Source organism: Streptomyces sp. NPDC047130 (assembly GCF_040643475.1).
GTDB lineage: Bacteria > Actinomycetota > Actinomycetes > Streptomycetales > Streptomycetaceae > Streptomyces.
In genome coordinates, this window is record NZ_JBEYUK010000023.1 from 1 (window position 1) to 56,766 (window position 56,766).

48 protein-coding genes, 1 tRNA gene and 1 pseudogene (1 of these 50 only partly in view) are annotated in these 56,766 nt (G+C 73.8%); 18 read left to right on the forward strand and 32 right to left on the reverse strand.

The window, feature by feature from the left end; translation table 11 throughout:
• Window positions 1-855: 855 nt before the first annotated feature.
• Window positions 856-1,857, reverse strand: a complete 1,002-nt coding sequence (locus ABZ836_RS23705; RefSeq protein WP_361145176.1) for a helix-turn-helix domain-containing protein — start codon at window positions 1,855-1,857, stop codon at window positions 856-858.
• Window positions 1,858-2,001: 144 nt separating this feature from the next.
• Here ABZ836_RS23705 and ABZ836_RS23710 point away from each other — a divergent pair, with 144 nt between their 5' ends.
• Complete coding sequence (locus tag ABZ836_RS23710; RefSeq protein WP_361145311.1) at window positions 2,002-3,312, forward strand: MFS transporter; 1,311 nt, start codon at window positions 2,002-2,004, stop codon at window positions 3,310-3,312.
• Between the two features lie 7 nt (window positions 3,313-3,319).
• On the opposite strand, the gene ABZ836_RS23715 is transcribed toward ABZ836_RS23710, so the two are convergent.
• On the reverse strand, window positions 3,320-4,498 hold the full coding sequence (locus tag ABZ836_RS23715) for an NAD(P)/FAD-dependent oxidoreductase (protein WP_361145179.1): 1,179 nt from the start codon (window positions 4,496-4,498) through the stop codon (window positions 3,320-3,322).
• A gap of 217 nt (window positions 4,499-4,715) precedes the next feature.
• Window positions 4,716-5,366 carry a TetR family transcriptional regulator gene (locus ABZ836_RS23720; RefSeq protein ID WP_356129940.1) on the reverse strand — a complete coding sequence of 217 codons (651 nt, stop codon included), beginning with the start codon at window positions 5,364-5,366 and terminating at the stop codon, window positions 4,716-4,718.
• Between the two features lie 121 nt (window positions 5,367-5,487).
• On the opposite strand from ABZ836_RS23720, the gene ABZ836_RS23725 reads away from it, so the two are divergent.
• On the forward strand, window positions 5,488-6,210 hold the full coding sequence (locus tag ABZ836_RS23725; RefSeq protein WP_356129938.1) for a VOC family protein: 723 nt from the start codon (window positions 5,488-5,490) through the stop codon (window positions 6,208-6,210).
• Between the two features lie 271 nt (window positions 6,211-6,481).
• Window positions 6,482-8,917 carry a serine/threonine-protein kinase gene (locus ABZ836_RS23730; protein ID WP_361145184.1) on the forward strand — a complete coding sequence of 812 codons (2,436 nt, stop codon included), beginning with the start codon at window positions 6,482-6,484 and terminating at the stop codon, window positions 8,915-8,917.
• A 73-nt stretch (window positions 8,918-8,990) separates the two neighbouring features.
• On the opposite strand, the gene ABZ836_RS23735 is transcribed toward ABZ836_RS23730, so the two are convergent.
• Window positions 8,991-9,572, reverse strand: a complete 582-nt coding sequence (locus ABZ836_RS23735) for a hypothetical protein (protein WP_356129934.1) — start codon at window positions 9,570-9,572, stop codon at window positions 8,991-8,993.
• Between the two features lie 152 nt (window positions 9,573-9,724).
• Complete coding sequence (locus tag ABZ836_RS23740; protein ID WP_356129932.1) at window positions 9,725-12,316, reverse strand: bifunctional FO biosynthesis protein CofGH; 2,592 nt, start codon at window positions 12,314-12,316, stop codon at window positions 9,725-9,727.
• Between the two features lie 189 nt (window positions 12,317-12,505).
• Between ABZ836_RS23740 and ABZ836_RS23745 the strand changes: the two genes are divergently transcribed.
• Window positions 12,506-14,575 (forward strand): LamG domain-containing protein, encoded by a 2,070-nt coding sequence (locus ABZ836_RS23745; RefSeq protein ID WP_361145188.1) that lies wholly within the window; start codon window positions 12,506-12,508, stop codon window positions 14,573-14,575.
• A 421-nt stretch (window positions 14,576-14,996) separates the two neighbouring features.
• Window positions 14,997-16,100, forward strand: a complete 1,104-nt coding sequence (locus ABZ836_RS23750) for an ADP-ribosylglycohydrolase family protein (protein WP_356129928.1) — start codon at window positions 14,997-14,999, stop codon at window positions 16,098-16,100.
• A 221-nt stretch (window positions 16,101-16,321) separates the two neighbouring features.
• Here ABZ836_RS23750 and ABZ836_RS23755 read toward each other — a convergent pair whose 3' ends face one another.
• The 3 genes from ABZ836_RS23755 to ABZ836_RS23765 form a co-directional block, all read right to left on the reverse strand.
• Complete coding sequence (locus ABZ836_RS23755; protein WP_356129926.1) at window positions 16,322-16,531, reverse strand: DUF397 domain-containing protein; 210 nt, start codon at window positions 16,529-16,531, stop codon at window positions 16,322-16,324.
• A gap of 270 nt (window positions 16,532-16,801) precedes the next feature.
• A complete protein-coding gene (locus ABZ836_RS23760) occupies window positions 16,802-17,656 on the reverse strand; it encodes a helix-turn-helix transcriptional regulator (RefSeq protein ID WP_356129924.1) in 855 nt (284 codons plus the stop codon).
• Between the two features lie 281 nt (window positions 17,657-17,937).
• Window positions 17,938-18,705 carry a GPP34 family phosphoprotein gene (locus tag ABZ836_RS23765; RefSeq protein ID WP_356129920.1) on the reverse strand — a complete coding sequence of 256 codons (768 nt, stop codon included), beginning with the start codon at window positions 18,703-18,705 and terminating at the stop codon, window positions 17,938-17,940.
• Window positions 18,706-18,921: 216 nt separating this feature from the next.
• Between ABZ836_RS23765 and ABZ836_RS23770 the strand changes: the two genes are divergently transcribed.
• Together ABZ836_RS23770 and ABZ836_RS23775 are read left to right on the forward strand one after the other, a co-directional pair.
• Window positions 18,922-21,888, forward strand: a complete 2,967-nt coding sequence (locus ABZ836_RS23770) for a D-alanyl-D-alanine carboxypeptidase (RefSeq protein WP_361145193.1) — start codon at window positions 18,922-18,924, stop codon at window positions 21,886-21,888.
• Window positions 21,889-22,338: 450 nt separating this feature from the next.
• Complete coding sequence (locus tag ABZ836_RS23775; RefSeq protein ID WP_361145314.1) at window positions 22,339-24,042, forward strand: MFS transporter; 1,704 nt, start codon at window positions 22,339-22,341, stop codon at window positions 24,040-24,042.
• Here the strand turns inward: ABZ836_RS23775 and ABZ836_RS23780 are convergent.
• Together ABZ836_RS23780 and ABZ836_RS23785 are read right to left on the reverse strand one after the other, a co-directional pair.
• Window positions 24,039-24,914: a MerR family transcriptional regulator gene (locus ABZ836_RS23780; protein WP_356129916.1), complete on the reverse strand. Its 876-nt coding sequence runs from the start codon at window positions 24,912-24,914 to the stop codon at window positions 24,039-24,041. The genes ABZ836_RS23775 and ABZ836_RS23780 overlap by 4 nt on opposite strands.
• A gap of 130 nt (window positions 24,915-25,044) precedes the next feature.
• Window positions 25,045-25,548, reverse strand: coding sequence for a glutathione peroxidase (locus ABZ836_RS23785; RefSeq protein ID WP_356129914.1), 504 nt, complete (start codon window positions 25,546-25,548; stop codon window positions 25,045-25,047).
• 173 nt (window positions 25,549-25,721) lie between these two features.
• On the opposite strand from ABZ836_RS23785, the gene ABZ836_RS23790 reads away from it, so the two are divergent.
• Complete coding sequence (locus ABZ836_RS23790) at window positions 25,722-26,315, forward strand: dihydrofolate reductase family protein (protein ID WP_356129913.1); 594 nt, start codon at window positions 25,722-25,724, stop codon at window positions 26,313-26,315.
• Between the two features lie 288 nt (window positions 26,316-26,603).
• Window positions 26,604-27,026, forward strand: a complete 423-nt coding sequence (locus tag ABZ836_RS23795; protein ID WP_361145197.1) for a hypothetical protein — start codon at window positions 26,604-26,606, stop codon at window positions 27,024-27,026.
• 421 nt (window positions 27,027-27,447) lie between these two features.
• Here ABZ836_RS23795 and ABZ836_RS23800 read toward each other — a convergent pair whose 3' ends face one another.
• Window positions 27,448-27,702 carry a hypothetical protein gene (locus ABZ836_RS23800; protein ID WP_361145200.1) on the reverse strand — a complete coding sequence of 85 codons (255 nt, stop codon included), beginning with the start codon at window positions 27,700-27,702 and terminating at the stop codon, window positions 27,448-27,450.
• A gap of 306 nt (window positions 27,703-28,008) precedes the next feature.
• Here ABZ836_RS23800 and ABZ836_RS23805 point away from each other — a divergent pair, with 306 nt between their 5' ends.
• Window positions 28,009-28,779, forward strand: coding sequence for a DUF1206 domain-containing protein (locus tag ABZ836_RS23805; RefSeq protein WP_356130281.1), 771 nt, complete (start codon window positions 28,009-28,011; stop codon window positions 28,777-28,779).
• Between the two features lie 80 nt (window positions 28,780-28,859).
• On the opposite strand, the gene ABZ836_RS23810 is transcribed toward ABZ836_RS23805, so the two are convergent.
• Entirely contained in the window at window positions 28,860-29,705 is an 846-nt protein-coding gene (locus ABZ836_RS23810; protein ID WP_361145203.1) for a helix-turn-helix transcriptional regulator, read from the reverse strand.
• A gap of 113 nt (window positions 29,706-29,818) precedes the next feature.
• On the opposite strand from ABZ836_RS23810, the gene ABZ836_RS23815 reads away from it, so the two are divergent.
• A complete protein-coding gene (locus ABZ836_RS23815; protein WP_361145206.1) occupies window positions 29,819-30,421 on the forward strand; it encodes an NAD(P)H-dependent oxidoreductase in 603 nt (200 codons plus the stop codon).
• 224 nt (window positions 30,422-30,645) lie between these two features.
• Entirely contained in the window at window positions 30,646-31,569 is a 924-nt protein-coding gene (locus ABZ836_RS23820) for a HindIII family type II restriction endonuclease (RefSeq protein ID WP_356129903.1), read from the forward strand.
• 20 nt (window positions 31,570-31,589) lie between these two features.
• Here the strand turns inward: ABZ836_RS23820 and ABZ836_RS23825 are convergent, their stop codons facing one another.
• From ABZ836_RS23825 to ABZ836_RS23835, 3 genes are all read right to left on the reverse strand, one after another.
• Window positions 31,590-33,608 carry a hypothetical protein gene (locus ABZ836_RS23825; RefSeq protein WP_361145209.1) on the reverse strand — a complete coding sequence of 673 codons (2,019 nt, stop codon included), beginning with the start codon at window positions 33,606-33,608 and terminating at the stop codon, window positions 31,590-31,592.
• 266 nt (window positions 33,609-33,874) lie between these two features.
• Complete coding sequence (locus ABZ836_RS23830) at window positions 33,875-34,906, reverse strand: EamA family transporter (protein ID WP_356129899.1); 1,032 nt, start codon at window positions 34,904-34,906, stop codon at window positions 33,875-33,877.
• 159 nt (window positions 34,907-35,065) lie between these two features.
• Window positions 35,066-35,662: a TetR/AcrR family transcriptional regulator gene (locus ABZ836_RS23835; RefSeq protein ID WP_356129897.1), complete on the reverse strand. Its 597-nt coding sequence runs from the start codon at window positions 35,660-35,662 to the stop codon at window positions 35,066-35,068.
• Window positions 35,663-35,772: 110 nt separating this feature from the next.
• On the opposite strand from ABZ836_RS23835, the gene ABZ836_RS23840 reads away from it, so the two are divergent.
• Entirely contained in the window at window positions 35,773-36,873 is a 1,101-nt protein-coding gene (locus ABZ836_RS23840; RefSeq protein ID WP_361145214.1) for a GNAT family protein, read from the forward strand.
• A gap of 59 nt (window positions 36,874-36,932) precedes the next feature.
• On the opposite strand, the gene ABZ836_RS23845 is transcribed toward ABZ836_RS23840, so the two are convergent.
• Entirely contained in the window at window positions 36,933-37,388 is a 456-nt protein-coding gene (locus ABZ836_RS23845) for an Lrp/AsnC family transcriptional regulator (RefSeq protein WP_356129893.1), read from the reverse strand.
• Window positions 37,389-37,515: 127 nt separating this feature from the next.
• Here ABZ836_RS23845 and ABZ836_RS23850 point away from each other — a divergent pair, with 127 nt between their 5' ends.
• Complete coding sequence (locus ABZ836_RS23850) at window positions 37,516-38,556, forward strand: alcohol dehydrogenase catalytic domain-containing protein (protein WP_361145217.1); 1,041 nt, start codon at window positions 37,516-37,518, stop codon at window positions 38,554-38,556.
• A 219-nt stretch (window positions 38,557-38,775) separates the two neighbouring features.
• Here the strand turns inward: ABZ836_RS23850 and ABZ836_RS23855 are convergent, their stop codons facing one another.
• Window positions 38,776-39,336 (reverse strand): Uma2 family endonuclease, encoded by a 561-nt coding sequence (locus ABZ836_RS23855; RefSeq protein ID WP_361145220.1) that lies wholly within the window; start codon window positions 39,334-39,336, stop codon window positions 38,776-38,778.
• A 509-nt stretch (window positions 39,337-39,845) separates the two neighbouring features.
• Between ABZ836_RS23855 and ABZ836_RS23860 the strand changes: the two are divergent.
• Window positions 39,846-40,381, forward strand: a pseudogene (locus ABZ836_RS23860) (GNAT family protein); the annotation flags it as partial.
• A gap of 469 nt (window positions 40,382-40,850) precedes the next feature.
• On the opposite strand, the gene ABZ836_RS23865 reads toward ABZ836_RS23860, so the two are convergent.
• From ABZ836_RS23865 to ABZ836_RS23910, 10 genes are all read right to left on the reverse strand, one after another.
• Window positions 40,851-41,297, reverse strand: coding sequence for a hypothetical protein (locus tag ABZ836_RS23865; RefSeq protein ID WP_361145223.1), 447 nt, complete (start codon window positions 41,295-41,297; stop codon window positions 40,851-40,853).
• The gene (locus ABZ836_RS23870) at window positions 41,294-41,560 is read right to left on the reverse strand and encodes a hypothetical protein (RefSeq protein ID WP_356129885.1); all 267 of its coding nucleotides are present in this window, start codon (window positions 41,558-41,560) and stop codon (window positions 41,294-41,296) included. Before ABZ836_RS23870 ends, ABZ836_RS23865 begins: the two co-directional genes overlap by 4 nt.
• A 205-nt stretch (window positions 41,561-41,765) precedes the next feature.
• Window positions 41,766-41,838: transfer RNA gene (locus ABZ836_RS23875), tRNA-Arg, on the reverse strand.
• A gap of 92 nt (window positions 41,839-41,930) precedes the next feature.
• A complete protein-coding gene (locus ABZ836_RS23880; protein ID WP_356129862.1) occupies window positions 41,931-42,650 on the reverse strand; it encodes an ATP-binding cassette domain-containing protein in 720 nt (239 codons plus the stop codon).
• Window positions 42,643-43,827, reverse strand: coding sequence for an ABC transporter ATP-binding protein (locus tag ABZ836_RS23885; RefSeq protein ID WP_361145317.1), 1,185 nt, complete (start codon window positions 43,825-43,827; stop codon window positions 42,643-42,645). The genes ABZ836_RS23880 and ABZ836_RS23885 overlap by 8 nt, the downstream gene beginning before the upstream one ends.
• 44 nt (window positions 43,828-43,871) lie before the next feature.
• Window positions 43,872-44,729, reverse strand: coding sequence for an ABC transporter permease (locus tag ABZ836_RS23890; protein WP_361145320.1), 858 nt, complete (start codon window positions 44,727-44,729; stop codon window positions 43,872-43,874).
• Between the two features lie 148 nt (window positions 44,730-44,877).
• Window positions 44,878-45,846 (reverse strand): ABC transporter permease, encoded by a 969-nt coding sequence (locus ABZ836_RS23895; RefSeq protein ID WP_361145323.1) that lies wholly within the window; start codon window positions 45,844-45,846, stop codon window positions 44,878-44,880.
• Between the two features lie 68 nt (window positions 45,847-45,914).
• The gene (locus ABZ836_RS23900) at window positions 45,915-47,558 is read right to left on the reverse strand and encodes an ABC transporter substrate-binding protein (protein ID WP_361145227.1); all 1,644 of its coding nucleotides are present in this window, start codon (window positions 47,556-47,558) and stop codon (window positions 45,915-45,917) included.
• 141 nt (window positions 47,559-47,699) lie between these two features.
• Entirely contained in the window at window positions 47,700-49,010 is a 1,311-nt protein-coding gene (locus tag ABZ836_RS23905) for a M6 family metalloprotease domain-containing protein (protein ID WP_356129858.1), read from the reverse strand.
• 486 nt (window positions 49,011-49,496) lie between these two features.
• A complete protein-coding gene (locus ABZ836_RS23910) occupies window positions 49,497-50,498 on the reverse strand; it encodes a sigma-70 family RNA polymerase sigma factor (protein WP_356129856.1) in 1,002 nt (333 codons plus the stop codon).
• 244 nt (window positions 50,499-50,742) lie between these two features.
• Here ABZ836_RS23910 and ABZ836_RS23915 point away from each other — a divergent pair, with 244 nt between their 5' ends.
• The gene (locus tag ABZ836_RS23915) at window positions 50,743-51,252 is read left to right on the forward strand and encodes an N-acetyltransferase family protein (protein ID WP_356129854.1); all 510 of its coding nucleotides are present in this window, start codon (window positions 50,743-50,745) and stop codon (window positions 51,250-51,252) included.
• A gap of 33 nt (window positions 51,253-51,285) precedes the next feature.
• Here ABZ836_RS23915 and ABZ836_RS23920 read toward each other — a convergent pair whose 3' ends face one another.
• Complete coding sequence (locus tag ABZ836_RS23920) at window positions 51,286-52,011, reverse strand: DUF6227 family protein (protein WP_361145232.1); 726 nt, start codon at window positions 52,009-52,011, stop codon at window positions 51,286-51,288.
• A gap of 163 nt (window positions 52,012-52,174) precedes the next feature.
• On the opposite strand from ABZ836_RS23920, the gene ABZ836_RS23925 reads away from it, so the two are divergent.
• Entirely contained in the window at window positions 52,175-52,480 is a 306-nt protein-coding gene (locus tag ABZ836_RS23925; RefSeq protein ID WP_356130323.1) for a hypothetical protein, read from the forward strand.
• 11 nt (window positions 52,481-52,491) lie between these two features.
• On the opposite strand, the gene ABZ836_RS23930 is transcribed toward ABZ836_RS23925, so the two are convergent.
• The 4 genes from ABZ836_RS23930 to ABZ836_RS23945 form a co-directional block, all read right to left on the reverse strand.
• Window positions 52,492-53,136, reverse strand: a complete 645-nt coding sequence (locus tag ABZ836_RS23930; RefSeq protein WP_361145235.1) for a hypothetical protein — start codon at window positions 53,134-53,136, stop codon at window positions 52,492-52,494.
• Window positions 53,137-53,222: 86 nt separating this feature from the next.
• On the reverse strand, window positions 53,223-54,065 hold the full coding sequence (locus ABZ836_RS23935; protein ID WP_361145238.1) for an S-methyl-5'-thioadenosine phosphorylase: 843 nt from the start codon (window positions 54,063-54,065) through the stop codon (window positions 53,223-53,225).
• Window positions 54,066-54,224: 159 nt separating this feature from the next.
• The gene (locus ABZ836_RS23940) at window positions 54,225-54,557 is read right to left on the reverse strand and encodes an FmdB family zinc ribbon protein (RefSeq protein ID WP_356129846.1); all 333 of its coding nucleotides are present in this window, start codon (window positions 54,555-54,557) and stop codon (window positions 54,225-54,227) included.
• A gap of 233 nt (window positions 54,558-54,790) precedes the next feature.
• Window positions 54,791-56,341 carry a potassium/proton antiporter gene (locus tag ABZ836_RS23945; RefSeq protein WP_356130271.1) on the reverse strand — a complete coding sequence of 517 codons (1,551 nt, stop codon included), beginning with the start codon at window positions 56,339-56,341 and terminating at the stop codon, window positions 54,791-54,793.
• A gap of 323 nt (window positions 56,342-56,664) precedes the next feature.
• On the opposite strand from ABZ836_RS23945, the gene ABZ836_RS23950 reads away from it, so the two are divergent.
• Window positions 56,665-56,766, forward strand: partial view of a penicillin acylase family protein gene (locus ABZ836_RS23950; protein ID WP_356129844.1) — the start only. The gene runs 2,658 nt beyond the window's last position; the window shows 102 of its 2,760 coding nt (coding positions 1-102); it begins with the start codon at window positions 56,665-56,667; the stop codon falls past the right edge of the window.

Consider the following 56,766-nt stretch of genomic DNA (forward strand, 5'->3'; position numbering starts at 1 on the left):
CGGGAAGGCGGCGGCCGTCGGGTACGGCACGGGTGTCGCCGCGTGCGGGGGGCTCGCCTACGAGGCGGTCTGACGGCGCCGCCTCCCCGGCCGCCGGCGCGCTCACCCGGTCGTACGTCACCGTGCGGCGCGTACCGCGCCGCCTGGCACCCGCGCCGCCTGGCACCCGCGCCGCCTGGCGTCCGCGCCGCCTGGCGTCCGCGCTTCCGGCGCCCGTGCACCGTGCCTCCGCGCGGCGCGTGCCGGTGCCGCACGCTTTCGCCCCGCGAACCACCGCGGGCCGTGCCTCCGCGCGGCATGCAGTGCGCCGCCGAGCAGCCGCACCGCGAGCGCCCGTGGACCGCGCGTCCGCACGGCGCGTGCCGGTGCCGCGCACATCCGCGCCGCGCACATCCGCGGGCCGTGCCTCCGCGCTGCGAGCACCCGTGCCACCCGTCTCCCCGTGCGGCCCGACCCTGTGCCCGCGCCTCTGCGCCACGCGTGCCGGCGCTTCCGCACCACGCGTGTCCGCGTTCCCGCGCCCGCCCGTACCCGTACCCGTACCCGTGCCGACGCCCGTGTGCCGCGAGCAGCCGCAGGCGGCTTCTCCGTGCGGCGAGCACCCGTGCCACCCGTCTCCCCGAGCGGCGCGTCCGTGCGCCGCGGTCCGTGCCGTTCGTGGTCGCCGCCGTGCCGCGGCCCGCCCGCGCCCCTGGTCGTGAACGCCGTGCCGCGTCCGGCGCGTGGCCCGGTTGCGGGGGCGGGTGTCCGTGCCGAACGTTCGCCTGCCGCGAGCGCGAGCGCGTGCCGTCCGGCGGGGCGGAGGGATGCGGTGTCCGGGGTGCCGCCCGGTTGTCCACAGGCTGTGGACGGACGTCAGTGGGCGGCGCGGAAAGCGCGGCGGTAGGCGGTCGGGGCGACGCCGAGGACGGAGCGGACGTGCTGGCGCAGTGACTGCACGCTGCCGAAGCCCGCGTCGCGGGCGATGCGCTCCACCGACAGGTCCGTGGTCTCCAGCAGGTGACGCGCCCGCTCGACCCGCTGCCGGGTCAGCCACTCCCCGGGGCTCACCCCGGTCTCCTCGCGGAAGCGCCGCGTGAAGGTCCGCACCGACAGCGACTCCCGCTCCGCGAGGTCCCGCAGCCGTACCGGCTCGTGCAGCCGCTCCAGCGCCCAGGCCCGCGCCCGGGCCGTCCCCGACGCCCGCGCCTCCGGCACCGGCCGCCGCACGTACTGGGCCTGACCGCCGTCCCGGTGGGGCGGCACCACCGTGACCCGGGCCACCTCCGCGGCGACCGCCGCGCCGTGGTCCCGCCGCACCAGGTGCAGGCAGAGGTCGATCCCGGCCGCCACCCCGGCCGAGGTCAGCACGTCACCGTCGTCGACGAAGAGGACGTCGGGGTCCACCCGCACCCGGGGGAAGAGGCTTTGGAAGTGCTCGGCGTGCGCCCAGTGGGTGGTGGCCGGACGGCCGTCGAGCACCCCCGCCGCGCCCAGCACGTAGCTGCCGGTGCAGATGGACACCAGCCGGGTGCCGGGCCGGATCGCCGCGAACGCGGCCGCGAGCTGGTCGGTGAGCACGCCCTCGTGCACCGCGCTCCGCTCGTGCGCCGCCGGCACCACCACGGTGTCCGCGGTGGCCAGCGCCTCGGGGCCGTGGTCCACCCGGACCGTGAAGTCCGCGTCGGTCCGCACCTCGCCGGGCGCGCCCACCGCGCAGGTCGTCACCTCGTACAGGCGGCGCCCGTCCGCGGACCTCGCGCGGCCGAAGATGCGGTGCGGTATGCCCAGTTCGAAGGGGATCAGCCCGTCCATCACCAGCACCGCCACCCGGTGCCGGTCCGGGGCCCGCCCCGGGTGCGCCTCGTCCGCCGTCATCCCCGGATCGTAGCCGTGGCCCGATCCTGTCGAACAGTGTCCCCCGGGCCACTCGTCCGGCCCCGGCCGGACGCGGATGCTGGTGCGGTGACCCGGACGGAACCCGCCTCGCCCGCCCTCGCCCCGGCCGCCGCGCCCGCGGCCGTGCCCGGCCCGCCGCCCCGCCGCGGGCCGCGCGTGCCGCACCGCGCCTGGCTCGTGGTGGCGGTGGCCTTCGTGACCATCATCGGCGCCGCCGCCTTCCGCACCCTGCCGGGACTGGTGACCGGGCCGCTGGAGCGCGACTTCGGCTGGTCGCGCGGCACGATCGGCGCGGCGGTCTCCGTCAACCTCGTGCTCAACGGCCTCATCGCGCCGTTCTCCGCCGCCCTGATGGACCGGTTCGGCATCCGCCGGGTGGTGACCGGCGCGCTCACCCTGATCGCCGTCGGCGTCGGCACCGCCGTCGTGATGCGCGAGGCCTGGCAGCTCCTGCTGCTCTGGGGCGTGTTCGTGGGGCTCGGCACCGGCGCGCTGGCCACCGGTTTCGCGGCCACCGTCACCAACCGGTGGTTCGCCGAGCGCCGCGGCCTGGTCTCCGGCGTCCTGACCGCCGCCGGCGCCTCCGGGCAACTGGTGTTCCTGCCGTTCCTGTCCTGGCTGGTCGTCTCCCACGGCTGGCGGCCGGCCGCCGTCACGGTGGCGCTGGCCGCGCTCGCCGTGGTGCCGTTCGCCTGGCTCCTGATGCGCGACCACCCGTCCGACGTGGGCCTTCCGCTCTACGGCGCCCGGGAGGTGACGCCGCCGCCTGCACCGGTCCCCGGGGTGGCCCGGCGGGCGCTGCGGGTGCTGGGCCGGGCGGTGCGCACCGGACCGTTCTGGCTGCTGGCCGGGTCCTTCGCCATCTGCGGGGCGTCCACCAACGGCCTGGTGCAGACCCACTTCGTGCCCGCCGCCCACGACCACGGGATGCCGGTGACCGCGGCGGCCTCGCTGCTCGCCGTCATCGGCGTCTTCGACGTGATCGGCACCGTCGCCTCCGGCTGGCTCACCGACCGGTTCGACTCCCGGCGGCTGCTCGCCGTGTACTACGCGCTGCGCGGCCTGTCGCTGCTCTTCCTGCCGATGCTGCTGGCGCCGGCCGTGCACCCGCCGATGATCTTCTTCATCGTCTTCTACGGCCTGGACTGGGTGGCGACCGTGCCGCCCACCATCGCGCTGTGCCGTGAGCACTTCGGCGAGGACGGGCCGATCGTCTTCGGCTGGGTCCTCGCCTCCCACCAGGCCGGCGCGGCGGCCGTCGCCTTCCTCGGCGGCGCGGCCCGCGACGTCTTCGGCAGCTACGACGTCGTCTGGTACGCCTCCGGCGCCCTGTGCGCGGCGGCCGCGCTGATGGTCCTGGTCGTCCGCCGCCGCACCGCGCCGGCGGCCCCGGAGGACGGGACGCCCCCGGCGGGCGCGGGGCCCGGCCGGTGACGGGCCCTCAGCGTGCCGCGCGGGCGACGGCCCGGGCCACCCGTTCGGCGTCACGGGAGAGTTCGCGGAGCGTGCCGCTGATGGGTGTGGTGAACCCGGTGAAGAACAGGCCGGGCGCGTTCCTCGGGGCGCGGGGGCCGTGCGCGAGGGGAAGACCGCGGGCGTCCAGGACCCCGAGGTGCCCCACCAGGCCCTCCAGGCCGCGGACGTAGCCGGTGGCGGCGACCACGGCGTCCGGGGTGATCCGGGAGCCGTCGGCCAGCAGGACCTCCGCCCCGTCGAAGCCGTCCACCGCGGCGACGACCTCGACCTTCCCCTTGCGGACGGCGTCGATCAGGCCGACGTCCTGCACCGGTATCGCCCCCTGGCGGACCCGGGAGTACAGCCCGGTGTCCGGCCGCGGCAGGCCGTGCGCGGACAGGTCCGGGACGCTGATCCGGGCCATCACGCGGGCCAGCCCGTCCACCACGGGCACCGGAAGCCGCCGCACCAGGATGGCGGTGTTCTGCGCGGGCCAGCCCGCGGTGGAGCGGCGCACGATGTGCGGCGCCGTCCGCACCGCCAGGCGCACCCGGGACGCGCCGCCCTCCACCAGGTCGACGGCGAGTTCCGCGCCGGTGTTGCCGACGCCCACCACCAGCACGTCCCGCCCGGCGAAGGCGGTGCCGGAACGGTAGGCGCCGGCGTGCAGGAGCTCCCCGGTGAAGCCGTCCCGTCCGGGCCAGTCGGGGGTGCGCGGGGTGTGGTTGTAGCCGGTGGCCACCACCACGGCGCTGCCGGTCAGCTTCCGCCCGCCGGTGGCGTGCAGCAGCCACGCGCCGCCGGAGCCCTCCTCGGCCCGCTCCACGCGGGTCACCTCGACTCCGGTGACGACCTCCAGGCCGTGGTGCTCGGCGTACGTCTCCAGGTAGCGCACCATGTCGTCGCGGGCCGGCCACCGGCCGAAGGACCGCGGCATCGGCAGCCCGGGCAGCGAGGACCGCTTCCGGGTGGTGTGCAGGCGCAGCCGGTCGTAGTGGCGGCGCCACGAGTCGCCCACCCGGTTCGCCTTCTCCAGCACCACCGCGCGGATGCCGCGGGCCCGCAGCGCCTGTGCGGCCGCCAGACCTCCCGGTCCGCCGCCGATGACGTAGACGGGATGCCGGGCAGGGGGCCGGGAGTCCTGAGGGACGGGCTTTTCGAGCATGATGCCGAGATTTTATTCGGATAACCACTTGATTGGTCTCGGTCAAGACCGGAATTGATTCCGAATCGGTCACGCTCAGGGGTGAATTGTGGATGACGGGAAGGACGGCGGGGGACGGCCGGCCGATATCGATCATCGTGCCGCGGAAGGCCCGCGCGGCGGTCCGGATGACAGGACGGGAGAAGGCGCGGGCGCCTCGGGGGAGGCCGCCGGGGAGTTACCGGGTCGGCTTCTTTCCGGTGACGCCCAGATGCACGAGCTGCGCCAGGCTGGGACGGAGTTCGGAGGCCTTGTAGCCCCAGCCGGTGTGGCCGCCCTTCTGGTGCGAGGCCGCCGCGGAGAGCAGGGCGATCAGCGAGGCGGACGTCGCGGCCGGGCTCACGTCCTGGTCGACCTTGCCCTTGGAGCGCAGCCCCCCGATCGCCTCCGTCAGCCCCTTGTGGAGGGTGCCCAGGATGCGCAGGCGGAGCTTGGAGAACCGTTTGTCCCCTTCGGCGGCGGCCAGGTCGACGACCCGCAGGATCGCGTCGTTGGCCCGCCAGAAGTCCATGAACCCGTCCACCAGCTCCTGGGCCGTCTGCCATCCCGCGCGGCCCGTCCAGGACCGGCCCTCCACCAGGCCGCCCAGCCCCGCGCCGCCGGCCGCCAGGTCCTCGGCGATCTCCAGGACGGCACTCTCGACGTCCGGGAAGTACTGGTAGAAGGTCGCCGGGGAGGTGCCTGCCTTGCGCGCCACGTCGATGACCTTGACGTCGCGGTAAGGGGCCGAACCGAGCATTTCTCCGAGGCAGTCCAGCAGCTTCTGCCGCGTCGCCTGCCCTCGCCGACCAGCCACGCGGCCGTCGACCGTGCGTACGTGTCCTGTCATGTCGTCAGCTTATCGACGGCCGATTCCCGCGCTATTCGGCAGACTGCAAATGGGGTGCGGGTGCTCTGCGTGACCGTTCCGGGGCCGCTAACTTGGCGCTATGGCCGAAAATGGGGCATCCGTGAATACGGAGGGCGGCGATGCCGCCATGGGCGTTCCCTGCTGGGTGGACGCCTCGCTTCCCGACGTCGAGGCGGGCAAGCGTTTCTACGGGGAACTCTTCGGGTGGAGTTTCGACCCGGTGGGACCGCGCGGGATGGAGGGCGGCCCGGCCGGCGCCGCCTGGGCGCACCGGGAGGGCGAACCGGTGGCCGCCCTGCTGCCCAAGCGGGACGGGCGGATGCCGACGGTGTGGACGGTCCACCTGTGCACCCGGGACGCGACGGCGCTGTCCCGGCGGATCCCCGAGGAGGGCGGGCAGTTGATCGCCGCCCCCGCGCCGATGGGCCGGCTGGGACGGCACGCGCTGGCGGTGGGGCCGGAGGGCGCGGTGTTCGGCCTGTGGGAGCCGGCCGCGCACGACGGCTTCGGCCGGCGGCGGCCGGCCGGCGGCGGCTTCGCCCGGGCGGTGCTCTACACCCGCGCCCCGGAGGAGGCCCGGCCGTTCTGGCAGCGGGTCTTCGGCGGGCTGCGGGACGGCATCGCCCCCCTGGCGGGCGTTTTTCCGGAAGTCATGCCGTCGCACTTTCTGGTGCATTTCTCGGTGGGGGACCTGGAGGCGGCCCTGGGGGCGGTCTACCGCCTCGGCGGCCGGGTCCAGGCGCAGCCGTTCACCACCGACCGGGGCAGGGTGGCCGTGGTGACGGACAACCAGAACGCGTCGTTCGCCCTGCTGGAGGGCTGACGGCGGGGCAGCGCCGCCCGCCCCGGCGCCCTCGGGCCCGTGGCGGGCGGGCCGGGACGGTGTGCCGGCGCCCCGGTACCGGCTCCCGAGCCTGTGACGGGCGCGTCCGCCCCGCGCCCGCCGGTCGAAATACGTCCCCGGGTTCGCGCGGCGCCGCTCGGGCAAGGAAGAATCGGGGTGCGTGCCGCCGCGGCGGTGCGGTGGTGAGACGCTGCACGGGGTCGCGTACAACACGAGGGCGACGCGGCTCTCACGGGGAGGTGGCAGGCAAGTGGTGGATCAGCTGACACAGACCGATCCGCGTCGGATCGGTCCGTTCGAGGTCCTCGGACGGCTGGGCGCCGGAGGCATGGGTCTGGTCTATCTCGCGCGCTCGGCGTCCGGGCGGCGGGTGGCGATCAAGACCGTGCGGACGGAGCTCGCCGAGGACCAGCTGTTCCGCGTCCGCTTCACGCGCGAGGTGGAGGCGGCCCGCGCCGTCTCCGGCTTCTACACGGCCGCGGTGGTCGACGCCGACCCGCGCGCCGCCGTGCCCTGGCTCGCCACCGCCTACGTGCCGGCGCCGTCCCTCGAGGAGATAGTGAACGAGTGCGGCCCGCTGCCCGTGCAGGCGGTCCGCTGGCTGGCGGCGGGCGTCGCCGAGGCGCTGCAGTCCATCCACGGCGCGGGCCTGGTGCACCGCGACCTCAAGCCGTCCAACGTCCTGGTGGTGGAGGACGGCCCGCGGGTCATCGACTTCGGCATCGCCTCCGGCGTCTCCTCCACCCGGCTGACCATGACCAACGTCGCCGTCGGCACGCCCGCCTACATGTCGCCCGAGCAGGCCAAGGACTCCCGCAGCGTCACCGGCGCCAGCGACGTCTTCTCCCTGGGCTCCACCCTCGTCTTCGCCGCCACCGGGCACCCGCCGTTCCACGGCGCCAACCCGGTCGAGACGGTGTTCATGCTGCTGCGCGAGGAGCCGGACCTCGAGGGCCTGCCCGACGAGCTGCGGCCGCTGATCGACGCCTGCATGAAGATGGAGGCCTCGGCCCGGCCCACCCCGGCCGACCTGCAGGCCCAGCTCGCCCCGCACCTGTTCGGGGCCGGTTCCGACGACAGCGGCACCGCCTCGGCGTGGCTGCCGGAGCGGGCCGTCCACCTCATCGAGCAGCGCCGCAACGGCGGACGCACCACCACGGTGACCGCGCCCCCGCAGGGCCCCGGTCCTGGCCCGCGCCCCGGCCCGGCGCCCGGTCCCGGCGTGGTGCCGCCGCGCCCGCCGCACGACCCGCCCCCGCCCCCGCCCTTGCCGCCGCACGGCCCCGGCGCCGGGCACGGCGGCCCCGTCCCGCACCCCTCGCTGCCCAGCGGGCCGCCCGACGCCGGGCCGGTGCTGCTGCCGGGCGCCCGGGTGCCGATCGGGCCCGGCCCGCGGGTCGCCGAGGTGCGCGCCGCGGTCGCCACCCGGCCGCCGCTGGCCGAGGCGGGGCTGGCGGCCTCCTGGGCGCGGCCCCAGCAGGGCGCGGCGCCGGTGCCCGCGCAGCAGCCCGGGCAGGCCGGTGAGGCGCGGACGGAGGAGCAGCCGGACGGGCGGGGCGGCTGGCGGCCGTGGCGCTTCCGGATGTCCAACGACGTCTGGGGCACCCCCGAGGTCGCCGACGACCTGGTGTACGTCACCTCCTTCGAGGTGCACGCCCTGGACGTGCAGACCGGCCGGCGCCGCTTCAAGACCCGTGACGTCGCCTGGTCGATGAAGGTCGCCGACGGGCGGATCCACGCCTCCGACGGCCCCACCCTGTTCGCCCTCGACGCCCGCGACGGCTCCGACCTGTGGCGGCTGTCCGCCGACGCCTGGGTGTACTCGCTGCAGGCCGACCGCGGCCACGTCCTCACCGGGACGCGCGGCGGCGGCGTGCAGGCCTGGGACGCCGCCACCGGGCGCCGGCTGTGGCAGCTGACCGGCGCGCAGACCGACTTCGAGACGCCGGAGGCCGGGCCCGCGCTGTACGACGGCACCGCCTACGTCTGGCAGGACGCCCGGCTGCGGGCCCTGGACGTCCGCACCGGCGAGGAGCGGTGGTCGTACCCCGTCGGCGACGCGGCGTCCTGCGGCGGCGTGCCGGTGCGGCTGCGGCCCGCCTCCGACGGGTGCGTGTACGTGTCCGCGGGCACGCGGGTGCTGGCGATCAACGTGTCCAACGGCCACGTGCACTGGCACTTCGAGGCGCCCGCGGTGTTCCTCGGCCCGCCGGCCTTCGTGCCGGGCGCGGCGGTCACCGGCGGCGGCGTGTACCTCGCCGACTACCTGGGCACGGTCTACGCGCTGGACGCGGCGGACGGCCGGGACCGGTGGCGGATCGCCACGGAGGCGCGCTCCTCCATCGAACCGGTGCTGGTCGCGGCGGGGCACGTCCACGTCGCCAGCGGCAAGGGGCTGTACACGCTGGACGCGGTCACGGGCACGCCGAAGTGGCGGTTCCAGGCGGGCGGCGACATCGTGGGCGCGCCCGCCGTCGCGGAGGGGCGGATCCACTTCGGGTCCACCGACCACCTGCTGTACACGCTCAAGGCGGACGACGGGCGGCTGCGGTGGAAGCTGGCGACGGGCGGGGAGATCACCGGGTCGCCGGTGGTGCGGGCCGGGGTGGTGTACGCGTGCAGCAAGGACCGCTGCGTCTACGCCCTCGACGCCGAGAAGGGCACCGGCACCTCCCGCCCCGCCTGACCGGCCCGCGGGGGCGGCCCGCCCGACCGGCCCACCCGGCCGGCCCGCGGGGGCGGGGTTCCGCCGGGGCGGGTCAGGGGGTGACGATCACGGGGGTGCCGGTGGTGGCGAAGTCCCAGAGGGCCTTGCCGGTGTCGGCCGGCAGCCGCACCCCGGCCGTCCGCTTCCCCTCCGCGGGCGCCGGAGACGCCCCGTCCGCCGCGTGCGAGAACGCGAAGTTCACCCCGCCGGAGAACGCGAAGTACACCACGTGCTCGATCGGCACCCCGTCCGACCCGGTCGTCGCCGCCGTCCGCGTACCGGCCGCGTACTCACCCGGCTCCGGGTCCAGCGTCCCCGGCCACACCGTGAAGCTCCGCAGCGCCTTGTCCCCGGCGTCGACCAGCCACACCCGGTCGGCCCCGAGGGAGTACACGAGCCGCCGCCCCGTGCCGGAGTCCGCCGGCACCGCCGCCGCACCGCCGTCGCCCTCGTCGCCCGGCGTCAGCGATTCCCGCGGCCGCGGCGCCTCGGACGAGGAGGCCGCCGGCCGGTCGTCCAGGGCGGTGGGCTTCGTCCCGGTGCCGGCCTGGACGGCCAGCCCGATGACCACCACGATCGCCGCGCTGGTCAGTCCGGTCACCCAGGCCCAGGTGGGAAGCCCTCGAGCAGCCACGTGCACGCATCTCCTCAGCAACGGGCCCAGGGGGGCCGCGGCGGGAACAGAGTCGGATCATCCTACGGTGACCCGCCCGGCCCCCGACCAGGGCCCCGGCCCCTGAGCCTTCCGGGACGGCTCCCGGAGCCCTCCCGTAGCCGTCCCGGAACCTACTGGTCGAGGACCGGCAGCAGCTCCGGCAGGTGCCCGTCCGAGGCGGCGGCGGCCCGCTGCCGCTCCTCGGGCACCTCCCCGTACAGCGTCGTGCGCGGCCGCGCGGGCCGTCCCGCCGCGTCGGCGATCTTCACCAGGTCCGCGACCGACCGGTAGGAGCCGTAGGAGGAGCCCGCCATGCGGGAGATGGTCTCCTCCATCAGCGTGCCGCCCAGGTCGTTGGCGCCCGACCGCAGCATCTCGGCGGCGCCCTCCGTGCCCAGCTTCACCCAGCTGGTCTGGATGTTCGGGATGTACGGGTGCAGCAGCAGCCGCGCCATCGCCGTCACCGCCCGGTTGTCCCGCACGGTCGGCCCGGGCCGCGCGATGCCCGCGAGGTACACCGGCGCGTTGGTGTGCACGAACGGCAGCGTCACGAACTCGGTGAACCCTCCGGTGCGCCGCTGGATGCCGGCCAGCGTCCGCAGGTGGCCCAGCCAGTGCCGCGGCTGGTCGACGTGGCCGTACATCATCGTGGACGACGACCGGATGCCCAGCTCGTGCGCCGTGGTGACCACCTCGACCCAGGTCGCGGTGGGCAGCTTGCCCTTGGTCAGCACCCACCGCACCTCGTCGTCGAGGATCTCCGCCGCCGTGCCGGGGATGGTGTCGAGGCCCGCCTCCTTGGCGGCGGTCAGCCACTCCCGGATCGACATCCCGGTGCGGGTCGCGCCGTTGACGACCTCCATCGGCGAGAAGGCGTGCACGTGCATCCCCGGCACCCGCTCCTTCACCGCCCGCGCGATGTCGAAGTAGGCGGTGCCCGGCAGGTCGGGGTGGATGCCGCCCTGCATGCAGACCTCGACCGCGCCGACGTCCCACGCCTGCTGGGCGCGGTCGGCGACCTGCTCCAGCGACAGCGTGTACGCGTCCGCGTCGGTGCGGCGCTGCGCGAAGGCGCAGAAACGGCAGCCGGTGTAGCAGACGTTGGTGAAGTTGATGTTCCGCGTGACGATGTAGGTGACGTCGTCCCCGACGGCGGACCTCCGCACGTCGTCGGCGACCCGGCAGAGCGCGTCCAGGGCCGCGCCGTCCGCGTGGAAGAGGGTGAGCGCCTCCTCGTCGGTCAGCCGCGTGGGGTCGTCCGCGGCCGTCCGCAGCGCGGCCCGCACGTCGCCGTCGATCCGTTCCGGCACCATGCCCGGCGCGGCGGCCTCGCGCAGCGACTCCCAGTCGCCGTACACCTCGTCGAAGTCGTCCCGCCGGTCGGCGGTGCGGCCCTCGGAGTCGATGGTGCGGTGCAGGTCGGTGCGGCCGGACGGCGTGAACGCCTCGTCCGGCTCCTGCCAGGGCCGCCCCTCGACCACCGCGTCCGGCACCGCCAGGCCGGTCTCCGGGTCGGCCAGCGCCCGCACGTGCGGCAGCACCCGCGGGTCCAGCCAGGGCTCGCCGCGCCGCACGAACTCCGGGTACACGCAGAGACGTTCACGCAGCGCGAACCCGGCCGCGGCGGACCGCTCGGCCAGCTCGTCGATCTGCGGCCAGGGCCGCTCCGGGTTGACGTGGTCGATGGTGAGGGGGGAGACGCCGCCCCAGTCGTCGATGCCGGCCCCGATCAGCCGCTCGTACTCGGCGTCCACCAGGTTCGGCGGCGCCTGGAGGCAGGCGGAGGGGCCCATCACCACGCGCGCCACCGCCACCGCGGCGACCAGCTCGTCCAGCTCGGCGTCCGGCATGCCGCGCATCGCGGTGTCCGGCTTGGCGCGGAAGTTCTGGATGATCAGTTCCTGGACCGAGTGGTATGCCCGCGCCACCTTCCGCAGCGCGAACAGCGACTCCGCCCGCTCCTCGTAGGTCTCTCCGATGCCGATCAGGATTCCGCTGGTGAACGGCACCGAGGACCGGCCCGCGTCCTCCAGCACCCGCAGCCGCACGGCCGGTTCCTTGTCGGGGGAGCCGTGGTGGGGGCCGCCGGGCTCGGACCACAGCCGGGTCGCCGTCGTCTCCAGCATCATCCCCATCGAGGGGGCGACCGGCTTGAGCCGCTGGAAGTCCGTCCAGCTCAGCACCCCGGGGTTGAGGTGGGGCAGGAGGCCGGTCTCCTCGAGGATCCGGATCGAGATCGCCCGCACGTAGGCGATGGTGTCGTCGTAACCGTGCGCGTCCAGCCACTCGCGGGCCTCCGGCCAGCGGTCCTCCGGCTTGTCGCCGAGGGTGATCAGCGCCTCCTTGCAGCCCATCGCCGCGCCCTTGCGGGCGACGTCCAGGACCTCGTCCGGGGACATGAACATCCCGTGGCCCGCGCGGCGCAGCTTGCCCGGCACGGTCACGAAGGTGCAGTAGTGGCACTTGTCCCGGCACAGGCGGGTGAGCGGGATGAACACGCTCCTGGAGTACGTGATGACGCCGGGCCGCCCGGCCGCCTCCAGGCCCGCGTCCCGGACCCGGGAGGCGGTGGCGCACAGGTCGTCCAGATCCCCGCCGCGCGCCTGCAGCAGCACGGCCGCCTCGGCCACGTCCAGCGTGACCCCGTCACGGGCCCGCCTGAGGGCGCGGCGCATCGAGTTCTCGGTGGGGCGGCCGGTTCCGGAACTGGCGGAAGTCGTCATCCCACGAGCATACGAGCGGGACGAGCTGGGCAAACAAGGGCGTCCCGCAGGGTGGGCGCGGGGCGCCCGGCCCCTCCCGCCGGCGGGCGCCCGCCCCTCCCCCCGAAATGTTTCCGCGGCGGGCGCCGACGCCTGGTACGTTCACGGCCGCTTTGCTGAGTGCACGTCAGAAGAGGGGGGCGAGTCGGCATGAAGAAGTCCGGTCGGCGCGGACGGGGCGGGGTCGTCCTGGCCGCCGCCGTGCTGCTGGCGGGGACGCCGGGGGTGGCGTCCGGGGCGGAGAACCCGCCGCTGCGGCCCCTGGCGGAGGACCTGAGGACCGGGGACGCGGCGTGCGCGCACGGGCAGGACGCGCCGTACGTGCCGGAGAAGCCCCGGCTGGAGGCGGTCTTCCGGGACCCCGATCCCTCGGCCCGGCTGAGCGCCGAGTTCGAGGTGTGGTGGACCGACGCGGAGGGCGCCGAACGGCGCGGGACACTGACCACCACCGCGAGCACCGTGGGCAGCCCCGTCCGGCTGACCCCGTCGTTCGACGTCCCGCAGGACACGCTCGTCTCCTGGCGGGTGCGCTCGGTCGCCTCCCAGGGCGCCGTGTCCCCGTGGAGCGACGAGGAGGGCGGCCACGCCTGCCGGTTCGTCGTGGACGCCACGCACCCCGAGGCGCCGGAGGTCACCTCCGACCGCTACGACGACACCACCTGGTGGGACGGCGTCGGGGTCTACGGCGGTTTCACCTTCGACTCGCCCTCGGACGACGTGGTGGCCTACCACTACCGCTTCATCGGCGGCACCGAGCGGACCGTGGAGCCCGAGGAGGAGGGCGGAGCGGCCACCATCCGCTTCGCGCCGTCGAAGTCGGGGACCGACTACCTGACCGTGCGGGCGACCGACCGCGCCGGCAACACCAGCGCCGAGAGCGCCTTCTGGTTCCGCGTCGCCGAGGGCCGCGCCCCGGTCGCCCGCTGGAAGCTCGCCGACGAGACCGCCGAGACCGGCCCGGCGCTGCGCGCCGGGGACGGCGTGACGTTCCAGGACACCGCCCCCTACGGCACCGGCCTCGACGGCAGCGCGCGGCTCGACGGCGCGGGCAACGGGTACCTGACCCCCGACGAGCCCGTGGTCGACACCCGGAAGACCTACGCGGTCGGCGGCTGGGTCCGGCCCGGCCGGACGGACCGTGCCATGACGGTGGCCGGCCAGGACGCCGCCGACGGCACCTCCGCCTTCACCCTGGGCCTGCGGCCCACCGGAGACGGCGACGCCGACTGGGCGTTCCGCTTCGGCGGCGCGACCGTCTCGGGCGGCGGCCCGGAGACCGGCGACTGGGCCCACGTGCTGGGCGTGTTCGACGCCGAGGACGACACCGTCCGCCTCTACGTCGACGGCCGGCAGGTCGGCGAGAAGGCCCAGGCCACCCCGGTCGCCGCGCCGGGCGCCTTCCAGCTCGGCCGGGCCCGTGGCGACGGCGGGGACCGCTGGCACGGAGACCTGGCCGACGTCCGCGTCTGGGACCGCCTGGTGGTCCCGGGCGAGGCGAAGGAGCTCGGACGGCAGGAGCCGCAGCGGGTGGGTGGCTGGGACTTCGAGTCCGTCGCGGACGGCGCCGCCCCCGGCAGCGAGGGCGGTCCGCTCACCCTGCACGAGGGCGCCGACGTCTACCGGTACGTCGACGACTGGGACTGCTGGCTGGACCCGGACTGCGTACCCGCCCGCTCCGCCCTGAAGGGGAACGCGCACGTCGAACTGGACGGGTCGACCGGCCACGCGACCGCCGGCGGCCCGGTGGTGGAGACCGGCGGAAGCTGGACCGTCGGCGCGTACGTCCGGTTCGCCGAGACCGCGCCGGACGAGCCGATGACGGTTCTCTCCCAGGGCGGCGGGCACGGCGACGCGTTCCAGGTCCGCTACGACCCGGCCACGGGGATGTGGCAGCTCGTGGTGACCGACGGGGACACCGCCGACGCCGCCAGGACGGTGGTCTCCCAGCACGCCCGGCCGGCCTACGGGCAGCCCGCCGACCAGGAGATCGTGGTGGTCCACGACGACGCGGCCGACCGGATCACCCTCTACGTCGACGGCGGGGGCGGCGAGGCCGCCTCCGCCTCGTTCGACTCCGCCTGGGCCGCCGAGGGCCCGCTGCAGGTCGGCCGCGGCCGCACCGCGGACGGCTGGGGCGAGTACTTCCACGGCGCCGTCGACAACGTCCGGGTGTTCACCGGCGCCCTCGCCGCGGACGAGATCTGGCGCGCGATGCAGTGACGACCGCCCTGCCCCGCCCCGGTCCGGTCCGCCCCGGTCCGGTCCGATACGCGCCCGCCCCTCGCGCTGCGAGCGGCGGGCGCCGTCGTTCCCGCCGAGGTCCGGCCCGGCGCCCGCCGCTGCGGCCCTTGGCGGAGGACCCGAGAACCGGGGACCCGGCGTGGGCGCACGGGCGCCTTCGCGGGGCGTCCGCGCGGCGCCTTCGCGTGGGCGTCCGCGCGGCGCCGGGGCGCGGGTGCTGTGGGCGTCCGGGGCGGATCCCGTGGAAGCGTCGGCGTCACCGGGCCCGTACATGCGCATCGGCCAGAATTGCCCGTTCCGCCCGGAGCGCCGGACGACTAGCGTCGGCGGGAACCGGGCCCCGGCCGACCGCGGGTGCGGAAGCAAGCAGGCGTGGGCGACGGCCGTGGGAGGTCGGGCGGTGGCTGGTGCGTGGGGCCGGGCCGAGTTGCAGGACTTCCGGAGCAGGGTGCGCGGCGTCGTGCTCGGGGCCGCCGTGGGCGACGCGCTGGGCGCGCCGCTGGACGGGACGACCGCCGCCCGGATCGTGGAGGAGCACGGCCCCGAGGGGCTGGCCGCGCCGGTCCCGGCGTTCGGGCGGCTCGGCGCGGTCACCGCCGTCACCCAGCTCTCGCTGTTCACCGTGGACGGGCTGATCCGGGCCCAGGTCCGCCGGGACACCGGCGTCTGGCACCCGCCGAGCGACCTGCACCGGGCCTGGCGGCGCTGGACGGCCACCCAGCACGACTGGGGGCCCGACGAACGCCGCAAGGACGACGGCTGGCTGGCCCGCGAAGAGTGGCTGTACGCCCGCCGCGCCCCGCACGGCCCCACCCTGCGGGCGCTGGGCGAACGGGCCATGGGCACGCCCGCCGAACCGAGGAACCCCGCCGAGCGCGGCCCGCACGCGGCGGCCCGGAGCGCGCCGTTCGGGCTCCTGGTCGGCTGGGAACCGCAGTTGGTCGCCCAGCTCGCCGTGGAGTGCGCCACCCAGACCCACGGCCACCCCACCGCCTACCTGGCGGCCGGGGCCTACGCGGTCACCGTGCACGGCCTGGCACGCGGGGAGGCGCTGCCGCGGGCCGTGCGGGCGGCGATCGGGGCGCTGGCGCCCTGGCCCGGCCACCAGGAGGTCACCGCGGCCCTGGAAGGCGCTCTGGAGTCCCCGGGGGAGCCGTCGGCACCTCTGGGGGCCGATGCGGGGGCGGAGGAGGTCCTGGCGGCCGCCGTGCGCGCCGCGCTGAGCGGGGAGGACGTGCGGCACGCGCTGTGCCTCGCGGTGAACCTCGGCGGCCCGGCGAGCGTCACCGGAGCGCTGACCGGCGGACTGCTCGGGGCGCTGCACGGCGAGACGGCACTGCCGCCCGCGTGGCTGGCCGAACTCGAGGGCCGGCCCACGCTGGTGCTGCTGGCCGACGACTTCGCGATCGAGATGACCCAGGGCCCGGCGCTGCACGGCCCCTCGTACGCCTCGCCCGGCTGGCTGACCCGCTACCCGCGGGGCCCGCGGCCGGAGGAGGACTGAGCGGAACCGGCCGACCGCACCGGCCGACCGGACAGGGCGACCGTGCAGGGCGACGGAACAGGCCGACGGAACAGGCTGACGGAATCCGCCCGGGACGGACGGAGGACGGACAAGGGCGAGCCCCCTCGGCCAGGACGGCGAGCCGGTCGAGAGGGCTGTGTCGAGAGGGCTGTTCAGGGTGGCGCCCCGTGGGGCCGGTGGTACCGGCTCTCGGCGGTCGCTCAGATCCCGCCGAACGCCCCACGGTTGACGCCGGAGACGAAGGCGCTCCAGGAGTCGGCCGGGAAGGCGAGGGTCGGGCCCGCCGGAACCTTCGAGTCCCGCACCGCGAGCTCCTCGCGCAGCGGGGACTTGACCTCCACGCACGCACCGTTACCGGTCGAGTAGGAGGACTTGGTCCACGCGGGGGTGGCGCCCTGACGAATAGCCATTTTCACTCCGAGTTAACTGAGGGTGACGAACCAGGTGATCTCCGCCAACCGCCTGTCACGGTTGGCGTGATCGACGCTACTCGCCGCCCAGCGGATCGGAGGAGTCGATTCACTCGTGTGGATGGCATGTCCCAATAGGCCCTACCGACACAGCAGTTGTGCGTGTACGGTTCGTCTTTTTGCCGCTGGCAAAGTCCAGTGACAACTGATTCAGGGCGGTCGGGTCACGCTGCGTGACGGCCCGGTGGTCGCGCGCCGGTCGCGCGCCGGTCACGCGTAGGACTTGGCGATGTCCTCGATGAACTGCCGCGACTGCTCCACGTTCAGCGCCTGGGCCCGCAGGTGCTCGTACATCACGCTGTACTTCTGGACGTCGTTCGGCTTCTCCAGGTACAGGTCGCTGGTGACGCCCTCGATGTAGACCACGCTGGAGTCCGACGCGTCGGGGAACTCCAGGATGGCGTACTGGCCGTTGAGCCCCGGGTGGGCGCCCAGCTCGAAGGGGATCACCTGCACCGTGACGTGCGGCAGCTGCGCCTGCTCGACCAGGTGCTCCAGTTGCTCCCGCATCACCGCCCGGTTGCCCACGATCCGCTTCAGCGCGGCCTCGTCGAGCACCGTCCACAGGCGCAGCGGGTTCTCCTGGGCGTTGATCCGCTGCTGGCGGCGCAGCCGCACCTGCACCCGCTTCTCGATGTCCGCGGCCGCCGTCTCCGGCAGCGCGCCGGTGATCAGGGCCTCCGCGTACTGCCGGGTCTGGAGCAGGCCCGGCACCACCTGCGGGTCGTAGACGCGCAGGCTGGCCGCGTCCGTCTCCAGGCCGATGTAGACGCTGTACGGGATGTCGCCGAAGGAGTGCCACCAGCCCTGCTGGCGGGAGTCCTTGGCCATCTGCATCAGCGAGTCGACGATCCGCTGGTCCTCGACCTCGTACACCCCGCAGAGGTCGCGGACGTCGCGCTGGCTGATGGACCGGCGGCCGTTCTCGAGACGGCTGATCTTCGACTGCGAGACCAGCAGCCGCTCCGCCACTTCCTCGGCCGTCATGCCCTTCTGCTCACGGAGCCGGCGGAGCTCCTGGCCCAGGCGGCGGCGCCTGACGGTTGGGTTGACACTGGACGCCACGGACGGCACCTCCGGCTGCGTACCTCAACTTTGCGTATCTGCTGTTCAGCAGATTGCCACCTGGGTGTGCGCCACCGCTGGAAAACGGCGGACAATCGCTGCGCACGCGTGACGGCATGGCCACATGACATCCCTACCGGGTGAGAATCCCGAACGCCGGTTCACGCTTTCGGGTGGGACTTGGCGGCGCGCGTTGACACACGTCCGGGAACGGCTCACGCCCGGACGGGCGGCGGACCGGTGGGGTCCACCGCCCGTCCGGGCGTGCGTGGGTGCCGGGGTCAGCGTGCGACGGCCCGGGCCATCGGGCCGGGATGCGGCTGCGCCGCCACACCCCTGACCGCCTGCTGCGGCGCCGTCGCCCGCCCGTGCGCCGGAGCGGCCGGGCGGCCGTTCTGCGCCTGGGCGGCCCGGCGTGGTTGCGCCGCCGCGCCGTTCTGGACGTCCATCACGGCGTGCGCCACGAGACCGCCCATCGGGTCGTGCCTGATCAGGTCCCGCAGCCGGGAGCGGGCCGAGCGGCCCTCGTTCCCCGGGTACAGGTGCTTGCCGAGACCGACCGCGTGGGCCAGTGCGGCGAGCGCGGCGGTCCGGGGGTCCGGTGGGACGCCCGTCTTGATCGCCGTGTCCAGCCGGGATCTGATCTCCCGGCTGATGGCCGTGTCCGTCGCCTGGTAGCGAGTCGTCGGCAGCACCCCGCACATCGGACCGGCCACGGCATGCACCATGCCGCACCGCTCCAGGTGAGCGAGGTAGGTCTGGCGGAGCCCCAGCCGGGGTCCGCCGATCCAGTGGACCGCGCGTACCGGGGCGCCGCGTCTGCGCAGCAGCTCCAGTGCGTGGTCCAGAGTCGGATCTCCTGTCGGCCGTGGCATCACCACGGAGATACGATCCCCGTCCGGGGCTATCCGTCCGGCCATGGCCAGCTCGACGAGCTGTGCTCCGGCCAGACCCAGGTCGAGCGACTGAGGCTGTGCAGTGGTGCCCGTGGCCGGGTCCAATGCCAGCAGCAGAAGCTCCTCCGGAAGTGTTCTGCGGCTCTTGCCCATCCATGCCTCCCCGCGTGGATGTACGACAGGGTGACCCCTCTCACAGTCATCTGTCGAGAGTGCGGGTCCGCAATCGGATGGAACCGGCAGGTATGTCGTTCTCGTCCTTGCGGAGGGGCCGGGTGCGCGGACGCGACACTGGAACCGGGTCCGGACGGTGGCCGCCCGGCGTTGACGGTCGGCTGGTTGGGCAGGCGCACGGGGAGTGCGCGGCGTATGGAGGAGGCATTGGTGGCGGGCGAGTCCCCCGACAGGTCGAAGCAGCGAGAGTCCTCGGCGGGTACGACGCCGGGCACGGGGGAACCGGTTGCGGAGACCGCCGCGGTGTCGGCGGCCGCCGATCCGCGTGCCGCCTTCGCCCGGACCGCCGTGGCCGAGGCGCCGCGGGACGGTGACGACGACGGCGCCGACGCGCCCTCCGCCGCCTTCGCGGCTTCCACGGCCTCCATGGTCCCTCCGGAACACTCGGACGGCCCTGACGGCTCCGACGGCTCCGCACGCGCCTCCGAGGGCGCCTCCGTGGACGGCGAGGACGCCGGGGGCCGCGGGAGCGCGGAGCGGCCCGAGGAGGCCCAGGAGGGCGCCGACGCCTCCGCGGTCGCGGAGGAGGACTCGCGCCCGCGCTCCGCCGCCTCCCCGCAGCTCGCCACCGGGGAGCGCGGCGAGGCCGACGCCCACGACGCCTCCCAGGGGGACGCTGCCCAGGGGGACGCCGCCGAGGAGCGCGCCACCGCGGACGACACGACGGTCCGCCCGGACGGCGAGCCGGAACAGGACGCCGGGCCCGAGGACGAGCCCGCCGCCGAGCGGAACGGGGACGACGCCCCGTCCGCCGCCGAGCCCGCCGCCGGGAAGCCGGGGTCCGGCGATGACGAGCCGGAGTCGGAGCGTGTGGTGCCGGCGTTCGGTGCGGCTTCGGGTGTGGATGCCGGGGAGCCTCTGGCCGACGGGGAGGCGTCCGCTGCCGACGAGGGTTCGGCTGACGATGCGGCGAAGGGCGAGCCGGAGGCGACTGCCGCCGCTGGGAAGCCGGAGTCGGGCGATGACGAGCCGGAGTCGGAGCGTGCGGTGCCGGCGTTCGGTGCGGCTTCGGGCGTGGATGCCGGGGAGCCCTTGGCCGACGGGGAGGCGTCCGTCGACGAGCGGCCGGGCGACGACGCGGAGAAGGACGACCCGAAGGCCGAGGCTTCGGCCGACGACGAGGGTTCGGCTGACGATGCGGTGAAGGGCGAGCCGGAGGCGACTGGCGGCGCCGGGAAGCCGGGGTCCGGCGGTGACGAGCCGGAGCCGGGGCGGGCCGTGCCGGCGTCCGGGGCCGCCTCCGGCGTGGACCCCGAGGCGTCGGCTGCCGGCCAGGTGAAGGGCGAGCCGGGGTCCGGCGTGGACGACGAGGCGTCGGCGCCGGAGGACGTCGCAGCCGACGACGCGGTGAAGGACGAGCCGTCTCGCAAGCCCGCCGCGCCGGCCGAGGACGGGCACGGGGACGATGACGGCCCCGCGGCCGAGACGGCCGACGCGGACGACGAGGCCGACGCGGACGCGGACGAGGACAGGCGGCCCGCGTGGGCTGCCGGTCCGCTGCCGGCGGAGGAGAAGCGCGACGCGACGCACGTCCTCGGCAAGGTCGCGCCACCCGCGGACAAGGCGGCGAAGAAGCCCGCCGCCAAGCCCGTGGACCAGCCCACCACCGCGATCCGCCTCGGCCGCCCCGGCGCCGAGCGCCCCCTGGACCAGCCGACCACGCAGCTGAAGGTCGGCGCGGCGGAGGAGCCGTCGACGCGGAAGCCGTCCGCGGCCCCCGCGACCCCCGCGGCTCCTGCCGCCGGGGCGTCGGCGACCGAGACCACCGCCATCCCCCAGATCGGCCCCGAACGCACCACCCAGCAGCCGCTGCCGCCGAAGCCGCCGCTGGACCTGCTGGCCGAGCTGACCAACACCCCGCCGCCGCCGGACACCCTGCCGCGCCGGGTGATGCGCCGGGTCAAGATCTGGACCCCCGTGGTGCTGCTGCTGGCGGTCGTGCTGGCGATCGTCCAGATGGTCCGCCCGCTGCCCGAGCCCGCGCTCGTGCTGACCGCGCAGGAGAGCCACCGGTTCGACGGCGACCCGGTCGCCCTCCCGTGGCCGGGTGAGGGCCAGGGCTCGATGGACGTCATCGGCATCGGCACCGTCGACCGGTTCGGCGACCAGAAGCCGGTCCCGATCGCCTCGGTCACCAAGTCGATGACCGCCTACGTGATCATGAAGGAGAACCCGCTCAAGGTCGGCGAGGAGGGCCCGATGATCACCATCGACGCGCTCGCCGAGAAGGAGGGCGGCTACGACAAGCCCGGGCAGGACGAGTCCACGCTCAACAACGTCAAGGAGGGCCAGAAGCTGAGCCTCCGCGACGCGCTCTCCGCCGTGATGATTCCGTCCGCGAACAACATCGCGCGCCTGCTGGCCCGTTGGAACGCCGGCTCGGAGGAGGCGTTCGTCGAGAAGATGAACAAGACCGCCGACGAGCTCGGGATGAGGAACACCACCTACACCGACCCCTCCGGTCTCAAGGAGTCGACCGTCTCCACGGCCGACGACCAGGTGAAGCTGGGCGTCGCGATGATGAAGATGCCCGGCATGGTGGACATCACCAACAAGGGCTCCTGGAAGGACCCGTCGGGGCGGATCCACTACAACTACAACACCCTGGTCCCGTACGACGGAGCGATCGGCATCAAGACCGGCTCGACCACCAAGGCCGGCGGCAACCTGCTCTTCGCCGCCACCAAGGACGTCGACGGGGAGACGGTGACCCTGGTCGGCGCGATCCTCGGGCAGCACAAGCCGTACATCCTCGACACCGTCAACGCGGTCTCGAAGACGGCCATGCTGGCCACCCAGGACGCCCTGACCTCGGAGACCATCCTCAAGAAGGGCGACGTCGTCGGTTACGTGGACGACCGGCTCGGCGGCCGCACGCCCGTGATCGTCTCCGAGGACGTCAAGGCGGTCGGCTGGGCCGGGCACGAGGTCAAGCTGACCTTCGACCCCAAGGAGAACCTGCCGCACGCGGCGGCCGCCGGGACCGAGGTCGGTTCGCTGACGGTCGGCGACGGCAAGGGCGGAGCCGTCACGGTCCCGGTGCAGCTCCAGAGCGACCTGGCGGAACCGGACGCGGTGGCCAAGCTGACCCGCGTCGCCTGAGCCCGAGCCCGAGCCTCGGCCTGAGCCCCGTCGCGGGACGCCGACCAGGCGTTCCGCGGCGGGGCGTCGTGCTAGCGTCGCCCGGCAGTGGGCCGGGGCCGGCCCGGGGCCGCGCGACGGGAACCTACGGACGGGACAAGGGAGTTCCAGGACGTGAGCACAGCGGATCGGGCGCGCGCGCCGCACTCCACGGCCTCCGCCGACGCGCCGCGGGTGCCCGCGCCGGCCGGCCGGCCCGCCGCCGAGCACCTGCCGCCGTCCACCGGAACCCCGCGTCCACCGGGCCCCGGGCCCGCCCCGGAGTCCGGCCCCGGCCGTCCCCCCGAAGCGCCGCGCGAGGCCCGGCCCGGCACCGACTCCGCCGCCGACTCCGCCGCCGGGGCCACCGCCGGAACCACCGGCACCACCGGCACCGCCCGCCCCGCCACGACCGCCCGCGCCGTTGCCGTCCTGCGCCATCCGGCGACCGTCGTCACGGTCCTCGCCGGTGCCCTGCACGTCCTCTGGTTCTTCGCGTTCGCGAACAGTGGCGGCGACCTGGCGGCCCAGGACGCCTGGGCGGAGTTCGTCGGACGTCACCCCGACTCGGCCTACAACATGGCCTGGTACGGCGGGATGCACCCGGTCTCGTACAGCGTGGTCTCGCCCTACCTGATGCACCTCCTCGGGGTGCGGACCACGATGATGCTCTCCGGCACCCTTTCCGCCGGGCTGCTGACCCTGATCCTCTGCCACGCACGCACCGGCCCCGCCCCGCGTCCGGCCCCACATGGCCGCACCGGTCACCGCCATGTGTGGCCCGCCGCCCTCGCCGGGGTGTTCGGCCTGTTCTGCAACGCCGTCTCCGGCCGGGTCACCTTCGGCCTCGGCGTGCTGTTCGCGCTGGCCGCGGTGGCCGCCGTGTTCTGCGTGCCGCGACGGTGGCGGCACCGGCGCGGGGCACGGGCGGCGTGCGTCGTCCCGCTGGCCGCGCTCGCCACCATGGCGTCGCCGGTGGCCGGGCTGTTCCTGGGGCTGATCGCCGTCGCCCTGTTCGTCCAGCGCCGCCGCCCCGGCGCGTGGGCGCTGGGCCTCGGCCCGTCGCTGGTGGTCGCCGTGTCCGCCTGGATGTTCCCGTTCTCCGGGACCCAGCCGGTGGGCCTGGGCACCATCGCGCTGCCGGTGGCCATGGCCGTGCTGGTGTACGCGGTGACGCCGACCGACTGGACCACCGTCCGCGCCACCTGCGCCGTCTACGGGGTCGCGGTGGTGCTGGTGTGGGCGATCAGCTCCCAGATCGGCTCCAACATCACCCGCCTGGCGATGCTGTTCGCCGGTGTGGCGCTGCTCGCCGTGCTGCCGTTCACCGAGCCGCGCTCCCGGCGCTGGTACACGGCGCTGCTCTCCTTCGCGCTCTTCGTCGGCTGGGTCGGCGTCAGCACGGTCGGCGACGTGGTCAGCATGAAGCCCGACGCCATCTGGGCCCGTGACGTCGCCCCGCTGATCGACCGGCTGCGCCGGAGCGGCACCGGCGCCGACCAGGGCCGCGTCGAGGTCGTCCCGGCCAGCTCGCACGCCGAGTCCTCCGCCCTGGTCCCCTACGTCAACCTGGCCCGCGGCTGGAACCGTCAGGCCGACCGGGAGCGCAACCCGCTCTTCTACGACGGCACGCTGAACGCCGTCACCTACCGGCAGTGGCTGAGCCGCTGGGCCGTCCACCAGGTGGTGCTGCCGCTGCACGGCAGGCCCGACGGGGACGGCGGCCGGCAGGAGCGGGAGCTGATCGAGGGCGGGCTGCCCTACCTGGAGGAGGTGTGGTCGGACGACAACTGGCGGCTGTACGCCGTCACCGACCCCACCCCGCTGGCCGACCCGCCGGCCGAGGTCGTCCGGGCCGACGAGGAGGAGCTCACCGTGCGGGTGCCGCGTCCCGGCCGGTACACCGTGCGGGTGGCCCACTCGCCGTGGCTGGGCCTCTTCGACGCGGCGGGGGAACTGGTGCCCCCGCCGGAGCCGGACGGCCGGAACCTGCGCGGCTGCCTGACGCCCGGCGCCGAGGACGCCTGGGGCGTCGCCTGGACCGTCCTGGACGCCCCGGCCCCGGGCACGTACCACCTCGCGGCCCGCTACCGGATACCGCGCGGCACACCGTGCCCGGAACCGGACCCGTCCTAGGCCTCCACCGGGTACGCCACGTCACAGACCGGGTCGGTGGGCCCCGCGGCGGGCCAGTCGGCGAAGTACACCTCGCGGCACGGCCCGGCGACCCGCAGGTCCCGCTCGCCGACCCACCGCTCCACCGCCTCGAAGGCGTTGAGGATCATCGGCTGGGCCACCTCCGCCTTGGTGATGCGGGTGAACGCCAGCCGGCGGGACGGCTCCTCGCGCACGGTGACGCCCTTGCCGTGGCGCGCGGCCCACGCCCGCGCGGCCTCCGCGTCCCGCACCGGCACGCAGACCTCGGCGGGGCCGTCGCTCTCCTGCGACACCTCCGCGTGGTAGGCCACGAACGGCGCGGCGGCGACGCCACCGCACTCCTCGGCGGCCACCCGCTGCAGCCGGTCCAGCGTGCCGCCGATCCAGTCCGGCAGCTCGCCCAGCAGGACGTGCCGCTTCAGGGAGAGCACCGTGCCGCCCGGCGCCTCCGCCGTCTCCACCGTGTACCGCTCGTTCATCGGGGAACTCCTTCCGCCCAGTCGCGCACGGAGGAAGTCCACGAGCGCCCGCTGCCCGGCGAGCCGCGCCTCGACGCCGGCCCAGTAGGCGCGCACCCGCTCCGCGGCCGCCGCACCGTCGCCGTCCATCAGCGCCATCACCTCGGCGACCACCGCCAGCGGCATGTCCAGGTGCCGCAGGTGCACGATGGTCCGGGCCCGCTCCACCTGCTCCCGCCGGTAGTAGCGGTAGCCGGTCGCCGGGTCGACGTACGCGGGGGGCAGCAGCCCCAGCCGGTCGTAGAGCCGCAGCGCCTTCGCGGACAGGCGCACCCTGGCGGCGAACGCGCCGATGCTGATCAGCCCGTCGCCGCCACGGATCGCGTCAGTCATGCCCGAAGCCTCCTCCGTCACCGGACCCTCGGCCCGGTGACGGGGAGACTGGGCCCTGCCCCTGGGGCAAGGTCAACGCCGTCGCCCCCGGAGCACCCCGGAACCCCGGAGCACCCCGGAACCGGCCGGATCAGCCGAGGACCTTCTCGATCGCGGCCACGACCTCGTCGGACTCCGGCTCGGTCTGCGGCGCGAAACGGGCCACGACCCGGCCGTCCCGGTCCACCAGGAACTTCTCGAAGTTCCACCGGACGTCACCGGTGTGCCCCTCGGCGTCGGCGAACGGGGTCAGCAGCCGGTACAGCGGGTGCCGCCCGTCCCCGTTCACCTCGACCTTCTCGGTCATCGGGAACGTCACGCCGTAGGTCGCCGAGCAGAACTCCGCGATCTCCTCGGCCGACCCCGGCTCCTGCCCCATGAACTGGTTGCAGGGCACGCCCAGCACGGCGAACCCGCGCTCGGCGAACCGCTCGTGCAGCTTCTCCAGCCCGTTGTACTGCGGCGTCAGCCCGCACCGGGACGCCACGTTCACGATCAGCAGCGCCGTCCGGCCGGCGTACTGCCCCAGGTCCGCGGAGCCGCCCTGGAGCGCCCCGATCTCGACGTCGAACACCGCATTCTCTGCCTTGGTCATGCCCGGAGCCTAGCCGGGCCGGCGCGCGCACCGGAGCAGACCCGAACCGATGACTTTCCGGCCCGCCGCCGGTCTCCGGTGCGTACCGTCCCGTACCGTGCGGCCCGTCGCACGGACGCGAACAACCAGTGCAGCCACCAGTGCAGCCCACCAGTGCAGGGGAGCCCCTCCGGATGCGTGTCGTGATCACCCAGTTCATCAGCCTCGACGGCGTCACCCAGGCGCCCGGCGGTCCCGAGGAGGACACCGACGGCGGCTTCGCCCACGGCGGCTGGACCGTCCCGCACTTCGACGACGAGGTGGTGGGCGGCGCCTTCGACGCGGCGCTCGAGGGGGCCGGCGCCCTGCTCTTCGGCCGCCGCACCTGGCAGGTGATGGCGGGCGCCTGGCCCGGGCGGGCCGGCGACCCCTTCGCGGACCGGATGAACGCCATCCGCAAGTACGTCGTCACCGACAGCCTCGGCGACGCGGACCTGACCTGGGAGAACACCGTCCGTCTCCCCGGGGCGGAGTTCCCGGGGCGGATCCGGGCCCTGCGCGAGGAGGAGGGCCGCGACATCGTGGTGATGGGCAGCGCCTCGATCGCCCGCGCGCTGATGAGCGAGGGGCTGGTCGACGAGCTCCGCCTGACCCAGATGCCGGTCGTCGTCGGCGGCGGCAAGTCGGTCTTCCCCACCGACGGCACCCTCACCACCTTCCGCCTGGCCTCCGTCACCACCAGCCCCAAGGGCGTCAACGCCCTCGTCTACCGGCGCGCCGACGCGTGACGTGACGGGCCGCGCGGGCCGTCACAGCCCGCGCAGCGCCCCGTACAGGTCGGCAGCCGCCCGGCAGAGCACGCCGCCGTCCCGCACCCGCGCCGGTGTCCACCCGTTGGGAAGCCGCCCCGTGCCCCTGCCCGTCATCCCGCCATCCTGGCAGGACCGGGAGCACCTGGAGCACGGCCGGCGGGAACGGCGGCCGTCGAGGGCGGGGTGACCGGTGCTCGCATACTCAGGTGAAGGTGAGTAGGCGCACTCTGCGGGGCGGACGGGCGCGGCGACGACGATGAGGCCATGACCTCGAACAGACTCACCCCCTCCACGAACCTCCACCACCTGCTGTCGGTCCTCGCCCTCGCCGGAGTGGCGGCGGCCGCCTGGGCCGGATGGCTCGGCTGGGACCAGCAGCGCGACGTCCACCCGGACGGGCACACCACCGGCCCCTACGAGGCCTGGCAGGTGATCGGCCTGGTGCTGACGCTGCTCGGCGCGGTGGTGCTCGCCGCGTCCCGCCGCCACCACGTGGGCGCGGTGCTCGGCACGGCGACCGGCCTGGCCGTCGCGACCTGGTACGACTGGTCGGACGACGGCAGCGGCCTGTTCGTCGTCGGCGTCTTCCTCGTCACGGCCGCCGCCCTGGCCGGCACCACCCTCACCTGCGCCGTGACCGCCGCGGTGACCCGGCGCCGGGCTGCCTCCCCGCACCCCAGCGCGTAGACCACCGCCCCCGGTCGGCGGCCCCCGGGAGGGCGGGCCGCCCCCGGTCGGCGTCCTACCGGGTGCCGCTACCGGCCGGCGCCCGTTTCCGGCCACTCGCGGTCGACGGGTGCCTGTCGGGCCGCCTCCGGTCGATGCCCTGTCGGAGGCGCTGTCGGGGACGCCGTCCCCGGTCAGGGGCGCCGGCGGGCGGCTCGGGTCGCTTCCCGGGCCACGGTCGTCCCACGCCCGCGCGCTCGCGCAGCCGTGGTGCGGATCCGGGCGGACTACCGCAGCCACGACGCGTAGGCCACCGCCGGGCGTGCCTCCGGGCCGCCCCGGTCGGCCGGCCCCGGCGGGGCCGCTCCCGGCGGGGCCGCTCCCGGCGGGGCCGCTCCCGGTCGGCGCGCGGGCGGCGTCGCTGCCCGGCCGGCGGGCACGGTCAGGGGCGCTCGCGGCCGGTCCGGCGGGCGGTTCGGGTCGCCTGCCGGGCCACGGCTCCCGCCCGCCCCGCGCGCTCGCGGCACCACACCGTCGTCGCCCGGTACGTGGCGGCGGCCTGCCCGGGCGGGTTGTGGTGCGGCAGCAGGCGCTGCGGGTCCATCGTGACCGCCGCCCGCGCCGCGAACTGCTCCCACAGCCGCGCGGCGGAGGACACCGGCAGGGGGCCGAACCGGGTGATCAGGACGGCGCTCACGCCGAGGCCGATCCCCAGACCCACGTAACGTCGCACAGGACGGCCGCGCCGTCGCCCGAGAGTTGTCGCCATGCCCGCACGCTACGACCGGGGCCCGCCGCCGGACATGAGTCGCCGTACTCACCACCCCTGGGTAGCCCGCCGGGCCCCGGGCCCCGGTCCCGCGCCGGCGCCGTGCGGGGCCGCGCCGTGGCCGACGAGGCCCCGTTTCCGGGGCGGGGCTGAGGGCAACCGGGCGTCATGGCCGGTGAATCGACGACATGGCTCCCCTGGAGCACCGCACGGCGCGCCGCGAACAGCACCGCGATGGACCGCGCGGCCCGCGCCGGTTTCGCCGCGCGCGGCGTCCTCTACCTCCTCATCGGCGCCATCGCGCTGCGCGTGGCGTTCGACCCCCACAACGGCGAACAGGCCGACCGCTCCGGCGCGCTCGCCGAGATAGCGGGCAAGCCGTTCGGGTCCGTGCTGCTGTGGGCGCTGGGCATCGCGACGGCGGGGATGGCGCTGTGGCGCCTCTCCGAGGCGGCGTTCGGCGCGTCCGGCCCGGACGGCCACAAGGCGCACAAGCGGCTGTTCTCCGCCTGCCGCGCGGTGTTCTACGGCTTCGTCGCCTACTCGGTGCTCGCCTTCGCCGCCGGCGAGGGGGGCGCGGGCTCCTCCGACCGGCAGTCCCGGGACGTGACCGCGCGGGCGCTGGAGATGCCCGCCGGCCGCTGGCTGGTCGGCGCGGCCGCGCTCGGCGTGATCGCCGCCGGCGTGTGGATCCTGGTCCGCGCGGTGCGGAAGAAGTTCCGCAAGCACCTCAGGACGGCGGCGATGAGCCGCAACGTGCGCCGCACGGTCGACGTCCTCGGCGTCTGCGGCGGCGTCGCCCGCGGCGTCCTCTTCGGCACCGCGGGCGTGTTCGCGCTGATCGCCGCGGTGCGGTTCGACCCCGACAAGGCGAAGGGCGTGGACGACACGCTCCGCGCCTTCACCCAGACCGCGGCAGGCCCCTGGCTGCTGGTCGCCGTCGCCGTGGGCCTGATCGCCTTCAGCGGCTTCTCCTTCGCCAGCGCCCGCTACCGCAGGACCTGACGCAGGCCGCCGGTCGCGGCGTCGGCGCACGTGCCGCCGGCCGCGTGCGTCAGGGCACGCCGCCGGCCCGGCCGCGGGCGTCAGGAGATCGCCCGCAGCCGGCCCTGCCGAGGCCGCGCGAGCCGTTCGACGGCCCGCGCGGTCTCCTCGTCCGCCGGCAACAGGACGACCAGCTGCTGGGCGTCCGCCTCCAGTTCCAACGTCTCGCGCTCGAGGCGCAGTTCGGGCCCGGACGGATGGCGCAGGCGCAGGATCCCGCGTCGCGGGACGGCGTGACGGTGCAGGCGGCGGGTGAGCTCCGGCCCGGCGGCCGGGGCGAGTTCGGCCGTGAACCACTCGGAGTTCTCCACCGAGGGCGCGTGCCACAGGTCGAAGGCCTGCGCGTCCGCGACGTCGTCCCAGTCCGCGAAGAGCATGCGGGCGCGCGGGTCCGTGAAGACGTACCGGGTGAGGTTCGGGATGCCGCCGTCGTCCGCGTCCAGCAGTCCCGTCCCGTCCATGACCGCCTCGAAGCCGCCGGTGCGGGCCAGGACGTCGCCCAGCCGGTTGGTCACCACGGCGATCCCCGGCTCGAGGAGCCGGAGCGTCCGCAGGACCGTCGGCCGGACCTCGCGGGGCGGCGGTACGGGCCGGTGGTGGGCGGTGCACTCACCGCCGGTGATCTTCGTCAGGTAGCGCAGGTGGTCGCGTTCGGCGGGGGTGAGGCTCAGCGCGTCGGCGAGCGCGTTCACCACCGCCACCGACGGGTTGCGGTCCCGCCCCTGCTCCAGCCGGGTCAGGTACTCGACGCTGATGCCGGCCCGGGCGGCCAGATCCAGCCGCCGCAGCCCCGGCGACCGGCGGCGGCCGTGGTCCGGCAGCCCCAGCGACTCCGGCTGGATGCTGTCCCGCTTGGCCCGGACGAAGTCCCCCAACGGTGTCCCCATGCGCCGCAGCCTAGGCGCGGACGCGCCGTTCGCGCAGTGCCCAGGGTGGCCCTGCCGGGGCCGGTCTCCGCACGGTCTGGCCCGCCCCGCGGCGCCGCGCCACGGTGAGGGGCATGGAGAAGAACGGCACCACCCACCGGCTCGTCATCATCATCGGCAGCGTCCGCGAGGGCCGCTTCGGTCCCGTCGTGGCCTCCTGGGTCGCCGAACAGGCCGCCCGGCACGGCGGTTTCGACGTCCAGGTCGTCGACCTCGCCGACATCGACCTCCCGCTGGCCCTGCCCGCCGCGCCCCCGGCGCTCGCCGGCGACGACTACCCCCGCCCGGCCGGGATGGCGCCGCTGACCGCCGCCCTCGACGGCGCCGACGCCTTCGTCGTCGTCACCCCCGAGTACAACCACAGCTACCCCGCGGCCCTGAAGGCCGCCATCGACTGGCACTTCACCCAGTGGACCGCCAAGCCGGTCGCCTTCGTCAGCTACGGCGGCGCGGCCGGCGGCCGTCACGCGGCGCTGCACCTGGAGAACGTGCTCACCGAGCTCCACGCGGTGACCATCCGGGACGGCCTGGCCTTCCCGAACTACTTCTTCACCTGGCAGGACGGCCGCCCCCTCGACCCCGAGACCCCCGGCTACGCCAAGACCCTCCTCGACCAGCTCGCCTGGTGGGCCGCCGCCCTGCACACGGCCCGCGCGACGGCGCCGTACCCGGCGTAGCCGGTTCGGTCCCGCGCGGCAGCGCAGGCCGTGGACAGGTCCCCGGCTGTCCGTCCCGACGATCGGCCGGGGACCTGCCGCACCCCGTCCGGTCGTCCCGCCGAGCCCGCGCACCTGGGCCACGCGCCGTTCCTGCTCCGCGTTCTTCCCTTCGAGCACTTCCGTCGACCCGCCGTGCGCCGGAAAGGGCTCCGCTAGCATGATCGCCGACGATGTTGACGCGCATGGCGCTCAGCCGGGTGGGGATCGGGGTCGACATGGAGTTGACGACGGACGCGGTTGTCGATGAGCTCGCCGGACGGGGGATGTCGTTCGACCGGGCGGCCGCCGAACTGGACAGAATCATCCGTGGCGCGGATGACGACGAGTTCCTTTCGCTGTTGGTGCGGGCCGGATGCATTCCGGAGAGATACCGCCATGATTCGACCGAGGAGAAGCTGTACGCCAAGGCGATGGATGCGATCGTCGCCGAGTCCCTTCGGCGGATCGGGTACGCGGCCGAGGTATCCCAGGAGAGGTCCAACTCGGCGGACGTCGTGGCAGCGGGGGGATCGCCGGAGCACTCCCTGGTGGCGGACGCCAAGGCGTTCAGGCTGTCCCGTACGGCGCTGAACCCCAAGGACTACAAGATCGAGGCGTTGAGCAAGTGGCGCAAGGGTGCCGACTACGCGCTTCTGGTCGCCCCCATCGCCGGATACCCGGAGGGAGAAAGTCGCCTGTACGTGGAGGCCGCCAGGTATCAGGTGACACTGCTCTCCTACTCGCACCTCGCCCTCATGATCGCCTCGGAGTCCGGGCCGTCTCCGCTCGCCAGTGTCTGGGCGCGCGGTGTCGACAGCACATCGGTCACCCTGGGCGCTCTGCAGTACTGGACCTCACTGGACAGCTCCTTGCGTGACGCCCTTTCCTGGGACCAGGCGAACTGGGCAGAGGCCAGGAGGGAGTACTTCCAAAGCCTCCTCTTCACGGCGGAGGAAGAACTCGCCTACTTCGACCAGGTGAAGGGCGACATCGCGGCCATGAGTCGCGAAGAGCTCGTCGACGTCGCTGTGGACGCGCTCAAGATCGACAGCAGGATGCGAACCATACGAGCGCGGGTCGCCAGATCAAGGGCCCTCATGAACGCGATGGAGGACCGGCAGCAGTAGTCGGTCGACGGCGCCGCGCATCAGCGGGACGAGAAGCTGAAGCCCGGAATGTTCTCGTAGATGGTCTCCGCGATCCGGCGGCACACGGCGTTCACCGCGTCCTGCTGACTCAGCATCTCCTCCGTGAGCTCACCGAGCCGGGCCTCGGCGGCGGAGACGAACGCCAGAGTCGCGGCCACGTCATCCGGCCAGTCAGCCGCAGCCGCACGACGCAGGGCTGTGGTGATCAGCGCGACGGTGCTTGGCGCTTCACGCGCCAGGCCCATCGCGCCTGCTGCAGCCGAGGGCCTGGCAACCAGTACCAGGGACGTGTTGATCGCGGCCGACTTCATCGAACGAGGACGGTGCGTCCGTTCGATCGTCAAGGGCCACAGTTGGGTGATCTTCAGCCCGGCCCGCACGTAGGCGGCGATCAGTGACGACCAGCCGCTGATGGAGCTGTGGGCGTAGCAAACGGTGATCACGCCCTCTGGCTTGACGACCCGTCGAGCCTCCCTCAGCACCTGCGTCATGCCCGTACTGAAGTACGTCCAGGCGTCTGCCGTACTTCCCTGACGTCGGGGAGCGGCGGTCAACTCCCTGGTCGAGTCGGTTCTGGGATCGCTGAAAATCTCAGGGAAGCTGCCGACCAGGGCCATCCTCTTGAAGGGGTAGATGCAGTCCGCGAGGATGCTGTAGTAAAGATTGTCGTAGTACGGCGGGTCGGTGACGACAGCATCGAAAAAGGCGTCGGGATACGGCATCGTGCGGGAATCCCCGCGGGTGATCTTGGCTTCCTGGTCCGCCGCCACCGGGACTTGGTCCACACCGGCAGCGATGCGCTCGAGTTTTGCGTACAGATTGGCCGGCCCGCGCAAGAGCGGGTCGATCTCGACGAAGTCCCAGAGCATGGGCATGCCGGGACCGGAGAGACCGCGTCCCACCTGCTCGTTCTGCGAGATCCACATACACAGTCGGGAGTTCCAGTCGGCCAACTGGTCGACGAGGCCGGAGAGGAAGGCGGCAATCGCCTTCGCTCGGGGCTCGCCGTACTTCTCCTCCCAGGGCCTCTGCCGTTCGCTCAGAATCCTGCACAGGCGAGTGAGGACGGCGAGTTGCCGCTCCGTGAACAAGGAGGCAACGGTTTCGTGGCCGTACACGGTGGGGTTCGTGATGCCGGACCAGGCCGGAATCACGACCTCAGGAACCTGGAGCCCGAGCGCGGCACAGTCTTCCTTGATGATCCGCTCGGCGACGGCATCGGTGATGAATTCGTGCGGATGCGTCGCGGGGAGGAAGTGCTTTCGCTTGTCGAGTTTTGCGACCGCCGTCAGTTTGTCGGCCGAGGCCGTGCGGATCAGCTCGGCGATCTCCTTCCTGTCGTACTCGTGGCGACAGAACAGACAGCGCAAGGTGTTTCGCCCGCTCCAGGCCGAATGGCCGGCTTCCGCTGCGGAGATCGAATCGACGACACGGACGTCGAACGACTTGGTGTCGAAGTCGGGCTGCTGCACGACGGCACGCTGCCTCCCTGCCTTCTTGGAGAGCCAGGGTCGCTTCTGGAGCGGCATCTCGGTGCCGCAGCTGGTGCACGCGGCGGATCGGCTCCAGAAGTAGCAGATGATGTTCTCGGTGTCCCGGGCCGGGTAGAGGTCGCGGGTCTCGGCCTTGAGTTGGTCCAGGACCTCCCTTCCCTCCAGCATCAGGAGATGCCGTAGCTGCGGGCCGGCGGACCTGCGCAACTCGAGGAGCGCCTTCGCCGTGAAATAGGCGAGCTCGTTGTTCTCCATCCCGTACATCTCGACCCCGAGGCGCGCGCCCGCAAGAGGGAAGGTGGCACCACCTACGAACGGGTCGAGAACCTTCGCTGCTTCTGCTGGTCGAGCGGGGTCGAGCGAGGCGGAAATGAGATCTGCCGCCGTGGAGAACGGGCGGCGAGCCCACCAAGTGAATACTGTGTGCGGAGAAGAGGCGCGCTGGTACCTTTCGGAGGTGCCCGCTTCGGAGATGGTTGCGACATCGAGATACTGCTCAATCGGACGCTTCTGGATCTCCGTCACGGATTCTCCTTAGGACACATCAATCGGCCCAGTGTCCCATAGCCGTGTGTGCTCCGTGGAGCGCGGGCCACGGGGCCGGCCGCTCGGTCGGGCGGTGCGAGGCCGGCCACTCTCCACCGCGTCGCCCCGTCCGCCGGCGCCTGGACGGTCCGGCCGGGCGATGCGCGCACGGTACGGCCCGCTCCTCACGGGGGTCGGCGTCCCGTGCAGGAGCGGGAGATGCCAAGGGCCTTGGTCGGGTCGAACCGACGGCACCCGCGGCGGTGTCACTCCTCGGCCCGCACAGCGGGACGTGACGTGCGCGGACCCGGGTCGGGGCCTCCCGCGCCGGCCGCCGCCCGTCGCGCGGCGGCCCGGCCGGTCCCCTCGGCGGCGGCGAGGAACACCACGGCGAACAGCAGCAGAGCCGTGCCGGACAGGACGAGCGCGCCCGGCCGCTCGCCGAGGACCAGCACGCCGATGACCGCCGCGGTGAGCGGCTCCACCAGGGCCACGACGGAGGCCGTGGTCGCCTTGACGGCGCCGAGGCCGGCGAAGAACAACGTGTACGCCAGCGCCGTCGGCACCGCCCCCAGGTAGAGGACCAGGCCCAGCGTCCACGCCGGACGCCCCGCGTCGGGCAGCAGGCCCTCCAGCAGAGCCGCCGGCAGGAGGCAGACCATGCCGACCGCGAAGCCGGTCACCGTCGATCCGAACGCGCCGCCGGCGTTCTCCCGGCCGGAGAAGCGGCCCAGCAGCGTCACCCCCGCGTAGCCGGCGGCGGACAGCAGCGCGCATCCGATGCCCGGCAACGGAGCGGGGCCGGTGCTCCCGTCCGCGCCGCCCGTCAGCAGCACCAGGCCGACGACGCCGCTCGCCACCGCGGCGGTCCCGGCGGCGCCGGTGCGCTCGCCCAGCGTGAGCCGGGCTCCGACGGCGACCAGCACCGGACCCGCGCCCAGGGTCACCACCGTGGCCACGGTCAGCCCGGCCTGCTGCACCGCGGCGAAGTAGGCCGTCTGGTAGACCGCCAGCCCGAAACCGGTGATCAGGGCCCGCCGCGGGTCGGCCGTGAACGCCGCGCGCAGCGACAGCGACGTCTCCGGCCGCCGCCGGGACCGCCAGGCACGCCGGACCAGGTGGGCCGCCAGGAGCAGGGCGAGTCCCGCCAGGAACCGCCAGAACGAGACGGCGACGGGGCCGATCCCGCCGGCGTCGTACAGTTCGGCGGCCACGGCACCGCCCGTGCCCCAGGCCGCGGCCGCGATAGCGACGTAGAGAACACCCCGCCGAACGGGCAGGGACGTAGAGGACTGCACCTGAGGTCTCCTCGATCGATTGCCAACACGTCGTGTCCGTGGGCAACCCGCGCGGCCACCCCGTGTCCCAGAGGTGGCTCGGCGCGACCGCCCGCTCTAGGCGGCGGGCGGCGGAGGCGTCAGGAGCAGCTGCATGTCATCAACCTGTCCATCGATGGGCTAGGACCCGGCGAGCCGGGCGACGAAGTCGTCGACCATGGCGATCTGCACGTCCTCGGTGAAACGTCCGGGGTCGAAGAGGGCCTGGACGACGAGTCCGTGGACGAAGGCGACGGCGGAGGCCGCCAGTTGACCCGTGTCGGCGTCCGCGGGGATCTCCCCGAGGCCCCGTGCCGTCTCGAGATGAGGGCGGAAGGAATCGCGCAACCGCGTGTAGCGAGCGCCCTGTTGGGCGGAGAGCGCCTCGTCGGCGAGGGACAGGTCCCAGGAGCTGACCCAGATGCGGTTGCGGGCGGTGTCGGCCGGAGTGAGCGGCAGGATGTCCAGCAACCTGGCCCGTACGGCGGGCAGGCCGCCGGCGGGAGGAGTCCGGCGCGGGCGTCCCGCCGTGTCCTGTTCCAGCAGGTCCAGCGCGTGCGTGACCAGAGCGCGCTTGCTCGGGAAGTAGTGCGTCAGCATGCCCGTGGAGACGCCCATCCCGGCGGCGACCGCGCGCAGTGTCAGACCACCGAATCCCTTGGCGGCGAGGACGCGCCACACCGCCTCGCTCACGTCCTTGCGGCGGGCTTCGTGATCTCCGGGTGCGGGTGGCGACATGGCGGCTACCCTACATACCAAACGCTTGTTACGTACATTCCTCTCCGTCCACGCCCGTCCGTCCACGCCCGTCCGTGCACGCCCGGCCAGACCCGGAAGGCAGAACGCCCATGTTCACCGTCCCGCTCGACGACCACGCCCGGCTCCGTCCTCTGGAGCCCTGGCAGGCACCGGAGTTCCTGGAGCACATCGACCGGGCCCGCCCCCTGGTCGACCCGTGGATCCCCTGGGCGTCGCTCACCACCGACCTGGCCTCGGCCGCATCGACCCTCCAGCGCTACGCCGACCTCGCGTCCTCCGACAGCGGCCGGATATTCGGGATCTGGCTGGACGGCGTGCTGGTGGGCGGCGTCATGTTCACCCGCTTCGACGCCTCCTCGGGCGTGTGCGAGATCGGCTGCTGGCTGGAGGAGGCCGGACAGGGCCGCGGACTGGTGACCCGCGCCTGCCGGGCGCTGATCGACTGGGCCTTCACCGAGCGCGGGATGAGCAGGGTCGAGTGGTGGGTCGCCGCCGGCAACACCCGCAGCATCGCGTCCGCGCGCCGCCTGGGGATGAGCCGGGACGGCGTGCTCCGGCAGCGCTATCCGCACCGCGGGGTGCGGCACGACAGCGAGGTGTGGTCGGTCCTGGCCCAGGAGTGGCCGCCGGAGGAGGCCCGGTCCCTCGCGCCCGGGCCCCTGCGCATGTCGGAGCCCGAGCCGGCGCCCGAGGCCGAGCCCATGTCGGAGTCGGCGCCCGAGTCCAAGTCGGAGCCGACGCACGAGCCCGAGCCGGAGCCCGCGTCCGCCTCCGGCGACCAGGCGGAGATCGACCGGCTGATGGACCGGTTCATGGCCTCCTTCACCAACACCGGCGGCCGGCGCCCCGATCTGGAGGTCATCCGCGAACTCTTCGTCCCGGAAGGGCAGATCGTCTCGAACACCGGCGACGTCCCCGTCGTCATGGACCTGGACGCGTTCGTCCAGCCGCGCCAGAAGATGCTCACCGACGGAACGCTGACGGAGTTCTCCGAGTGGGAGGTCTCCCGGCGCACCGAGATCTTCGGCTCGGTCGCCCACCGGTTCAGCGAGTACCGCAAGTCCGGCGTCCGGGACGGAGCGCGCTTCGAGGGACGCGGCCACAAGACCACCCAGTTCCTGCGGACCCCGGCCGGCTGGAGGATGTCCTCCATGGCCTGGGAGGACGAACCGGCCCGGCACCCGGAGTGACGGGCGCGCCCCCGGATCCGCAGCTCACGGCCACCACGTCCTCCTGGGCGCCCGCCGTTTCACTCCTCCCTCAGGAGCCACGCGGCGATGTCCACGTCCCGTGGATGCACAGGCTCCGACAGCACCACGCCGGTGGTGGTGTCACCCATCTCCGAGAGGTGCTCGATCACCTCTTCGAGGTGCTGGGCGTCCCGGACCGCGATGGTCAGCTCGTAGCAGTTCTCCCCGGTGACGTGGACACACGACAGGACGTGGCCCATGGCGAGCAGCCGGTCGCGCAGGGTCCGGGCGTTCCGGGCGGACCGGAGCCGCGGGCGCAGCGAGACGTGGGCCCGCAGGCCCAGCCCCAGCCGGTCCAGGTCGAGGTGGACGCCGTAGCCCTTGATCACACCGGAGTCCTCCAGGCGCCGCACCCGCTCGGCGACCGCGGGCCGGCTCAGGGACACCCTGCGGCCCAACTCGGCGAGGCTGACGCGGGCGTCGCGGGAGAGCTCACGGATGATCGCGAGATCCACCGCATCGGCTGCTCCTGACGTTCGGGAACCGGACATGCCGCGACACCTTCCGTTCGACGGTGACAGCGCCTGCACCCCGTCGGAACGCCATGGCCGGACGGGCGACGGCAGCCTAGCGTGATCGCCCATGAGAGCCACCGTGCTGGAAGGGGTCGGGCAGGTCCGTCTCGTCGACGTTCCCGACCCGGTGATCGAGCGGCCGAGCGACGCGCTGGTGAGGGTGTCCCTCGCCGCCGTGTGCGGATCCGACCTGTGGCCGTTCCGGGGCCAGGAGTCGTTCACGCCGGGCGACCGCATGGGCCACGAGTGGATCGGAGTCGTCGAGGACGTCGGCGCGGGCGTGACCCGTCTCCGCGCGGGCGACCTCGTCCTCGCGCCCTTCGCCTTCGCGGACGGCACCTGCCGACCGTGCCGCGACGGGCTGTTCACCTCCTGCCCCGACGGCGGCTTCTGGGGCGGCCACCACGACGGCGGCCAGGCCGAGGCCGTACGCGTGCCGTTCGCCGACAGCACGCTCGTCCCGGTGCGGGCGGAAGCGGATGCGGAACCGGACGCCGAGCTCCTGCGTCGCCTCCTCCCGCTGACGGACGTCATGGCGACCGGTGCCCACGCCGTCTCCCTGGCCGGCGTCCGGCCGGGTTCCACCGCGGTCGTCCTCGGGGACGGCGCCGTCGGGCTGTGCGCGGTGCTCGCCGCCCGCCGCGCACGGGCCGGGCGGATCATCCTCGTCGGCCGGCACCCCGACCGCGGTGACCTGGCCCGGCGCATGGGGGCGACCGATGTCCTCGCCGCGGACGACCCCGCGACCGCCGCCTTCGTGCGGGACGGGACCGAAGGCGGTGCCGGCGGCGTCGCCGAGTGCGCGGGGACCCAGTCCGCCCTCGACCTCGCGCTCGACCTGGTCCGGCCCGGCGGCACGATCGGTTCCGTCGGGGTTCCCAACGGCGTGGACCGCGTCGACCTCTACTGCCTGTTCCGCCACAACATCGCCCTGCGGGCCGGGGTGACTCCCGCCCGCCGCTACCTGGAACCACTCCTCGCCGAAGTCCTCGCAGGCCGGCTCGACCCCTCACCGGTCCTGTCCACCGAGCTGCCCCTGGACGACATCGCGACCGCCTACCGGGCCATGGACACGCGCCAGGCCATCAAGACCGCCGTCCGGCCATGACGCACCTGGCGCGGTGGCCGAGGGCCTCCCCCTCTTCACCACCGACCCCGACGACTTCACAGGGCTGCACGCAGCAGGATCCGGGGCAGTGACCTGGAAAATCCATCACCGGTACCTGTTTGACCTGCACAAATGCGCCTCGTCGGCATGTAGTCGTTCGTGGTGCTTCCCGGCCTCACGTGTGCCGAATGTGTGCTGGCTCCCGCTGCTCCAGTCTCTCTACCGAGCGAGTCGGGCCGGATCGATGGTGAGGGGGAACGGCTCGTCGATCCGGACGGTCTGGCCAGGCAGGACGGTCGCCAGATCGCGGTAGCCGGAGCCGTTGCGCACAGCGGTGTGGAGCGTGGGGGCGGGCTCCAGGTCGACGCGCCAGTAGTGCTCGATGCCGGCCGCGGCGTACAGGGCCGGCTTGAGTTTGCGGTCGGTGAGACGGGTGGCCGGTGAGGCGATCTCGACGACGAGGAGCACAGCGGCGTTGTTGAGGACGACGCCTGCCTCGCCAGCTGCTTCGGCATCGGCGACGACAAGGTCAGGGATGAGAAGGCCGTCGGGCACGCTGATGTTCACAGCTTCCAGCACCTCGACGTCCGCGCCGGCTTCGTCGGCGGCTCGCTCCAGCAGGGCGGCGAGCCGGCGTGAAGCCCGCTGATGGGGCACGCTGGGGGCGGGAGACATCAGTAGCGCCCCTCCGACGAGTTCGACCCGCTGATGCGTGTCCTCGCCGAGAGCGAGGACATCGTCCACGGTCCACGGGCCCACGTGGTCGTACGCGACACTCATGCCTCCACCCACCTTCCGACATCTGGGCCCATGGTTGCACCGGTCGTACTTCGTCCGTGCCCCATTGCCGATGGTTCACCCGGATACGGCCCCGGACGCCCGGGCCACCGACCATCAGACCACGCATCGCAGAAGCAGGCACAGAGGTGTGTCTCAGCCGTTGCTCGGTCTCGGGGGTGTGATCGGATGGTGCCGCCCATGCTGTGGCCGGTAGCGGCAGGTCGAGACACGTCAAATGTGTTGATCTTGGCTCGTAGCCGCAGCTCCTCGCGCTCGTCCGCCTCTACGGCGGAGACCCGGACGGCGCCGCCGAAGCACTCCGGCCGGTCCCCGACCTGCCGGTCACCCACCGGAACAAGGGCACCGTCGTCTCCGCGATGCGCGTCCGTCAGGCCGTTATGGACAGCCCGGCGCATACCGCCCTCGCCGCATGGAACTCGGTCGAGGAGATCGAAGCCTTCCTCGCGGCAGGCCGCCCGGCCCTTTCCGCGCGGCTAGTTTCCGGCGCCATGTACCCGCTCAATCGCACGGGCCAGCGCCTCGCGTTACGTGAACTCACCGCCGATGACGCCGACGCCGTGTCTGCCATCTACGGCAGCCCGAAGGCCACGGAGCATCTGTCCTTCGAGCCGCGCAGCCGTGAGCAGGTCGCCGAGATCGTCGCGAGGTCCATCGCTTCCGCCGAGGTGATCCCACGCACGGAGTACGCGCTCGCGGTCGCGGAGAACGACACCGGCCGGTTGATCGGGTTCGGCCGCCTCGCCCTGGACCCGCACCAGCAGCGCGGAGCCACCTTCGGCTTCGCCTTGAACCCCGACGCCTGGGGAGTCGGCTACGGCCTGGAAACGGTGCGGCTCCTTCTGGGCCTCGATTTCGAGAATCTCGGCCTCCACCGCATCTGGGGTGGACGCTTGCCTCTCAACGAGGCGTCGGCCAGACGATGGCGGCTGCGGGCATGGTCGAAGAAGGCGTCATCCGCGCACACGTCCTCAAGGGCGGCCGATGGCGAGACTCCGTCGTCCACGCCATCCTCGATCGCGAGTGGATGGCCCTCGTCAGCGGCTATGAGAACTCTGCACGAGCCCAGCCGGAGGGACACGAACAATGGACGACCCTACGAGGGCCCGTCTCCAAGCGTAGGAGTCGGTTCGGTGGTCGACTCCCGTGCTACTGCCGCCGCGCTTTGAGTATCCGGACAACCTGACTGAAACCGTTGTCCGGTCCGTCGGCTTCCCCTGAACCGGCTGCACACCGGTGATGTCAGACCTGGGTGTCAAAAGGCCCCGGACCATGATCGGTCCGGGGCCTCGCCTGGTGCCCCCGGCAGGATTCGAACCTGCGACACCCGCTTTAGGAGATCCCTCCGGACGGGGCTGTGACCTGCGCAAACACGGGGGAACGGGCTACTGGCCTGCGGAAAGCGTGCTGGGTGGTTCTCGCGAGTTCGTGCCGCTTCGCGCCCTCATGTGTGCCGGATGCGTGCTGACGGACTGCGGCGTAGGCGCTCGGGTGTGTCAGACCTTCTCGATGCGAACCGGGTGGTCGGCGAGAAGCTGGGTCATGTCGTCGGTGTCGGAGGTGAAGACGGTCACCTGGATCCCTGATGCGGTCTCTCGGGCGGCGATGGCTGCGAGGACGGCGTCGATGGCGTACTTGTGCCCGTGCAGGCCGGCGGTCTTCAGCATCTTGCGGGCTGTCGCGATCACTTCGTCGTCTGTGTGGACGACGCGGACGCGGGACAGCATCCAGTTCCACAGGGACTGCTTGGCGCCCTCGCGCGGGTCCCATGCCTCCAGGGTGGTGAGCGCCGACGTGATGATCGGGATGTCCAACTGCGGGGCTGCCTTGATCAGGGCGGTGACTTCCCGGTTCCCGTGGACGGCCTTGGACAGGGCTTCGCAGTCGAAGACGAAAAGCCGCTGTGGCGGGCGACGAGGGGCCGTCCTGAGGACGCGGCTCACGCGGCCTGGTCCGACTGCGACTGCCGCTCGTCGTGCCAGGCGTCGACGGCGGAGATGCGGTCCAGCGCGGCCTGGTACTCGCCGTCCGTAACGGAACCGTGCTCCTCCTCCAGGCGCTCAGCGAGCTCGCGCAAGCGGTCCATCTCATCCTGGTGGGCAGCGGCGGCCGCGATGTAGGCGGACACTCCGCGGGCGTCGACCCGCTCCTTGATCGACTCCACCAGTTCTTCCGGCACAGTGATGGTGATCTTTCGAGTAGCCATACTTCGAGTATGCCAGGCGTCCCACGTGCACTGCCGCGTTTCGGTATCCGGGGTCCGCACCGAGACAGGGTGCGATGTGCGCGGCTTCCTCATGCAGATGGAGAAGGTGCCGCATAGAGGGGTCGCGGTCGGCAGTACGTGTGCCGCAACCGCGGAAGCCCTCCCGTCCGGTGGACGAGAGGGCTTCTGGCCTGGTGTTCTGCTGTGCCCCCGGCAGGATTCGAACCTGCGACACCCGCTTTAGGAGAGCGGTGCTCTATCCCCTGAGCTACGAAGGCAGTGGCGGCGACGGCTTCGCCGCCGGAGACAGTGTAGCGGGTGGGTGGGTGACGGCCAGGGGAGTTGCGCGGGAGGGGGTGAGGGTGGCGGGTCAGGGGGTGGGGGTGACGGTGTTCCAGGGGAGGACGCGGTCGCACCAGCGGTGGAGGAGGACCGTGTCGTGGCCGACGGCGAGGAGGGTGGCGCCGGTGTCGGCCCGGTAGGACTCGACGGCGGCGACCAGGGCCGCGGTGGTGGAGGCGTCGAGCATGGCGGTCATCTCGTCGCAGACCAGGATGCGCGGGCGGAGGGTGAGGGCGCGGGCCAGGCAGGCGCGCTGGAGCTGGCCGTCGCTGACCTCGTGGGGGCGGCGGGTGAGGAGGTCGGGGGTGAGGCCGACCAGGGGCGTGAGCTCGGCGAGGCGGGCGGGGGCCTCGGGGCGGCGGCCGGTGGCGCGGAGGGGTTCCGTGATCAGGTCGGCCAGGGTGAGGCGGGGGTCGGCGGCGAGGCGGGGCTGCTGGAGGACGACGCCGAAGGCGGTGCGCCAGGCGCGGGGGGCGCGGTGGCGCCAGCGGGTCACCGGGGTGCCGTCGAGGAGGAGCCGGCCGGAGTCGGGGCGGTGGAGCAGGGCGGCGACGCGGGCGAGGGTGGACTTGCCGCAGCCGCTGGGGCCGAGCAGCCCGACCGCCTCGCCGGCGGCCAGGGTGAGGGAGGCCCCGCGGACCACGGGACGGCGGCGGTCGTAGCCGGCGGTGATGTCGTGGAGTTCCAGGACGGGGCCGGAGGACGCGGTGCCGGGGGACGCGGGGGCGGTCGGGAGGGTGTCAGGCATGGGTCGGCTCCGCGGGCTCGGTGCGGCCCGGGCGGGAGGGAAGGGCCGCGGGGGCGGGGTGGTGGCAGGCGACCCGGCCCGTGGCGGGTGCGTCCGGTGTGGGGGCCAGGGCGGGCACGGTCCCGCAGGCGCGGGTGGCGTGGGCGCAGCGGGGGGCGAAGGCGCAGCCCGGCGGCAGGGCGCTGAGCTCCGGCGGCAGGCCGGGGACGGGCGTGAAGGCGCGGTCGGGGAGGGCGTCCAGCAGGCCCCGGCTGTACGGGTGGCGGGGGCCGCGCGCGCCGAAGAAGTCGGCGGCGTCGCAGATCTCGACGATCCGGCCCGCGTACATCACGGCGACCCGGTCGGCGGCGCGGGAGGCGGCGGCCAGGTCGTGGGTGATCATCAGCATGCCGCGCCGCCCCGTGCCGTCGGCCGGGTCGGTGTCGATGTGGCGCCGGAGTTCGTCCACGGTGCGGTCGACGAGGTCGCGGTCGAGGCCGGTGGTGGGCTCGTCGGCCAGCAGCAGCGGCGCCTCACCGGCGAGGGCCAGCGCGGTGGCGGCGCGCTGGGCGAGGCCGCCGGACAGCTCGTGCGGGTAGCGGTCCAGGTGGGAGGCGGGGAACGCGGCCCGCTCGGCGGCCTCCTCCGCGGCGGCGCGCAGCGCGGCCCGCCCGCGCGACACGGCGCGGGCGGGGGGCACGGCACCAGGAGGAGCCACGCCACCGGTCGGGGCCACCGCGCGCGCGGAGCCCACGCCACCAGCAGGGACCACCGTGGGCGTGGGGGCCACGGCGCGCCCGGGGAGGCCGCCGGGGCCGGGCAGCAGGCCGCGCCCGCGCAGGCCGCGCCGCCGCAGCCCGCGGCGCGTGCCGCGCAGCTCGGCGAGGGTCTCCTCGAGCTGGGAGCGGACCGTGCGCACCGGCGTGAGGTGGGCGGCGGGGCTCTGCGGGACCAGGCCCACCAGGCGGCCGCGGACCCGGCGGGCGAGGGTGCGCTCGTCCGCGGCGAGCAGGTCGATGCCGGTGTCGCCGAGTGCGGCGCTGCCCGCGGTCTGCGCGTTGCCGGGGAGGAGCCCGAGGAGCGCGGAGGCCAGCACGGACTTGCCGCAGCCGCTCTCGCCGACGAGGACCAGGCATTCCCCGGCCCGGACGTCGAACGAGGCGTCGGTGACGGCGGAGACGATCCGTCCGCGCGGCATCAGGAACCGCACGTGGAGTCCCCGGACGGAGAGAAGGACGTCGCTCACAGCATCAGCTCCGATCGGCGGCGCGGGTCGATCCGGTCCCGCCAGGCACCGGCCAGCCCGGCCACGGCGAGGGTGGGGACGATCAGGAACAGGCCGGGGAAGAGCGTCGGCCACCACTGCCCGGCGAGCAGCGAACCGCGGGCGCCCTCGATGAGGTTGCCGAGGCTGGCCATGTGGGCGGGCAGGCCGAGGCCCAGGAAGGAGAGGGCGGACTCGTGCCACATGGCGTGCGGCACGGAGAGCACGGCGGCCAGCCCGGCCTGCGGGAGCACGGCGGGCACCAGGTGCCGTACCGCGATCCGCCACCGGGAGGCGCCGCCGGAGATCGCGGCGTCCACGAAGGGCCGGCCGCGCAGCGAGAGCACCTCGGCGCGCACGATGCGGGCCGTGGAGAGCCAGTGGGTGGCGGCGATCGACAGCAGCACCGGCCACACGCCCGGCCGGAACAGGGCGACCACGAAGACGCCGAGCAGCAGGTGCGGCACCGAGGCCAGCGCGTCGACGACCCGCATGACGACCCGGTCCACCCACCCGCCGAGCGCGCCCGCCAGCGCGCCCACGGCGGTGCCGACCACGGCGGCGACCAGGGCGGCGGCGACGCCGACGAAGAGCGAGACCCGCAGGCCGTAGACGCAGCGCAGCAGCAGGTCGCGGCCGAGGTCGTCGGTGCCGAAGGGGTGGGCCCAGGAGGGGGATTCGAGTTTGGAGGCGAGGTCGACGGCCTGCTGGTCGAGCTGGGCCAGCGGGGGCACCAGCAGCACGGCGAGGACGACGGCGCCGACCAGCACGGCGGAGGTGCGCACCCGCAGCGTCCGCCAGGAGCGGTGCCGGGGACCGCGCGTCCGCCAGGCGATCGGGGCGTCCGGGGAGGTCGCCTCCGGGGAGTTCGCCCCCGGCAGGGCCGCGTCCGCCGAGGCCGCGTCCGGAGTGGCCGCCCCCGGGGAGGTGCTCGCGCCCGCGCCGCCGACCGTGGCGGCGGCGCCCGCCTTCGCGTCGAGGCCGTCACATGTCACGGAAGTCCACCCTTGGATCGAACAGGCCGTACAGCAGGTCGGCGAGGAGGTTGCCGAGGAGGACGGCGACGGTGGCGAAGACGGTCAGCGCGGCCAGGAGCGGGAAGTCCACGGAGGTGGCCGCCCGCACGGTGGCGTCGGCGATGCCGGGCCAGCTGAAGACGGTCTCCACCAGCAGCGCCCCGGTGATCAGTTCGGGCACCCGGGAGCCGATCAGGGTGAGCACCGGCAGCAGCCCCGAGCGCAGCGCGTGGCGCAGCAGCACGGTCCGTTCGGCGAGGCCGCGGGCGCGGGCGCCGCGCACCGGGTCCTCGGCGAGCGCCTCCCCCACGCCCTGGCGGACGTAGAGCGTGAACCAGGGCAGCTGGGAGACGGCCAGCACCCCGGCGGGCAGCACCAGGTGCTCGGCCACCCCGCCGAAGGTCACGTACGACGAGCCGCTGTCGGTGAGCCCGCCCGCCGGCAGCACGTCGAGGCGCAGCGCGAAGAACCACACGGCGAGCAGCGCCAGCCAGAAGACCGGGGCGGCCGAGAGCGTGTACGCCAGCCCGGTGACGGCCCGGTCGAGCAGTCCGCCGGGGCGGCGCGCGGCGAGCACCCCGAGCAGGGTGCCCACCACCACGGCGACGGCGAACGCCACCGCGCACAGCAGCGCCGACCAGACGGCGCGCTCGGCGATCACCTCGACGACCGGCTGCCGCAGGACCGTGGAGTGGCCCAGGTCGCCGGAGAGGGCGGAGGCCAGCCAGTCCCACCAGCGGGCCGTGAAGGACTCGCCCACGCCCAGGTTGGCGGCGAGCCGGTCCAGGGTCTCCTGGTCGGCGGTGAGCGCCGCGTCGCCGGCGTAGCCGCGGACCGGGTCGAAGGGGGAGGCGGCGGCCAGGGCGAAGACGCCGAGGGTGACGGCCAGCAGCAGCGGCACGCCGGACAGGATCCGGCGCAGCGCCAGCCGGGCCATGGCGGCCCAGGGCAGGCGCCGTCGGGCGGCGGTGGGCCGCTGCGCCGCCGCGCCGGTCGTCACGGCGGTCACCCCTGGGGCCGCCAGTCCTCGAGGTTCCACCACGGTCCGGCGCCGAAGCCGTGCTCGTGCGGCTCCACCTGGGTGTTCAGCCCCGAGGAGTCCTCGGTCCGCCAGCGGTCGGCGACGACGTAGAGGTGGTCCAGGTGGGTGAGGAAGGTGTAGCCGGGGTCCTTGGCGAGTTCCTTCTGGAGGGTGTCGTAGGCGGCCTTGCGCTCGGCGGTGTCGCGGGTGCGGCGCGCGTCGTCCAGCGCGCGGTCGACGGCCGGGTTGTCGTAGTGCGGCATGTTGTTGAAGCCGTCGCCGGCCTCGGAGGAGTGCAGCAGCGTGTAGAGGCCGAAGTCGGGGTCGCCGACGTCGCCGAAGCCGGCCAGCACGGCGTCCTTCGCCATCCGCGGCTCGATGACGTCCCAGGTGCCGGACTCGACCTTCACCTCGACGCCGATCTTCTTGGCGTCGCCCGCGTAGGCGAGGGCGAGGTCCTGCCGGACCTTGTCGCCGGCCGGGTAGTACAGGGTGAAGGAGGCACGGCGGCCGTCCTTGGCGCGGACGCCGTCCTCGCCCTCCTTCCAGCCGGCCTCGTCGAGGAGGCGTTCGGCGGCGGCCGGGTCCTGGGCGCGTTCGGTGCCCTTGGCGAACCACTCGTCGTCGACGGGCAGCGGGCCGTAGGCGGGACGGCCGGCGCCGTCGAGGACCTTGTCGACCATGGTGTCGCGGTCCACGGCCAGGTCCAGGGCGCGGCGGACGGAGGTGTCGCCGGTCACCGGGTTGCCGGTGGGCAGGCTGACGGCACGGTAGTCGTAGGAGGTGGCCCGGTAGGTCTTGAGGTCCGCGTCGTCCTTGAAGGTGGCGGCCAGGTTGGGCGGCAGGACGGCGCCGTCGAGGTCGCCGGAGCGCAGCCGGGTGGCCCGCACGTCGTCGTCGGGGACGATCGCCATGGTCACGTTCTTCACGGCGGGCTCGCCGCCCCAGTAGCGGGGGTTGGCCTTGAACACCAGCTTCTCGCCCTTGCGCCAGTCGGCCAGCACGTACGGGCCGGTGCCGATCGGCTGGGTGTTGAACGTGCCGTCGTTGGGGTCCTGCTTCCCGGCGACGTGCTCGGGCACGATCGGCAGCACGGTGCGGGCGGCGAACGGGGCGAAGGGGTACTTCAGCGTGAAGACCACCTGGTTCCCGCCCTCGGCGCGGACGCTCTCCACGGCGGCGAGTTCGCTGCGGCTGGGGTTGTTGGTCTTCTCGTCGAGGACGGTCTCGTAGGTGAAGACCACGTCGGCGGGGGTCAGCGGCTCGCCGTCGCTGAAGGTGACGCCGTCGCGCAGGGTGAAGGTGTAGGTGAGCCCGTCCTCGGAGACCTCGGGGAGGTCCTCGGCGAGGGCCGGTTCGAGGCCGAGGTCGGCGTCGCGGGAGAGGAGGCCGTCGAACAGCTTCGAGTTGCCGTCCTTGCCGTAGCCGAGGAGGGGGCTGAGGGTGTCCGGTTCGGTGGACACGCCGATGACGACGGAGTCGGCCGGAGCCGTGGCCCGGGCGTCGCCGCCGGGCGCGGAGCAGGCGGTGGCGGCGGTGAGGGCGGCCGCGCTCAGCGCGGCGGCCCGGCGTAGTGCCCGGGGCATGGTGGGGGAGCCTCCCATTGACCGTGAGATCATTGCGGTCATCATGTTATTGCATAGGGGTCGCAATAAGGGAGGGGGCCTCGGGAGAACTCCCGGCGTCCAGGAGCGGGCCGCGGGAACGGCGGTCCTGGGAGCGGCGTGCGCCGCCGGTGCGGGGCCTGGGTCGCGGGTGACCCCGGAACCTCAGTCGCGGGTGACCCGGAGCCGGTAGGCGTCGCCGGGGCCCTTGCCGACGACGTTGATCCGGATGCCGTTCTCGCGGTCCCGGAAGCTGTCGCCGGGGGCGAGCGTGGCGTCGGAGAGCTCCGCGTGGACGTTGGGGGACTGGGTGCAGCCCCCGCTGTCCCGCCGGTGGTCGTGGACGGTGATCGGGCCCTGGCCGGTCTCCACGCCCGCCTCGACGCGGTAGACCAGCACGCCGGGGCGGCACACCAGCTCGTCGTTGCCCTCCTGTGTGCGGACCTCGACCGCGTAGCCGGTGTCCTCGTCCAGCGGGAGCACCACCAGCTTGGGGCCGCCCGCCCGGGCCAGCGGGGTCAGCACGTGGTCGGAGACGGAGCCGGCGCGCGCCGCGCAGGCGACCTGGGCGGAGTCCAGCCAGCCCAGCTTCCACTTGTGCCAGCCCATGAGGTCGTTGTTGGCGCCCCAGTCCTCGCTCATGATGTCCCAGTGGCCGGCCGCGCCGCCGCCGTCCTGGGTGTACAGGTCCGGCAGGCCGAAGACGTGGGCGTTCTCGTGCGGCAGGACCCGGTAGCCGGTGCGGTCGTAGGTGCCGGATCCGTCGTCCTGGCGCGAGTAGACGAACGAGGTGTGCGACACGGGGACGCCGTCGGCGACCGGGGCCTCCGAGTTGGCGGCGAACGTCACGGAGAGCACGGTGTCCAGCGCGGACGGGCCGGCGTTCGGGGTGACCAGCACGTTGAGCAGGTCGTACCGGCTGAAGTCGACCTCGGCGTCGGCCTTCTCGACGATGTCCTCGACCAGCCCCCGGTACGCGGGGTCGAAGGGGGCGCCGCGTTCTATCCCGTACTCGTCGAACTCCTTCGGCATCCGCAGCCAGTCCTTCACGGGGGCCTCGGGGCGGTAGTCGAGGCGGCCGTAGGAGCTGGTGCGGAACCAGTCCTGGGTCTGCGGGAAGAACTCGGCGTACCGGTCCATGGCGTCGCCCTCGCCCCGGGCGTCCGGGAAGTCGACCATCAGGGTCAGCGCCCGGACGGTGCCGGTGGCCGGGGAGTAGCCGGAGGGGGTGGGCAGGCCCTCGGACATCTGGGCGTCCAGACCGCCGCTGATCATGCACGGCGCGAGCCCGACGGCGGACCTGGCCGGGGGGACGGGGCCCGCCGCGGTGGGGTCCTCGGCGCGCTGGTTCACCGCGGAGGTGCAGACGGCCAGGCTCAGTGCGCAGACCGCCGCGAGTGAGGCCAGGCGCCGGGCCCGGACGGGACCGGGGGACCCGCCCTCCGGTATGGAGCGGCGGTACGCGCTGCGTCCCATGCTCGGCCTCCCACTCCACGCGACCGGTCCGTCGACCGGGCCGCACCCTTCCGCTCACCCTGTGCCGGGGCATCGGCCGCCGCCCGCTGGAAGGGGCCGGTCGGGGGTTTTCGCGGCGAAGAGGTTTGGGGCGGGGCGGGGTGAGGCCGGGTGAGGCCTGGGCGGTGGCGTGGGAATGCCCGGCAGCGGGGCGTGGGTGCCCGGCAGGGGTGCAGGCGGGGGTGCAAGCGGGACGGCGGACGTGACCGGGTCCCGCGTACGTACGACGGAGCCCAGGGACGGTGGCGCGCAAAAGGGCCGGGCCCCGAGCGCCCAGGGGGGGGAGAGGACGCCGAGGCCCGGCTGGCGGGACCCGATGCCGGGGGGAGTGCACCGGGGCCCGGTTCTGGAGGGGCGGCCCGAAGGGGCCGGCCCCATTGTTGTGCCCGCGTTGGACCCGGGTACGCCGCCCGTGAGGGTCCGTTTTCCGCCGTTACGCCGAGACCGTCAGGCCGCTGCGTCGAACCCGGTGTCCCGGGCCAGCTTCTTCAGTTCCAACAGCGCGTGCTTCTCGATCTGCCGGATCCGCTCACGGGTGAGGCCGTGCTCCTTGCCCACCTCTGTCAGCGTACGCTCCCGGCCGTCCTCGATGCCGTAGCGCATCTTGATGATCGAGGCCGTGCGCTGGTCGAGGTGGTTGATCAGCTCGTCGAGCTCCTCGCTGCGCAGCAGGGTCAGCACCGACTGCTCCGGCGACACCGCGGAGGTGTCCTCGAGCAGGTCGCCGAACTGGGTCTCGCCCTCGTCGTCCACCGACATGTTCAGCGAGACCGGGTCACGCGCCCAGTCCAGCACGTCCGTGACCCGCTCGGGGGTGGCCCCCAGCTCCTTGGCGATCTCGGCGGGCTCCGGCTCCCGGCCGTGCTCGCGGTTGAACTCGCGCTGCACGCGCCGGATCCGGCCCAGTTCCTCCACCAGGTGGACGGGCAGGCGGATGGTGCGCGACTGGTCGGCTATGGAACGGGTGATGGCCTGACGGATCCACCAGGTCGCGTAGGTGGAGAACTTGAAGCCCTTGCGGTAGTCGAACTTCTCCACCGCGCGGACCAGACCGGCGTTGCCCTCCTGGATCAGGTCCAGCAGCGGCAGTCCGCTGCGCGGGTACCGGCGGGCGACCGCCACCACCAGACGCAGGTTGGACCGGATGAAGACGTCCTTGGCCCGCTCGCCCGCTTCCACCAGGGTCTCGAGCTCCTCGCGGCTGGCGTCCACCTTGGACTCCGCATCGCCGTCGAGGATCTGCTGGGCGTAGACGCCTGCCTCGATCGTCTCGGACAGCTCGACCTCCTTGGCGGCGTCGAGCAGCGGCGTACGCGCGATCTCGTCCAGGTACATGCCGACCAGGTCGCGGTCCGCGATCTCGCCGCCATGGGCGCGAACGCTGCGTGCCGCGTCGGACGTCCCGCCGGAGGTGGCGGACTTGCGACGGGCGACGGCACGGGTTGCCATGCGTGTGCTCCCTAACGATGGTGGGCGGGCGGTTTCGTACTGATGGACGCCGGCCTCCCGGGTGGTCGTCGACCACCCCCGGCGGGCTCGGCGCGACACTGAAGCTGTGAGCCTCACTGTCACCGGGTGCCCGGCATCCGTGGGATACAACGACCGGAATCGGGACAGAATTCCCGCCGGGTCCGTCTCTTCGGCCGGAGATGCAGTACCCTGCCCGCCTGCAACCTGGAGGCGGAGGGGCACGGTGCGTGGCGAAGCGCAGGTCAGGGCCGGTGACGACAGGGACCTCGCGGGCCTCACGGACATCTACAACCACTACGTGTGTGAGACGCCTTACACCTTCGACACGTTGCCCTTCACGTCCGAGGAACGACGTTCCTGGCTCGCCGGGTATTCCCTCCGGGGTCCGCACCGCCTGATGGTGGCGGAGGACGGCGCGACCGGGAAACTGCTCGGCTACGCCACCTCCGGCCGGTTCCGCCCGAAGCCCGCCTATCTGAGCTCGGTCGAGTGCACGGTGTACCTGGCTCCCGACGCCACCGGGCGCGGCGTGGGCGCGCTGCTGTACGAAGCGCTGTTCGAGGCGCTGGCCGCGGAGGACGTGCACCGGGCCTACGCGGGCATCGTCCCGCCGAACGAGCCCTCCGAGAGGCTGCACCGCCGGTTCGGCTTCGAGCCGGTCGGGGTCTTCCGCGAGGTGGGCCGGAAGTTCGGCCGGTACTGGGACGTGGCCTGGTTCGAGAAGACGCTCTGAGCGGCGGGCCGCGGGTCCCGTCGGCCCGGACCGCTACGGGCCGACGCGCCGCTCCATGGCCGCCCGCGCCGCCGACTCCGTCGGGTAGACCTCGCACATGTGGCGCCCGTCGGGCGTCGCCGTGTGCTCGACCTCCCACAGGGAGGCCCGCCGCCCGCCCGGGAGCAGGAAGGCGTGCTCGTAGAGGGACAGGCACACCCCGGTGCCCGTCCGGCAGGGCGGGCCGAATGCCTGGGAGATCTCGTGCGCGTAGGCCGTGCGCAGCGCGGAGGTCACCTCGGGCCCGGGCCGGTCCGGGTTCTCCGCGCGCCGCATCAGCCGGCGCAGGTGGTCCGCCGAGTCGTCCGGCGCGTACGGCGGGTCGAAGCCGGCCGCCGGGGGGAGCCGCAGCGGCGGGAGCCGCAGCGTGTCCAGCGGTGCCAGGACCGGCTCGTCGGCGGGCAGCGGCAGCCGGGCGACGGCCGCGGACAGCTCCTCCTCGTCCGCGTAGACCTCGTGCCGCGGCCCCCCTGGGGCCGTGTTGTGGACCAGCTCCCACAGGGTCAGCACCGAGCCGTCGCCGAGTAGCCAGGTGTGACGGTGGGTCTCCCGGTAGAGACCCGCGCTGTGGTGGGCCGACTGCAGCGAGCCGTCGTACGCCAGCGCGGAGCACAGCCGGCTCAGGACCTCGTCCGGCAGTTCGAAGGAGTTCAGGGCGCGGCCGAGGAGCCGTTCCAGATGCTCCTCCGGATACGCCGCCGTCTCGTACGGAACGCTCAAGGGTGCTCCCAGCGTCGCTGCTTGTCACCTTGTGGGTGCATACCGTAGCCCCTCCGTCGGACATCATGTCCGGGAACCGAGAAAACGTACGGTTGTAGAGACGCCGGACCGGGGGTCCGGGTTGCCTGCCGCCGGGGGCGTACGCCGGTCGTAGTCTGGACGGATGAGTTCCTCCTCCGACGGCGCGTCCTCCGAACCCCGCGACGACAGCCGGGACGCCGACGACGGTCGGGCCCCCGAGGGCACCGACGGCACCGACGGCCCTCACGGCACCGACGGCCCTGACGGCACCGACCGCGACGACCGGGCCGAGCCGCGTGCGCCGAAGGCCGCGCTGGTCTTCGACGACCCGCTGGACCAGCAGAGCTCGGACGACACCGACCACGGCTGGGGCGAGCGCTCCCGCGGCGGGGACGCCGCCGCCGACCTCCGCCGCTTCCTCGACGAGAAGCCGCCGCACCACCTCTGACCCCGGGCCGCTCACGGCCCGCCCCTGAGCGCCACCGCGAGCCGGTCCTCCGGCGCCGTGCCCAGCAGGCGCACCGCGGTGGGCCGGGGCACGGAGAGCACCACGAGCGCCCCGCCCGCCGTGTCCACGCCCCCTGATCCAGGCGTCAGGGCGACCCGGGCCTCCCGCGCCAGCACCCGAGGACGCCCCTGAGGACCCGCGGCGATCACGTCGACCAGGTCCCCGGCGCGCAGCATGCCCGCGACGGCCGGATCGGCGAGCCGTACCGGCGCCCGCACCCGGGGCGGCCCGGCCGGCGGCGGGACGCCCCCCGGCCGGGCGTGCGAGGCGGAAGAGGCGGTCGGTGAGGCCGGAGCCGTGGGGCCGGGGGCCAGGGCGGTCACCGCCGCCGCCGTGAGCACGGCGGCCGCCACCCGGGGCCAGGCCCGGGCCGGCCGGCCCGTACCGAACCGGCCACCGGTCACGCGCAACGGGGCGAACGGGGGGACGCTCCCGGGCGCGGGCACTCCTCCCGGCCCGTACCACCGCGGGGCGGCCGGGAGAGCACCGGTGCCGGAGGGAAGAAGCGGAAGCCGGACGGGCGAGGACGCCTCGGCGGACGTCCCGGCGGACGTCCCAGAGGATGCCCCGTCGAAGGGACCGAAGTACTCGTTCATGGCCCCAGCCTGACCGCTGTCGTCAAGGTCTGCTGAGGCCTGTGGACGGCTTACCGGCGCCGTTGTCCACAGGTCACCCGGGAGGGTTACGGCAGCGCGAACCCAGGGTCCGCGCCGCCCAGCGCCCGGGCGCAGAGGCAGGTCCGCTGGTCCGTCGCCGGAAGCGCCGCCACCAGGTCGAAGAGGACGTCCCGCAGGCGGCCCACATTGGCCGCGAACACCCGCAGCACCTCCTCGTGGGAGACGCCCTCGCCGGTCTCCGCGCCCGCGTCCAGGTCCGTGACCAGGGTCAGCGAGGTGTAGCAGAGTTCCAGTTCACGGGCGAGCGCCGCCTCCGGATGGCCCGTCATGCCGACCACCGACCAGCCCTGGGCGGCGTGCCAGCGGGACTCGGCGCGGGAGGAGAAGCGGGGCCCCTCGACCACCACGAGCGTGCCCCCGTCCACCGCCTCCCACTCCCGGCCGCGCGCGGCCTTCAGCGCCAGCGCGCGTCCGGCGGGGCAGTAGGGGTCGGCCAGCGAGACGTGGACGACGTGGGGGACCGTGCCGTCGGGCAGCGGGAGGCCGTCGAAGTAGGTGTGGGCGCGTGCCTTGGTGCGGTCGACGATCTGGTCGGGGACGAGCAGCGTGCCGGGACCGTACTCCGGGCGCAGCCCGCCGACCGCGCAGGGGCCGAGGACCTGCCGGACACCCAGGGAGCGCAGTGCCCAGAGGTTGGCGCGGTAGTTGATCCGGTGCGGCGGCAGGTGGTGCCCGCGGCCGTGCCGGGGCAGGAAGGCCACCCGGCGGCCGGTGACCTCGCCGACGAACAGGGAGTCGCTGGGCGGCCCGTAGGGCGTCTCCACCGCGACCTCGGTCACGTCCTCGAGGAACGAGTAGAAGCCGGACCCGCCGATCACGCCGATCTCGGCGCTCACCGTGTTCACCATGGCCCGCACCCTAGGGCCTCGGCCACGGCGGGGAACAGGCCCGAAACCGCCGCCCGCCCCCACCACGCCGAACCGCGCCGCCGACCGGACCGCCGACATGCCGAAGGCCCCGCGCGGCCTCGGTGGAGCGAGGACGCGCGGGGCCCGTAACGGCGTGCGTCAGGCGGCCGAGCTGCTGCTCGACGAGGCCGTGGAGGCGGAGGCCGTGGACGTCGACGACGAGGTGGACGTCGACGAGGCCGAAGAGCTCGAGCTCGAGCTGGAGCTCGAGGAGGCGGTGCCGGACGTCGCGGCCGGCGAGCTGCTGGACGACGAACCGCGGCTGTCGTTGCGGTAGAAGCCGGAGCCCTTGAAGACGATGCCGACGGCCGAGAACACCTTCTTCAGGCGGCCCTGGCAGTTGGGGCACTCGGTCAGGGCGTCGTCGGTGAACTTCTGCACCGCCTCGAGGCCCTCGCCGCACTCGGTGCACTGGTACTGGTAGGTCGGCACTGTCTTCCTCCTGGCACTCTCACTCAATGAGTGCTAACGACGATCCATCTTGACGCATTCCCGGCCGTCAGTCCACTGCCGCACCCCGTCCGGTGACCGAAACCACTGCCACCGGACGACAACCGAACGGCGCCCGAACGAAAAACCGGCCGTCAGCCGACCAGCCGCACGCGTCCCACGAGCACCCTCACCACGCGTCCCACGAGCACCTCACCACGCGGCCCACGGGACCGTCACCGGGCGGCCCCGGACGTGCCCAGCCAGCCGGCCAGCTTGCCGCCCCGGGCGACCGCCCGCAGCCGCCGCTCGGCGGCGTCCTGCACCCGGTCGGTGGCGACCACCAGCAGCTCGTCGCCCCGCTGGAGCACCGTGGTCGGCGACGGGACGAAGGAGTCGCCGCCCCGGACCACCAGGGTCACCGAGGCGCCCTCCGGCAGCCGCAGCTCGCTCACCTCGACGCCGTGCATGCGCGAGTCCCGGTCCACGGTCAGCGACAGCAGGTGCCCCCGCAGCCGCTCCAGCGGCGCCGACTCGATGCCCAGGTCGGCGGCCTCGTTGTCGTCGCCCAGCCGCAGCTTGCGGGCCAGCCAGGGCAGTGTCGGGCCCTGGATCAGCGTGTAGACCACGACCAGCACGAAGACGATGTTGAAGATCCGCCGGCTTCCCTCGACCCCGCCCACCATGGGGATGGTGGCCAGGATGATGGGCACCGCGCCGCGCAGCCCGGCCCAGGACATCAGCGTCTGCTGCCGCCAGTGCACCCGGAAGGGCGACAGGCAGGCGAACACGCTCAGCGGTCGCGCCACCATGGTGAGGACCAGGCCGATGACCAGCGCGGGCAGGATGTCGTCGCCCAGCTCACGCGGGTTGACCAGCAGTCCGAGCAGCACGAACATGCCGATCTGCGCGATCCAGCCCAGCCCGTCCGCGAAGCCGCGGGTGGCCGGATGGTGCGGCAGCCGGGCGTTGCCCAGCACCATCGAGGCCAGGTAGACCGCGAGGAATCCGCTGCCGTGCGCCATCGCGCCCGCCGCGTAGGCCGTCACCGCCATCGCCATCACGGCGATCGGGTAGAGGCCGGAGGCGGGCAGCGCGACCCGGCGCAGCCCCCAGGCGCCCAGCCAGCCCACCGCGAGGCCGACGGCCGCGCCGATCGCCAGCTCCATCGCCATCTCGGCGAGCAGCAGGTACCAGTGCTCGACCGGTCCGGCCGTGGAGAAGGAGACGACCAGGATGACCACCGGGGCGTCGTTGAAGCCGGACTCGGCCTCCAGGGTGCCGGTGATCCGGGACGGCAGCGGTATGCGGCGCAGCACCGAGAAGACCGCCGCCGCGTCGGTCGAGGAGACCACCGCGCCCACGATCAGCGCCTGTCGCCACTCCAGCCCGACCAGGTAGTGGGCGGCCGCGGCGGTCACCGCGACGCTGATGGCCACGCCGGCCGAGGCGAGCACGGCGGCGGACGGCAGCACCGGTTTGATCTGCCCCCACTTGGTGCCGAGTCCGCCCTCGGCGAGGATCACGACCAGGGCGGCGTAGCCGATGACCTGGGTCAGCGCGGCGTTGTCGAACTCGATGCCCGCGATGCCGTCGGACCCCAGCGCGATGCCGATGCCGAGGTAGATCAGCAGGCTGGGCAGTCCACTGCGCGAGGACACGCGCACGGCGGCCACCGCCACCAGGAGGACGAGTGAGGCGCCGAGCAGAAGCTGGTTGAGGTGGTCGACAGTCAGTGGCGGCCTTCCCTTCCCTCCGAGACGGGCGAATCCGGGGTGCGCGAACAGGTGTGCGCCGAGCGGTGAGCGCGCCGAGCGGCGAGCGCGCCGAGCGGTAAGTCTTTCGTTACCTTACCTAACTCTTGACGCTTTCTTGACGCGCTTCCGCACATCCACCGCCCTCCGGTCCGCCGCGCGACGCCCCGGCCGGGGCTCGCACCGGGACGAAGCGGACACCCCGCTCGCCCGATGCCACGGGTTCACAGACGCCGCGTCAAGCCGCCGCGCCCCGTGCGCCTATCGTTGCTCCAGCGCGACGACGGGCTCCGCCGCCGCGCCCAGAACTGACCACCGCCCGCCCCGCCGCTCGCGTGAGGACAGCAAGGACAGCGATGCCCCCCAACACCACCGCCTCTTCCGGTCAGCAGCCCGGCAGGTCCGGCAGGAAGAAGGGGCGCAAAGCCCGACTCCTGGTCCTGCTCCTCGTCCTGGCG

What these genes read in the sequence shown, in the direction of transcription:
- ABZ836_RS23705 (WP_361145176.1), bottom strand. Translation starts at nt 1,857, where the DNA reads ATGACGGCGGACGAGGCGCACCCGGGGCGGGCCCCGGACCGGCACCGG.
- ABZ836_RS23715 (WP_361145179.1), bottom strand. Translation starts at nt 4,498, where the DNA reads ATGCTCGAAAAGCCCGTCCCTCAGGACTCCCGGCCCCCTGCCCGGCAT.
- ABZ836_RS23720 (WP_356129940.1), bottom strand. Translation starts at nt 5,366, where the DNA reads ATGACAGGACACGTACGCACGGTCGACGGCCGCGTGGCTGGTCGGCGA.
- ABZ836_RS23740 (WP_356129932.1), bottom strand. Translation starts at nt 12,316, where the DNA reads ATGACGACTTCCGCCAGTTCCGGAACCGGCCGCCCCACCGAGAACTCG.
- ABZ836_RS23745 (WP_361145188.1), top strand. Translation starts at nt 12,506, where the DNA reads ATGAAGAAGTCCGGTCGGCGCGGACGGGGCGGGGTCGTCCTGGCCGCC.
- ABZ836_RS23755 (WP_356129926.1), bottom strand. Translation starts at nt 16,531, where the DNA reads ATGGCTATTCGTCAGGGCGCCACCCCCGCGTGGACCAAGTCCTCCTAC.
- ABZ836_RS23765 (WP_356129920.1), bottom strand. Translation starts at nt 18,705, where the DNA reads ATGGGCAAGAGCCGCAGAACACTTCCGGAGGAGCTTCTGCTGCTGGCA.
- ABZ836_RS23770 (WP_361145193.1), top strand. Translation starts at nt 18,922, where the DNA reads ATGGAGGAGGCATTGGTGGCGGGCGAGTCCCCCGACAGGTCGAAGCAG.
- ABZ836_RS23780 (WP_356129916.1), bottom strand. Translation starts at nt 24,914, where the DNA reads ATGACTGACGCGATCCGTGGCGGCGACGGGCTGATCAGCATCGGCGCG.
- ABZ836_RS23785 (WP_356129914.1), bottom strand. Translation starts at nt 25,548, where the DNA reads ATGACCAAGGCAGAGAATGCGGTGTTCGACGTCGAGATCGGGGCGCTC.
- ABZ836_RS23790 (WP_356129913.1), top strand. Translation starts at nt 25,722, where the DNA reads ATGCGTGTCGTGATCACCCAGTTCATCAGCCTCGACGGCGTCACCCAG.
- ABZ836_RS23795 (WP_361145197.1), top strand. Translation starts at nt 26,604, where the DNA reads ATGACCTCGAACAGACTCACCCCCTCCACGAACCTCCACCACCTGCTG.
- ABZ836_RS23805 (WP_356130281.1), top strand. Translation starts at nt 28,009, where the DNA reads ATGGACCGCGCGGCCCGCGCCGGTTTCGCCGCGCGCGGCGTCCTCTAC.
- ABZ836_RS23810 (WP_361145203.1), bottom strand. Translation starts at nt 29,705, where the DNA reads ATGGGGACACCGTTGGGGGACTTCGTCCGGGCCAAGCGGGACAGCATC.
- ABZ836_RS23815 (WP_361145206.1), top strand. Translation starts at nt 29,819, where the DNA reads ATGGAGAAGAACGGCACCACCCACCGGCTCGTCATCATCATCGGCAGC.
- ABZ836_RS23820 (WP_356129903.1), top strand. Translation starts at nt 30,646, where the DNA reads ATGGCGCTCAGCCGGGTGGGGATCGGGGTCGACATGGAGTTGACGACG.
- ABZ836_RS23835 (WP_356129897.1), bottom strand. Translation starts at nt 35,662, where the DNA reads ATGTCGCCACCCGCACCCGGAGATCACGAAGCCCGCCGCAAGGACGTG.
- ABZ836_RS23840 (WP_361145214.1), top strand. Translation starts at nt 35,773, where the DNA reads ATGTTCACCGTCCCGCTCGACGACCACGCCCGGCTCCGTCCTCTGGAG.
- ABZ836_RS23850 (WP_361145217.1), top strand. Translation starts at nt 37,516, where the DNA reads ATGAGAGCCACCGTGCTGGAAGGGGTCGGGCAGGTCCGTCTCGTCGAC.
- ABZ836_RS23855 (WP_361145220.1), bottom strand. Translation starts at nt 39,336, where the DNA reads ATGAGTGTCGCGTACGACCACGTGGGCCCGTGGACCGTGGACGATGTC.
- ABZ836_RS23870 (WP_356129885.1), bottom strand. Translation starts at nt 41,560, where the DNA reads ATGGCTACTCGAAAGATCACCATCACTGTGCCGGAAGAACTGGTGGAG.
- ABZ836_RS23880 (WP_356129862.1), bottom strand. Translation starts at nt 42,650, where the DNA reads ATGCCTGACACCCTCCCGACCGCCCCCGCGTCCCCCGGCACCGCGTCC.
- ABZ836_RS23885 (WP_361145317.1), bottom strand. Translation starts at nt 43,827, where the DNA reads ATGCCGCGCGGACGGATCGTCTCCGCCGTCACCGACGCCTCGTTCGAC.
- ABZ836_RS23895 (WP_361145323.1), bottom strand. Translation starts at nt 45,846, where the DNA reads ATGGCCCGGCTGGCGCTGCGCCGGATCCTGTCCGGCGTGCCGCTGCTG.
- ABZ836_RS23900 (WP_361145227.1), bottom strand. Translation starts at nt 47,558, where the DNA reads ATGACCGCAATGATCTCACGGTCAATGGGAGGCTCCCCCACCATGCCC.
- ABZ836_RS23905 (WP_356129858.1), bottom strand. Translation starts at nt 49,010, where the DNA reads ATGGGACGCAGCGCGTACCGCCGCTCCATACCGGAGGGCGGGTCCCCC.
- ABZ836_RS23910 (WP_356129856.1), bottom strand. Translation starts at nt 50,498, where the DNA reads ATGGCAACCCGTGCCGTCGCCCGTCGCAAGTCCGCCACCTCCGGCGGG.
- ABZ836_RS23925 (WP_356130323.1), top strand. Translation starts at nt 52,175, where the DNA reads ATGAGTTCCTCCTCCGACGGCGCGTCCTCCGAACCCCGCGACGACAGC.
- ABZ836_RS23930 (WP_361145235.1), bottom strand. Translation starts at nt 53,136, where the DNA reads ATGAACGAGTACTTCGGTCCCTTCGACGGGGCATCCTCTGGGACGTCC.
- ABZ836_RS23935 (WP_361145238.1), bottom strand. Translation starts at nt 54,065, where the DNA reads ATGGTGAACACGGTGAGCGCCGAGATCGGCGTGATCGGCGGGTCCGGC.